Source organism: Atopobium sp. BS2 (genome assembly GCF_000565075.1).
In the GTDB taxonomy this organism is placed as follows: Bacteria; Actinomycetota; Coriobacteriia; order Coriobacteriales; family Atopobiaceae; genus Lancefieldella.
In genome coordinates, this window is the sequence record NZ_JDFG01000033.1 from 57,672 (window position 1) to 115,342 (window position 57,671).

The window sequence follows — 57,671 nt, forward strand, 5'->3', positions numbered from 1 at the left end:
AAGAACATGCCGAGAAGACCCGTGTAGAAGAAATGTATCGCTTTCAGAAGGAGCTTTCTGGGGGCGGACTTGTTGTTGGTGTTGATGAAGTGGGCAGAGGTTCTGTAGCTGGCCCTTTAACGGTTTGTGCGGTATGTTTGCCAGAGGATCCTATCATCTATGGACTAAACGATTCCAAAAAATTAACCGCAACAAAGCGAGAGATTCTAGCGGCACAAATTCAAGAAGTTGCTACAGCAATTGGCATTGCTCATATTGCTCCTCAAAGAATTGATGAAGTTGGTATGGCTCAGTGCTTAAGAGACGCTATGCTTCAGGCTGTCAAAAACACAGGTATTGAGCCTGACTGCGTCTTGATTGATGGAAATCCTATGCATATCCACCCCAAAGAGAAGACTCTTGTTAAGGGCGATGCGCGCATTGCTTCTATTGCTGCCGCTTCAATTGTGGCAAAGGTAACAAGAGATGCTCTTATGGTGGCCTATGACGAGGAGTACCCCGGCTATCACCTGGCAGAATGTAAAGGATATGCCTCTGCTGAACACATTGAAGCTATTGGTGAGATGGGACTTTCTCCTATACATCGTGCGTCGTTTTGTGGAAACTTTGTTAAGACGCAAAGATTGTTTTAATACATCCAATTTAAGCAATCAGATTAACTTTCAGACGCAAACAGGGACCCGTTCATTCTAAGAGGATTGAACGGGCTTTTTCTATAGCCGCAAGCCTGTAATATCAAATTTTTTACTTTCGTCAGAATCATTACGCTGTTTAGACAGACAGCAGCCAAGTTAGTGTCAAAGTGCTCCTGCAAACTGAACTCTCCCACTATGAAAGGAGAGTTATGAGCAAGAAAGACACAAGCAAGTATCCAGGTTCTTTGCCTAATGAGGTAGAGGAGAAACCCTCACCACAGGAGGAGCCAAAAGATCAGGACAAGGTTTCTGAAGAGGATGACGCACAAGAGGGAAGAATTCCGCTAGAAGAGATGTCTTCTCGCCAAATTGGCGAGAAAGGCGAGGAGATTGCAGCAAAATACCTCATCAAAAGAGGATACAAAATTATCCAAACTAACTGGACGTGTCAGATTGGTGAGGTTGATATTGTTGCTCAAGATGGCGATAACGTTGTGCTTGTTGAGGTAAAGACAAGACGCATCTTGAACAAAGATGACAGCATCATGCCTGAACTTGCGGTAAATAAAGCAAAGCAGGAAAAATACAGGACGCTTGCGCTTATGTATGCAGCTCTTCATCCAGCGCTCACCTCAATTAGATTTGATGTTGTTGCCATCAATTTGGTAGCTCCAAGTACGGCAAGCTTGAGGCATTTAATTGGAGCTTTTAGCTGGGATGAGCAATGAGCCAAGCAACCATTTGCGTTCATACAGCTACTCTAAGAGGTATTGAGGCAATTCCCGTAGACGTTGAAGTGGGTATTTCAGGTGGCATACCAGGAATTACTATCGTGGGTATGCCCGACAGTTCCATTATGGAATCGCGCTCTCGAGTGCGCTGCTCACTAAAAGCTGCCGGATTTACCATTCCTCGATTGCTAGTAACAATCAATTTGACGCCTGCGGATATAAAGAAGACAGGCACTGGATTTGATTTGCCCATAGCTGTTGCTATTCTTGCAGCTACAGGACAGATTCCTCGAGAGATTGTGCACAACAGGTTATTTGTTGGAGAGCTTTCATTAAACGGAAAGATCTCTTCTGTCAGAGGTATGGCAGCGTATGCAATGCTTGCTAAGAAACTGGGAATGAAACTAATCTCCTCTTCAGATTGCAATTTGTTTGGTTCTGACTGGAGTCACGTCATAGGAATTCAATCGCTGCTAAATTTGAGCTTAAGAGATCCATCATTTTGTAAGCCTTTAACTCAGCGCCAGCACAAACTAGAAAACACGACTCTAAACGATAGCTTAGATTTTGAAGAGGTTATCGATCAAGAGCTAGTCAAAAGAGCAATCATAATTGCAGCTACTGGAAACCTAGGCATGCTCATGATTGGTCCGCCCGGTGCAGGCAAAACTATGCTCGCTAAAAGAATTCCAACTATCCTCCCAGAGCTCTCTAAAGAAGAACGAGATGAGGTATTACTCATACATTCTGTAGCGGGGTGTGAAACAGATTCTATTCAAGCAGGTGTAAGACCCTTTAGATCTCCACATCACTCGGCTTCTGTAGCAGGCATGATCGGTGGAGGTAGACCTGTTATTCCAGGTGAGATTTCCCTTGCTCATAAAGGTGTGCTCTTTCTAGATGAGCTGCCTGAGTTCGCTTCTAATACATTGCAAGTTTTACGTCAGCCTATTGAAGATGGATACGTTCGTCTTGCGCGAGTGGATGGCATCTATAAGTTTCCTTCTCAGTTCCAGCTCATTGCTGCAGCCAATCCTTGTCCCTGTGGTTACTTTGGAGACAAAACGCACACTTGCAAGTGCTCTCCAGGAAAGATTTCTACCTATCAGTCAAAAATTGGAGGTCCTTTGATGGATCGAATAGATATTGTGTGTGATGTAGCTCGTCCTTCTTCTGATCGAGTTATTCAAGGAGAGCTAGGACTTACTTCAGCAGGCATGCGCTCTCTTGTTATCTCTGGTAGAGATTTTGCCTCTTGGCGAGAAACCCGTGAAGTGGAAAGTACTTCTCGTCAAAAGTACGTGGAGAGTTTTGACGAATCAGCGTTGCAACTATTGCATAGATTTGCTCGAGGACTTCATTTAGGAGGTAGAGCAATAACGCGTACTTGCAGAGTTGCGCGGACAATCGCAGATATTGCTCACCATGAAAAGGTGACAAAAGACGACGTATCTGAGGCTGTAGCTTATAGGTCTCGTTCTTTGGAGTAGTAATGGAGAAATGGGAGATTTCATCAGAAGATGAGGATTATCCAAAAGAGCTGCTATTGCTCAATCATCCTCCCGAAGTGATATACGGAATGGGAGATAGAAGTGTTTTGCAAGCACCTTGTATGTCGGTAATTGGAGCTCGTAGAGCCACTCCATACGGAATGGCAATTGCAGAAATGGCTGGTAGATGTGCTGCCGATAACAATATTGTGGTGGTATCTGGAGGAGCGCTTGGCTGCGACTATACGGCGGGCATGGCTTCGCTTAGTGCTGGCGGAAAAACCGTTGTAGTAGCAGGCTGTGGCGCTGATGTGACGTATCCGACTACATCGCTAGATCTTTTTGAAGCAGCTCGAGAAGGAAGGGGAGCGGTTATATCTTTAGATAGGTGGGGGACACCGCCTAGGCGCTTTGCGTTTCCCAGGAGAAATGCAGTAATTGCTGCATTAGGCAAAGTGCTTCTGGTAACGGAAGCAGGACTTTGCTCGGGCACCATGAGCACTGCCGAATTTGCTAACTCACTTGGTAAAACTATTTATGCAATACCTGGATCTATCTTTTCTCCAGCTTCTGCTGGCACTAATAGACTAATTGCTGAAGGTGCTCAAATTATTCCTGACGAGACATCATTGGGCCTTGCAATTTCTTTAGATTTTGATTGTTTGGTTCAAGAACAAATGAAGCATGATAAGAAGTTAACACCGCTTTTATCTGCTCTTATAGCTTCTCCTTCAAGACCAGAAGAGCTTGCATGGAGGTTGTCAGAAAACGTTCTTACTGTGCTTAATTCTCTAACTGATTATGAAGCTCGTGGAATGGTAAAAAGATTACCGGATGGAAGGTATACTCCTTCTAAAGACTTTTATTTGGACTCGTAGTGTGTGATAGGTGAAAAATGACGCAAAAAGTTACGGTAGTAGGCGCTGGTTTAGCTGGAAGTGAATGTGCCTTACAGCTTGCTTCTCGTGGTATTTCTGTAGAGCTCATTGAGCAGCGTCCTGTTGTGTCTTCTCCAGCGCATCACACAGACATGTTTGCTGAACTGGTATGCTCCAACTCTTTGAAATCTACTAAAGAAGACTCTGCAGCTGGAATTTTAAAGTCAGAGCTTAAGAAGATGAACAGTTTTCTGCTTCGTATAGCAGAAGAAAACTCTGTTCCTGCAGGTGGCGCGCTTGCGGTAAATAGGGAAGAGTTTTCAAAAGCAGTAACTGAGCAGATTAAAAATCACCCCAACATCTCTGTGACTCATGCAGAGGTTACAGAGCTTACTGAAGAGCCAACAGTTATCGCTGCAGGCCCTCTGTGTTCTGATAGCTTGTACCAGGCTATTTCTAAGCGTGTGGGAACTGACAGAATGTCGTTTTTTGACGCAGCAGCACCTATTGTCTCTGAAGAGTCAATCGACCGCTCAATTGCATTCTCCCAGTCTCGTTATGAGGATTTAGGAATTGGCGATTACCTTAATTGCCCTATGAATAAAGAGGAATACGACACATTTGTAGAGGAGTTACTGTCTGCTAAACGTGTTATCGGACACGATTTTGAGCAATCCGATTTGTTCCAGGCATGTCAGCCAATTGAGGAAGTGGCAAGAACAGGACATGATTCAATTAGATTTGGAGCGCTAAAACCTGTTGGACTTATTGATCCCAGAACAGGTAAACGTCCCTGGGCGGCAGTTCAGCTTCGTGCAGAAAATACAGCTAAAACAGCATTTAACCTGGTTGGTTTTCAGACAAACCTTACCTGGGGAGAGCAAAAACGCGTATTTACGCTCATCCCAGGCTTGGAGAATGCTGAGTTTGTTCGCTATGGCGTCATGCATAGAAACTCTTTTGTTGATTCTCCTCATGCGCTTGATAGGTCATTTGGAATTCCAGGCACTTCTACTATTCTTGCAGGTCAAATTACAGGTACAGAAGGCTATGTTGAGGCGATTGCCTCAGGTTTGCTTGCAGCGCTTAACATGTACGCTCGTCTGTTAGGCAAAGAGGAAGTCAAGCTTCCTTTAACAACCTCGTTTGGCTCTCTTGTGGGATATGCAACAAATCCAAATACCAAAGATTACCAGCCTATGCATGTTAACTTTGGAATTTTTGAGCCATTGGACGAGCACATTAAAAGAAAAGATGAGCGCCGCAAGAAGATGGCGGAGCGCGCTCATAAAGATTTTGATGAGTATCTTGCCTCTCGCCACGAACTCTTTGATAGTGTAAAGCGTGATTAATGTGGGTATTTCTAAAGTGCAGGTAAGTCACGTTGAACAATTTATTGAGTATTTAAGCAAGGTGAGGAATCTTTCTGAGAATACTTTAAGGTCATATCAAACTGATCTTTTGGCATTTGAGCAGTGGTGCAGTAGGGAAGGCGTTGAGGTAACTAAGGTTGATCACAGAAACCTTCGTTTGTATTTGGCTTACCTCAAACAAGCTCAATATTCAGCTAAAACGCTTAATAGGCACTTGTCTGCATTACGCGGTTTTTACAAGTGGATGCAGCGAGAAAAACTGATTGCAACTGATCCCGCTCTTGCACTTAGTAATCCTCGAGCGCCACGTAATCTTCCACATACCATGACTGACTCTGATGTAAGCAGACTTTTGGAATCATGTGATATTTCAACTGCGGTAGGGCTTAGAGATAGAGCATTTCTTGAGTTTTTGTATGCAACAGGAGCTCGTATTTCTGAGGTGGCGTCTCTCAAGCTTGAGCAGATTGATTTACAAAATGGAACAGTACGTCTCTTTGGCAAGGGTTCTAAAGAGCGAATTGTTCCGTTATATGAGTCTGCAGTTGAGTGGCTTAAGAAGTACCTTAGGTCTTCTCGCCCTACGCTCTTGTTAAAAGACAAATCAGGGCGTGCACATTCAGCTCTCTTTATTTCTGTCAGAGGAAATGACATGAGCGCTGACTCTTTGCGCAAGGTTTTTTCGTCGTATCTAACGGCTGCAGGACTAGACAGCTCACTTTCTCCACATGCAATGAGGCATACGTACGCCACGGAGCTTCTTGGCGGTGGAGCAGATCTTCGTGTTGTGCAGGAACTTTTAGGCCATGAGTCGCTCTCAACTACGCAGGTTTATACACATTTGTCAGTTGATAGGCTTAAAGAAGCGGCAAAGGCAGCTCATCCAAGATCAAAATAAGCTGAGCGTTGTTGCGAAATATCTTGCGCAAAGAAGTTTGATGCATTTACGCAGTATTTGTAGAGGTTATGGTCTAAATTCTTTATAGACGTAGCCCTTGTTTTCCTGCTATACTTTCAAAAGTTGTGTAGAAGCACAACATGCTGTTACCAAACAGCACAAAATCGCACGTACGACTACTTGTTTGCCGTGGTGCCTAACGCTAAGCCAGGTGTTGGGTGGTTTTAACAAGGTTTGAACTCGTACGGAGGAACAACCAATGGAGGTAAAAATGGCTGCAAAGATTACTATTCAGACTCTTCTGGATGCTGGTTGCCACTATGGTCACCAGACTCGTCGTTGGAACCCTAAGATGAAGCCATACATCTTTGGTGAGCGCAACGGCATTTACATTCTTGACCTTAAGCAGACCATGCTTGGCGCAGACGCTGCTTACACTTTCCTGAAGAATGTTGCATCTAAGGGTGGCCGCGTTCTCTTCGTCGGCACCAAGAAGCAGGCTCAGGAGCCAATTGCTACTGAGGCAGCTCGTGCAAACATGCCTTACATCAACCAGCGTTGGCTTGGCGGTATGCTCACCAACTTTGTCACCATGCGTTCCCGCATCAAGCGCCTTGAGGAGCTTGAGGCAATGGTAGAGGATGGCCGTATGGCAACTCTTCCTAAGAAGGAGCAGGCTCTTAAGAACAAGGAGCTTCTGAAGCTTCAGCTTAACCTCGGTGGCGTCCGTGATATGACTTCTCTTCCACAGGCTCTCTTTGTTGTTGATTCCAAGCGTGAAGAGAACGCAATCCGTGAGGCAAACCGTCTTCACATTCCAGTTGTCTCCCTGCTTGACACCAACTCTGATCCAGATGTTGTTGATTACGGCATTCCTGCAAATGACGATGCTATTCGTTCCATTTCTCTTATGTGCCAGCTTGCTGCAGACGCAATTCTTGCAGGTAGCGGCAAGGAGCAGATTTCTGCTGAAGAGATGGGCGCTGAGTCCGAGACCCCAGCTGCTGAGTAACTCTTAGCAACGGGTTAAATAATTTAGTTATTCAGTAGATTTTTGGGAGGAAAACATGGCAGAGATTACCGCAGCACTTGTTAAGCAGCTTCGTGATATGACCAGCTCTCCTATGATGGAGTGCAAGAAGGCACTCGTCGAGGCTGAGGGCGATATTGAGAAGGCAGTAGATATTCTTCGTACTATGGGCGTTGCTAAGGCAGTTAAGCGTGCTGGCCGCGACACCAACGAGGGCACCATTGCTACCTTCATCAGCCCAGACGGCAAGACTGGCGCAATTCTTGAGCTTTCCTGCGAGACTGACTTTGTTGGTACTAACCCACAGTTCACCGGCTTTGCTGGCGATCTTGCTGCAGTTGTTGTTGAGAGCAACCCAGCTGACGTTGAGGAGCTCAAGACTGCTAAGCTTGGCGACGAGACCGTTGACGAGGCAATCACCGATAAGATCCACAACATCGGCGAGAACATGCGTGTTCTTCGTTTCCAGCGTGTTGAGGCTGCAAACGGTGCACTTGCTAGCTACATCCACCTTGGTGGCAAGCTTGCTGACATTGTTACCTTTGAGTTCAATAAGCCAGAGACCGCCGAGTCTCAGGACTTCAAGAACTTTGCACACGACGTTGCAATGCAGGTAGCTGCAGCTGCTCCAGTTGCTGCTCGCCGTGAGGATGTTCCACAGGACATCGTTGATCACGAGCTCTCCATTTACAAGGCACAGGCTGCTGAGTCCGGCAAGCCTGAGGCTATTCAGGAGAAGATGGCTTATGGTCGTCTCGAGAAGTACTACAAGGAGTATGTCCTTACTGAGCAGGCATTTGTTAAGGACCCAGATATGACCATTTCTGAGTACGCAAAGCTGCTCTCCAAGAAGGTTGACGACGAGGTTAAGATTGTCAGCTTCGTACGTTTTGCTTTTGGTGAAGAGTAAGACTTTTTACTTCAATTATTTTGAGCCGGTTGTCTTCAACCGGCTCTTTTTTTAACGCGATTCCTGCAAAACTTACGGTGTCGTTTGTTAAAATTGTTACAACTATGGCAAACGGAGAGAGCGAGGAAGCTTTGTCTTCAGCTAAATACAAAAGAGTACTTCTAAAGCTTTCTGGTGAAGCATTGATGGGTGAGCAATCCTTTGGTATTGACCCTTCAATTCCAGAAATGCTTGCTAAAGAAATCAAGCCTGTTTGGGAGTCTGGCGTTCAGGTTGCCATTGTTGTTGGCGGCGGAAACATCTTTAGAGGTGTTTCTCAGGCAGCAGCTGGCATGGATCGTGCCCAGGGTGACAACATGGGCATGCTTGCAACTGTAATCAACGCTCTCTCGCTGCAGGATTGTTTTGAGCGCAACGGCATGGATTGCCGTGTTATGAGCGCAATTTCCATGGCCCAGGTTGCAGAGCCTTATATTCGTCGTCGTGCTATTAGACACCTTGAGAAGGGCCGTATTGTTATCTTTGCGGCAGGTACTGGTAACCCTTACTTCACCACTGATACTGCTGCAGCTCTTCGTGCTTGCGAGATTGGTGCCGAGGCACTGATGAAGGCAACAAAGGTTGATGGCATTTACGACTGTGACCCTGTTACTCATGCAGATGCAGTTAAGTATGACACCGTCACTTACAAAGATGTTCTCGCCAAAGAGCTTAAGGTTATGGACGCTGCAGCAATTGCGCTGTGCAAAGACAATAAGATGCCAATTCTTGTATTTGACATGCAGTCTGAAGGCGTTTTCATGAAGGCAATTTCCGGAGAAGAAGTCGGTACTACTGTCGTTGAGGAGGACTAATGAGCGTTCATTCTGATAAAGCTAAGCAGTCTATGAAGAAGTGCATCGAGGCGCTTAAGAATAACTTTGGTCGTGTTCGTACTGGTCGCGCAAATCCACATGCGCTTGATCACATCAAGGTAGACTACTATGGCCAGCCAACCCCAATTTCCCAGCTTGCAGCTATCAAGGTTCCTGAGGCATCTATGCTGCTTGTTGAGCCATGGGATAAGACCGCTCTTAAGAGCATCGAGAAGGCCATTGAGACTTCTGACCTTGGTATTACTCCATCTAATGATGGCTCTGCTATCAGGCTTCCTTTCCCAATGCCAACCGAGGAGCGCCGTCGTGAGCTTGCTAAAGAGTGCTCTCAGATTGCTGAGGAAGCTCGCGTAGCTGTTCGTAACGTCCGTCGTGACGTTAATGGCAAGATTGAGCGCGATGAGGAGCTGTCTGAGGACGATCAGAAGCGCGAGAAGAACGGTATTCAGAAGCTGACCGATACCTATATTGCACAGATTGAGTCTCTGCTTAAGACCAAGACTTCAGAAATCATGGAGATTTAAGTGCAGTTTAATACAGACAAGCTCGTCCAGTATTTCTCTGACGCACCAGAAGATATCAGTCTTTCTGATATCAATTTAGAAACTATTCCGTCTCACGTTTCCATCATTATGGATGGAAACGGTAGATGGGCTACGGCTCGTGGACTTGACAGAACCGAAGGTCATAAGGCCGGTGTTCTTTCTTTGCGCGAGGCTGTTACTACAAGCGTGCGCCTTGGATTGGACGTTCTGTCAGTTTATGCGTTCTCCACAGAAAACTGGAAACGTCCTCAGCGTGAGGTTGACTTGCTCATGCGTCTGTTTGCAGAGACGCTTCTTAAAGAGCTTCCACTATTCCACCAAGAGAACGTTAAGCTGCGTTTCTTTGGTGACCTTGAGGCTTTGCCAGAGAAGACCCGCAAGACCTTCCAGCGCGGACTTGATGAGACTGCGCAAAACACTGGTATGACGTTTGCGCTGGCTGTTAACTATGGCTCTCGTGCAGAGCTAACTAGGGCAGCTGTTTTTCTCGCTCATCAAATTGCTGAGGGCACCGTGTCTGCTGACTCGGTGACTCCAGCAGATTTTGAGAAGAATCTCTATACGGCAGGTCTTCCTGATCCAGACCTGTTGATTCGTACGTCAGGAGAGCTGAGGCTTTCTAACTATTTGCTCTGGCAGCTGGCTTACTCGGAGCTGTATGTCACGCAAACTTACTGGCCTGACTTCTCTAAGTGGGATTTTTTGCGCGCCATTAAGGACTATCAGGGTCGCGAAAGGCGATTCGGAGGAGTGAAATAGTGGTGGACAATACGCGCGATTCCAGAAGGCCTACCTCTAGGATTCCTGCTGATACTCAGCCTAATCCTGAAGAAACAGGTAGCGTTGGAATTGATAGACAGATTGAAAAGCTGGAGATTCGTCGCTCACTTAAAGAGCTGCAACGATCCGCTGGTAACCTTATGGGTCAGCGAGTTCGCGGCGTTACCGAGAAGCTTTTGACAAGAACTCTGTCTGGCGTAGTTTACGCAGCTATTGTGCTTGCTGCACTGTTTGTTGGCAAAGAAGCCACTATTGTTTTGATTGCTGGCATGGCATGGCTCTGCTGCTCTGAGTTCTTCCATATTTGCCGCATGGGCGGACGTATGCCAAACGAGCCGCTTGGCCTTGTCTTCTCGCTTGTTTTTCCCATAATTGCGTACTTTGGTCACGTCTTTCCGCTGGTATTTTCTCTGCTTTTGATTATTCTTTGCGGACTTTGGTATGTTTTAACACCGCGAGCAAACCTTGCAGACGTGGCAGTTACGGCCTTTGGACCACTGTATACCTCGCTTTCACTTTCAACGGTAGTGCTTCTAAGGTCCACAGAGCCTAGTTTTTCTATTCCTTGGATTACGCTTGCTGTCATGCTCTCTGTGTGGGCTAACGATTCATTTGCGTACTTGTTTGGATCTAAATTTGGCAAACATAAACTGGCGCCAAGAATCTCTCCAAATAAGAGTTGGGAAGGCTTCTTTGGTGGCCTTCTTGGATCAATGCTGGTGTGGTTCTTGATTGCTGCGTTTGGCGCAATTAATATGAATCCACTGTTTGCGCTGCTTTTTGGCGTAACAGAAGGCATCTTCTCTGTTGTTGGAGACCTCTTTGAGTCTCGTATTAAGCGAGGCGTAGGACTTAAAGACTCTGGTTCAATTATGCCTGGCCATGGTGGCCTGCTTGATAGAACCGATTCGATGATTTTTGGAACTATGGCGGCGTTTCTTCTCTTCCAGCTTGCCGTGCTCTTTAGCCAGGTCAAGCTTCCTATTGCGCTGCCGTTTGGAGCATAGGTTTTGAGCATTTTTGAAGATACCGCGCCTCGTGCTGTAAGGCATGAGCCTCTGCGTGTTGCTGTCCTTGGAGCTTCGGGTTCTGTGGGCATGCAGACGCTTGATGTATGCCGTCATTTCCCGCAAAAGGTGGAGGTTGCTGCCCTTGCGGTGAGGTCGTCGGTTGAGTTTGCCGTGAAGGCAGCAAATGAGTTCAACTGCAAATACGTTGCTTTTGCCGATGCAAGTGTCAAGGGCAATGCTCTTCTCGACAGCTTGCCTCAAGGCTGCAAAGCAAGCTTTGGCCCTGAGGCCGTTCAGGCGCTCGCTGAGCTGGATGAGGTTGACTGTGTAGTCAACGCAGTGGTAGGAGAGGCTGGCATTTACGCTGGTCTGGCCGCTGTGAAGGCTGGCAAAGTGCTGGCTTACGCTAACAAGGAGTCAATTGTTGTTGGCGGAGACCTTCTGATGCCTCTGGTTAAGCCCGGTCAGCTCATCCCTGTTGATTCTGAGCACAGTGCCATCTTCCAGTGCCTTATTGGCGAGAACCCCGCTGATATCCAGAGGATTTGGCTTACCTGCTCTGGTGGTCCGTTCTTCGGATATTCTCGCGAGCAGCTCAAACACGTTTCGGCCGACGACGCCTTGGCACATCCAACTTGGAAGATGGGCGCCAAGATTACCATCGACTGTGCAACGCTCATGAATAAGGGCCTTGAGCTCATTGAGGCTCATCACCTCTTTGATACTCCAATGGATAAGCTTGAAGTGTTGGTACATCGTCAGAGTCGCATTCACTCTATGGTTGAGTTTGTTGACGGCTCTGTTAAAGCGCAGCTCGGAGCCTCTGATATGAGGCTGCCTATCCAATTTGCGCTGAGCTATCCACATCGTTGGCCAGCAATTGCTCAGCCGGTTGAGTGGCAAGAAACCGCTCCTCTTACAGGCGATTATGCTGACGAGAAGACCTTTGGATGCCTGGCTCTTGCTCGTCATGCAGGAACTGTTGGCGGAACGCTTCCTTGCATTATGAATGCAGCTAATGAAGTTGCTAACCATGCATTTAGACGAGGAAGATGTTCATTTCTTGATATTGAGCGCATTGTTGCAGAGACTATGAATGCCTCTGAAGTTCAAAGGGTAGAAGACCTTCAACAATTGACGCTTGTAGACGCAGAGGCACGAGCTTTAGCCCGTTCTTTTGTGGGATAGGAATTTTGTGAATTTGTTAGCTATTCTTTCACCAATTTTTTGGGGACTCTTGGTCCTCTCGCTCCTTGTATTTGTTCACGAGGCTGGTCATTACGGTATGGCTCGCCTGTGTGGCGTCCGTGTAACTGAGTTTTTCTTGGGCATGCCGTTCAAGTACAAGCTTTCTCATAAGAGCAAAAAATACGGTACTGAGGTTGGCGTGACTCCACTTCTTTTTGGTGGCTATACGCGCATCTGCGGTATGGAAGGCGAGCTAGATGAACTGCTTCCACAAGCTTTGATGAGCGTTCAAGAAGCAGGTTCACTTGAGGTTGGTGCTCTTGCAGCAAAACTTAACTGTGAGGATGAGCGTGCCTACAATCTGCTGTACACCCTTGCAGATTGGGGCTCCATTGAGCTTGTCAAAGAGTCAGATGAGCTATCGCACACCACGTTTCAGACGCTTGCGAGAGATGCTGAGCTTCGCTGTGAGTATGATCGCGGTCACAACTTTGAGCTTGAAGGCTCTACAGCAGCAGGGGAGCCTCGTGTTCCACAGGTGTCCGCTGATGATTTCTTTGCTCAAGAAAAGGCACATACCTATGTTGGTGTAAATGTTCCCAAGCGCCTGCTCATGATTTTGGGCGGACCCTTGGTCAACATTGCGCTTGCTTTTGTGCTGGTAGTTGGCTCATTGATGTTTGTTGGCACTCCTGCTGTTCAAAATAAGGCTCAGCTTGGATCCGTTGAATCTGGCTCTATTGCTGCTATTTCAGGCCTTACTGCCGGAGACACTATTCTTACCTTTAACAAGGTAGAGGTACATACCTGGGAAGACCTTACTGCTGCTATCAAAGATGCAATGTCCAATGGAGGCAAGGATATCCCTGTCACGTATGAGCGCAATGGCATTCAGCTTGAAACTACCATTAAGCCAGTTTTGCGTCCTGACGATAAAATCATTGGCGTGACACCTGTCATGACCACCTATCACTTCTCGTTTATTGACGCATCAGCTGCAGCTGTATCGTATGCCGCGCAGGTTGGTCAGTTTGCGCTCAGACTGCTCATCCCAACGCAGACCATGGAAGTTCTCAATCAGTCGTCTTCTGTTGTAGGAATTTCTGTAATGGCATCAGAAGCTGCTGCAGAGGGTTTCTCGACTCTTATTATGCTGGTAGCAGCTATTTCCATGTCACTTGGATTCATGAATCTTTTACCTATTCCACCTCTTGACGGTGGAAAGATTCTGATTGAGGCAATTCAGGTGATTATCAGAAAGCCTCTGTCTATCAAGGTTCAAAACATTTTGTCTTACATTGGACTGGCGTTTTTCCTGTTTGTCTTTGTTGTTGCACTGAGAAACGATATTCTTCATTTACTTTTTAGGTAGCTGATTTTATGTCTGAGATTGCTCGCACAAAAACTCATCCCGTTATGGTTGGATCTGTCCAGGTTGGCGGCGGCGCTCCCGTTTCCGTTCAATCTATGTGCACCACTAAAACAGATGATCCAGATGCAACGCTCCTTCAGATTAAGGGGCTTGCTGAGGCAGGATGCGAGATTATCCGTGTGGCAATTCCTGATGCAAAGGCCTTGGATGGCTTTGAAGAGATTTGCAAATACTCGCCACTTCCTGTTGTTGCCGATATTCACTTTGACTATAAGCTGGCGCTTGAAGCTGCAAAGCGAGGTGCGGCAGCTCTTCGTATTAACCCAGGAAACATTGGCTCTATGGAGCGTGTTGATGCTGTCATTGAGGCAGCTAAAGAGGCACATATTCCCATTAGAATTGGCGTTAACGCAGGCTCTCTTGCTAAAGAATTTGATACAAGACAAGATATGACCCTTGTCGAGAAACTCGTGGCGTCGTCAAAGTCATTTGTAGAGCATTTTTCTTCTCGCGGTTTTGACGACATTGTCTTGTCTGCAAAAGCTCACGATGTTCCCACTACACTTGCGGTATATCGAGCGCTTTCCAAGGAGCTTCCACAGATTCCTCTGCATGTAGGCGTTACAGAAGCCGGTGCGTTAAGGCAGGGAACGGTAAAGAATGCTGCTGCGGTGGGCATTTTGCTTGAGAGCGGTATTGGCGATACCATGCGCCTTTCTTTGACGGCCGATCCCGTAGAAGAAGTCCACGTAGCGTGGGAGCTTCTTGCAGCCCTTGGTATGCGTCGCATTAAGCCAGAACTGGTGAGTTGTCCCACCTGTGGCAGGTGTGGCGTTGATATGATTCCTATTGCAGAGGAAGTTACCAAACGCCTGGATGGCGTTCGTGCTCCAATTTCTGTAGCAGTCATGGGATGTGTTGTTAATGGACCTGGTGAGGCTAGGGGCGTTGACCTTGGTGTAGCCTGTGGCAAAGGTCAAGCAGTGTTGTTTGAAAACGGCAATCCTATTAGAAAAGTTCCTGAAGATAAGATTGTTGATGAGTTATTCGCCGAAATCGAGAATCGTTTTGGCAAAAAATAAGTAAACTATACGTATTACTTCATATTGAAAGGAAACTACCTTGAAGCACTGGATGCGCATGTCTTCTTTGTATGCACCAACACTCAAAGAAGACCCAGCTGAGGCTGTACTTGCAAGTCACCGCCTGCTCCTTCGTGCTGGCATGATCAGAAAGACCGCTGCGGGTCTTTACTCTTATCTACCACTTGCATGGCGCTCTCTTTTAAAGATTGAGGCCATCATTCGCGATGAGATGGACGGTATTGGTGCTCAGGAGATTCTTGTTCCTATTATGACCCCTGCTGAGCTCTGGGAAGAGTCTGGTCGTTGGGATGTCTATGGTGATGAGCTCATGCGTATGCACGACCGTCATGATCGTCAGTTTGCTCTTGGCCCAACTCACGAGGAAACCTTCACAGACCTTATAAGAAACGAGCTCAAGAGCTATAAGCAGCTTCCTGTAACGCTCTATCAGATTCAGGATAAGTTCCGTGACGAGCGTCGTCCACGTTTTGGTCTTATGCGCGGCCGTGAGTTCATTATGAAAGATGGCTATTCCTTCTCGGCAAATCAAGAGTCGCTGCAAGAGTGCTATGACCAGGAGAAGGTTGCTTACCAGAACGTTTGTGATCGCACACGTCTTAAGGCTCTGCAGGTAGTTGCAGACTCTGGTCAGATTGGTGGAGACACCTCTGTTGAGTTTATGGCGCTGGCAGACGCTGGCGAGGCAAGCCTAGTCTATTGCGATTGCGGCTATGCTGCAGATACTGAGGCAGCTGCAGCAAAGATCAACGTAGAAGAGCGTGAGTCTGGCAAGATGTGTGAGATTCACACTCCTGGTATTGGCTCCATTGATGATGTTGCTGAGTTCCTTCACGTTTCACCAGCAGCAACTCGCAAGGCTCTTGCACTTGTTGACGGAAACGGTAAGCCAGTTGTGTGCTTTGTTCCAGGTACTCATGAGCTTAATGAGGTTAAAGCTGAGCACGTCTTTGGTGACTATCACATGATGACCGATGAAGAGCTTGAGGAGTATGGTCTCATCAAGGGCTTCATCGGACCTGTTGGTCTACCTGAGGGCATCCGCGTTGTTGGAGATCTCTCTCTTGAGGATACTCAGTGGTGGCTCTGTGGCGCTAACAAGGCAGACTATCACCTTGATCACGTTGAGCTTGGCCGTGACTTTGAGATTAACGAGTGGAAAGACCTTGTCACTTCTCAGGAGGGCGATATTTGTCCTGAGTGCGGTCTTCCTCTTCATGCTGCTCGCGGTATTGAGGTTGGCCAGGTCTTCCAGCTTGGCACCAAGTACTCTTCGGCACTTAATGCAACCTTCACCGATGAAAACGGTGAGGATAAGCCTCTTGTTATGGGCTGCTATGGAATTGGCGTTTCCAGACTGCTTGCTGCTGTTGTTGAGCAATACAATGACGAGAAGGGCATCAAGTGGCCAGTCTCTGTTGCTCCTTATGAGGTTTCTGTTCTTTGTCTCTCCGATAAAGACCCAGAGATTTGGGATGCAGCAGGTGCAGTAGCTGACGCTTGCGTTGCTGCTGGACTTGAGACTGTTGTTGATGACCGTGCAGAGCGCCCTGGCGTTAAATTTGCTGATGCAGACCTTATCGGCTTCCCATGGCAGGTAATTGTGGGCAAGAAGGGTGTTGCAAATGGCATTGCAGAAGTCAAAGAGCGCGCTACCGGCGAGCGCTTTGAGGTTGCCCTTGATGAAGTTGGCTCTTGGCTGGCCGAGAAGATCCTTCCAGAGCGCGAGCTTTAAAAAAAGAGCGCCTGGTTTTTAACCAAGCGCTACATCAAGCGTCATCATAACGGTAAAGCCTAGTGCGAAGGCAAGTACTCCAACATTTGAATGCTTGCCTTCACTCATTTCTGGAATAAGTTCTTCTACAACAACGTACATCATGGCGCCTGCGGCAAAACTGAGCAGGTAGGGAAGAATGGGAATAACAAGCTCTGCTGCAAGAATAGTGAGCACCGCTCCAATAGGCTCAACTATGCCCGATAAAATTCCCAAAATAAGTGATTTACCTTTAAAAGTACCACCCGCATGAAGAGGCATAGAAATGATGGCTCCTTCAGGAAAGTTTTGAATAGCAATGCCAAGCGCCAAAGCCATGGCTCCTGCATAGGTGATATTAGAGTTACCCGAGATCCATCCAGCAAAAACAACGCCTACGGCCATTCCTTCAGGAATGTTGTGGAGCGTTACTGCTAACGCCATAAGCGTTGATTTTTGCCAGCTTGTCTTAATGCCTTCAGCTTCATCGTCTGTCTCACCCAGGTGAAGGTGGGGAATTACATGGTCAAGCAAAAGCAAGAAAAGAGTGCCTACCCAAAACCCAACTACCGCGGGAACAAAAGCAAACTGTCCCATTGCTTCAGAGGATTCAATGGCCGGAATCAACAAACTCCAGATAGAAGCGGCAACCATGACGCCAGCGGCAAAGCCTGTAAGAGCACGCTCTACTGTTCGATTGAGGGCCTTCTTCATAAACAGTACCATCGCTGCACCCAGCGAAGTTCCTGCAAAAGGAATCAAAATTCCTTGTACTAGTTCTGTATTCATCTAAAACTCCCATAAGTTTCAATTAAGAGTAATCATTACTACTTGTGTACCCAGCACACTTTATGCAAATTCGATTTATATACCATCAATTACAAAATTGTCGAGAAAAACAGAGCTTTGGTTTGCTATAGTATTTCCCGCACCACGTTCGGGGAATTAGCTCAGCTGGGAGAGCGCATGACTGGCAGTCATGAGGTCAGGGGTTCGATCCCCCTATTCTCCACCACGCATTCTGGCGGCGGCATCTGTCGCCGCTTTTTTCTTACGGGCTCATGGCGCAACGGTTAGCGCAGGGGACTCATAATCCCTGGGTTGGGGGTTCAAATCCCTCTGGGCCCACCAAATACACTTGTGGCGAGAAACCCCTTGGTTTTCTCGCCATTTCTTTTACCGAAACTCTTTACCGTTTAATGATTCGATTACGTAATTTATATAAAAACGGGTAAAATATCCGTCAGTTATAACTTGTAGATAGGGGATACATGACTCCTGAGACTCGTAAGATGAAGATCTTTAGTTTGACACTTTTGATCGGCGGACTTTTAGGTCTTGTTAACGTTGCGGTTCTTGTAATTGGTGCCGGTCCATCAATTGATTCCGCTCTACTTTTGCTTGCAAGTATGATTTCACTTCTTACTGGTGGTTATGCAGCTAGAGAGGCTAATGTTCCTAATAGAGCTGCAGCCGCTTATCCTATGATTTTTGGATCGTGTGTGGTTTTGGCTGTTGCTGTTGTTGCTCAGTTGATTTTGACACCTTCTGTAACTTTGCAGTTCATTGAGCTGTTTGCACTATTGGCAATGGCAAGTGCTGTTGCTCGAGGATCTCATAAAGTCAAAAAATCTCTTGAAGCCAAGTAAGTTTTTTATTGTTCTAGCTCCGGTTGTGTACGGTTTTCTTTGTGAACTGACTTGTTGGGGGTTTGTATGGATCGTGGAACTAAGTTGATGATGGCGCTTTCCTCTATGCTTGGCGCGCTTGGCGTTGCCGGTATTGTCATCTTTGCCTTCTCAGTTGGCTATGGCCGTTTCTCTTCCAGCATGATTGTGCTTCTCATGTGCAGCTTAATGTCGGTTTATTGCTGCTATATTCTGCAGAAATGCATTAGTTTGGCCAAAGATTTTGAGAAAACCCACGGTATTGTTCGTCTTGTAGCCGGTGTTGTACTCATTCTCTTTACTATTGAATGGGTCTTTGTTTCACAGCTTGCTTCTCAGCCAATGGTAATTGCACCAATGATTCTTCAGCTTATCTTCTTGGGAATCATTCTTGTTCAGATGAATAAGACTGTATCTACGTATTCACCGTCAAAAAAGTCAAAAGCTAGAAATTAGCTTCATTGTTTGTTATTATTGCAAGTCGTTCGGGCGATTGGCTCAGGGGTAGAGCACTTCCTTCACACGGAAGGGGTCGCTGGTTCAAATCCAGCATCGCCCACCATAGAATTTTTAAGGCCTAGGTTACTAGGCTTTTTTGTTAGTACTTAGTTACAGTAATGACTAATATTCATTGCCAAGCAGAAATCTTAGAGCTTCCCTTATATACTTGAGCCCTAGGAAAGGGGAGATGTATGACAAAATCAACTAACAATACCCGTGCCATTAATCCAGTTGAGCAGTTTGATATGTACGTTGCTCACATTGGCATTAACGCAAGCAATACGGACGAGGCAGAAAAGATTGCAAACCTGTTTACCGCTCTTATGGGACTTCCAACTATTGAGCAGCCACCTTCATTTTTTGCAGGGACCCTGGTAGAGGTCATGAAACAAAATGGGCGAGGCACAAAGGGTCATATTGGCTTCCACGTTAACAACATTCCTGCTGCCGAGAATTACTTTGCAGGTCGTGGCTTTGAAATTGACGAGACTTCTAGAAGGCTTAATCCAGATGGCAGTACCTTTTTGGTCTACTTCAAAGACGAGATTGCCGGCTTTGCTATTCACCTCACCATGGATAAGTAGCCTTACTTCCATCAAACTCAACTGACGATTTTTAGCGAGAAGACCTTTCAAGCACAAGGGTCTTCTCGCTATTTTTTTGCTGTTTACTGATTTATTCAGCATGCAAGATCTTCTGAAAAATTTGAGAAGTATTTGGGGAATTAAGAAACGGCTACATAACAGCTGTATTTTTATATTATCCTCTAGGCATATTCGTTGTAAGAATTTAATTCACGAGTTAAGAATGAAGAGAACAAAGTCTCTATTTGTTGCTCTGCTGGTCATGGTGATGTGTGCTGTAAGTCTTGGTTTTGCCCAGCCCGCATACGCAGCAAATGAGAATGTGTTGACCGTAAATGTTACTGACAACTATTATGGTAATCCTGTTGCTGGTGCTACCCTTAAGGCAACACCAGCCACTGAAAGATTACCAGGATACCCATATCCCGCATGTCCTCCAGTTACGCCTGTAATTCCCGCACCAGATCTAGCCACTTTACCTGGTAGCGATACTCCTCGTGCTATGACTCAGACACCTGAAGCACCTGGTGTTCCTTACACGCAGATCAGTCATGTTGATAGAGATGCGGATAATAACTATCTGCTTACCACTGGTCCTGACGGTACTGTTGTTATTCCTGATTATCTTGTTGAGAGAGAATCTACTATTACTCAGCTGACAACCCCTGATGGATACACCATCGAAGACCCTAATCCTCAAACTGCTAAGATTACCAGTACAGATACTACAGCAGAGGTTGTATTTGTAAACAAGAAGAACGAGGTTCCAACTCCTGAGCCTGCTTCAGAGCTAAGTCCTGAGCCAACTCCAGCACCAGAACCTCAGCCACAACCTCAGCCAGAGGCCCCAAAGGCTAAGAAGGTTAAGAAGTCCGCTCTTCCAGATACTGGTGATAACGCTCTTACGCTACCTCTAATCATTGGTGTTGCTGGCGCAACTATCATTGTTGTTGGCGCAGCTCTTTTCCTTCATAAGAAGTGTCAATAAATCTTCATAAGCTTAGCTTCATTTACATAATTCACCACGTAAATCAAGTGAATGACTTATACTTATCCAGTTCAGATATGTATGAGGAGTTCACTTGATTGCTCTTGCGGATAAGATTTCTAAGTCATTTGGCGGTAGAGTCCTTTATTCAAATGCAACACTTCAGCTCAATGCAGGAGAGCGTTGGGCTTTAGTTGGCCCTAATGGTGCTGGTAAGACTACGCTTCTAAAGATCATCATGGGCCTAGAGTCTGCTGATGAGGGAACCGTTACCTTTGCAAAAGACGCTACCCTTGGATACCTTGAGCAAGAGACAGAACTCATGGGGGACAGAACTGCTCTCAATGAGGTCATCGAGTCTGCTCATGAGATTAAACAGTGGGAGAGAAAGGTAAATGACCTTTCACTCAAAATTGCTGAAACTCCTGAGGGTGCCACGCTTAACAAGTACCTGGAAGATTATGCTCATGCCATGGAGCGCTTTGAGCGTCTTGGTGGCTATGAGCTTGAAAGTAGAGCTCGTCAGATTCTTGCAGGTCTTGGTTTCCCAGTAGAAGATTTTGACAAGCCAGCCAAAGAGTTCTCGGGTGGCTGGCAGATGCGTATCTCTTTGTCAAAGTTGCTTCTGCGTCGTCCTGACGTCCTTCTCTTGGACGAGCCTACCAACCACCTGGACTTGGAATCTGTTCAGTGGCTTGAGAGGTTCTTATCGTCATATGACGGCACGGTTTTACTGGTAAGCCACGACCGTTCGTTTATGGATGCTTGCGTGACTCACGTTGCAGCACTTGAGAATCGCATGCTAGTTACGTATACCGGCAATTATTCTGGTTACCTTCATCAGCGAGAAGAAAATCTTGAGCAGCTCCGTGCTAAACGTGCAGCTCAAGAGCGTGATATTGCTCATATGGAAACCTTCATTGAGCGCTTTAGGTATAAGCCAACTAAGGCAAAGCAGGTTCAAGAACGCGTAGCAAAGGTCGAGAAGATCCGTGAAGAGCTGGTAGTTCTTCCAGAGCAGTCTCACCATATGCATTTTAGGTTTCCAGAGCCTCCCCGTACCGGAGATACGGTCATTTCTCTTGAGGGTGTGGCCAAATCTTACGAGGATAACTTTGTCTACGATAACGTCGACCTTAAGCTGTATCGCGGAGATCACGTAGCGCTTGTTGGTCCTAACGGCGCTGGAAAATCCACTCTTATGAAGCTCATTGCCGGCAAGCTGAAGCCAGATGCCGGAGAAATCACTCTGGGCCAAAACGTCACTGAAGCTTACTATGCACAGCACCAGCTTGAAGAGCTCAATCCTGCAAATACGGTACTTGCAGAGCTTGATACCGTTGCTGCGGGCTGGACTACTTCTGAAGAGCGTAGATTGCTTGGAGCCTTCCTTTTCCATGGCGATGACGTTGAGAAACGCGTAAATGTGCTATCTGGCGGCGAGCGCGCCCGTCTCGCACTTGCTAAGATGCTGGTTTCTCCAGATCCACTGTTGCTTCTAGACGAGCCAACTAACCACCTGGATATTGACTCTGTTGACGTTCTAGAGAAGGCACTTGTTGACTTCCCAGGAACTATCATCTTAATCAGTCACGATGAGCACCTGGTTAGAGCTGTAGCTAACAAAGTTGTGGACGTTCGTGACCACAAGGTTACGGTCTATGACGGTAACTACGATTACTTCCTCTTTAAGCTGGCAGAGCTTCAAACAGCAGCTCAGGGGGAGACGTCGAGCAAGACCGTGTCCTCGTATGGAACTTCGGGTGCAAGAGCGGTTAAGAGTGCTGCTCCAGAGGCAGGTCAAGCTGCAGGATCTTCTCGCAATGTGAAGACTAAGGAGCAGAGAAGAGCTGAGGCGGAGGAGCGCAATCGTAGAAGTCGCGCGCTCAGAGAGACCAAGAAGCGCCTGGATGAGGTCGAGGCAGCGCTGACTCCTGCGCACAAACGCTACGATGAGCTCATGACGCTTATGGCTGATGAGGCTCTTTATAACGATCCTCAAAAGTTTGATGAGTGCATGGCTGAATACCAGGCACTTTCCAAGAAGATTCCTGCTCTTGAGGCTGAGTGGTTGGAGCTTTCAGAAAAAATGGAAGCTGACATTGATGAGTAGGTAGTTTTGCCAATCTTGGGTAAAATTGTCTTGTATCTACAGTCTTGTGCTTACTGTTTGTACCTAACGCCTTGTACTTGAGGCTTACGTCTGTACGTGTCCGTCTGTGTGTTTTTGCAGATGTTGAGATAAGGATTGTTGTGCCAACTGCTTTAACATCAGTTCCATCGCTTTTGACAACGCTCGCTGAATTTGCACTGGTAATCTTTGCCATTGTGGTTCACGAGGTTGCGCATGGCTTTGTGGCATACAAGTGCGGAGATCCTACCGCTAAAATGTCTGGCCGTTTGACGCTCAATCCACTGGCACACATTGACTTGTTCGGTACGGTTCTTTTGCCGTTTATGTTGGTATTGATGGGCGGTCCTAGCTTTGGTTACGCAAAGCCCGTTCCCTATAACCCCAACTACCTCAAAAATCGTCGTCGTGACGAGATTCTGGTAGCGCTTGCAGGACCTACTTCCAATATTTTACAGGCATTTCTCGGCGCACTGTTGCTGCGTTTGCTTAACGCGGTAAGCATTGCTTTTGGCACGGCTTTAAATCCGCTGATAATGTACTACGTTTCTTCGCTGGTAATCTTCTACATTCAGATTAACGTAAGCCTGGCAGTCTTTAACATGCTGCCAATTCCGCCTTTGGACGGATCTAAGCTGCTACTCTATTTTCTTGGCGAGAAAAACCGTCAAAAGTTCTACGCCATTGAGCCTTACTGTATGATTGCTGTAGTGGGACTCATGTTCTTTGCGCCTGGCTTTTTCTCGTCCATTATTGGGGGCATTTCTAACGTCATTTTGAGCCTGCTTGCGAGAATCATCTAATGTCGTACAAAGTAAACACCGCAACATATTCTGGCCCATTTGACCTGCTGCTTCAGCTAGTAAGTAGGCAAAAAGTTGCCATCGGCTCCATTTCTATCTCTGAGGTTGCTGATCAGTACCTGGCAGAAGTTGACGCCATGGAAGAGCTTGACCTAGACGTTGCCAGTGACTTTGTCCTTGTTGCGTCAACGCTTTTGGACATGAAAGCTCATGCCTTGGTGCCTCAAGATGTTTCGCTCAAAAATTCATACGATGAAGATGAGTATGATGACGAGCTTGACGGGCTTTCTCCTGATGAGGCTCGAGAAGTTCTTATTGCTCGCCTTATTGCCTATAAGCAGTTCAGAAATGCGGGTGCTGCGCTAGGTAGTCGTATGGAGGCAGAGTCGTACATGTTCCCACGCTCAGTGGGCCCAGATCCTGATTTTTTGAATCTCATGCCAGACTATCTTGAGGGCATTACCCTCAGAAGCCTTGCCGTCATCTGTGCGGACATTGACTCAAAACGTGAGACATTCTTGCTTGAAGCAGAACATGTGGCGCCAAAAAGGCTCCCAGTAGCTCTGACGGTAGCTTCTGTGGACCGACTGACGCGCTCTAAGGGCAAAGTGACGTTCTCTGAGCTCTTAGACGGTCAAGATACGCCAGAAATTGTGGTTGCAAACTTTTTGGCAGTGCTTGAGCTTTTTAAGCGCGGTCTTGTTCGTGTTCAGCAGGATGTCATCTTTGGCGAGATTGAGATTGAGCACATAGAGGGCGCAGATTCATACCAGCTTGATGAGTCGGTTCTTTTGGAACTAGAAGAACTGTCTGGTGATGAGCCAGACCTTGAAGGATTTAACTTGTCTCAAAATGCGCTCCAAGACGTCCAGCAGACGCTCTTATCGTTAACTCAAACGCCCGATGAAGTACAGAAAGAGGCGGAATAACTTATGGCAGAAGAGCTTACCTATTTAGATTCCGAGTCACTCAAAGGTGCACTAGAATCACTGCTTTTGGTTGCAACAGATGCAATCACTACGGCCGACTTTTCTAAGGTCACCAATGCAGCTCCTGCCGAAGTTGCCCAAGCGCTCAAAGAGCTTGCAGAGGAGTACACGCGTTGCAACAGGGGTTTTCAGCTCAGAGAGGTAGCTGGCGGTTGGCGTCTCTTTACGCACCCAGCTCACCATCAGCTGGTCAGCGATTTTGTGCTCTCCTGGGATACGCGCCGCCTTTCTCAGGCAGCTCTTGAGACGCTGGCGGTTATTGCTTATCACCAGCCCGTTACTCGTGAGGGCGTCCGTGCTATTCGTGGTGTTAACTCTGATGGTGTTATCTCTTCACTTCGCGAGAAAAACCTTGTGCGTGAAGTGGGCAAAGAGGCAGATAGGGGACAAGCTATTCTCTATGGCACAACAGCCCTTTTCTTAGAGCGCTTTGGCCTCAAATCTTTGCGAGAGTTACCACCATTGGAAGACTTTGCTCCCGATGAAGAGTCCAAGCAGTTTATTCGCGAGAGACTCTCTGGCAGAAGCTTCACTTCAACGCTTGAAGAAGCTGCAGAAGATATTGACGATGAGCGTTCCCTTTTGGGAGACAGCTACGATACGCAAGAGGATGCATAGGCTGTGGCAGAAGAGCGTATTGTTCCCATGCGCCTGCAGCGCTTTTTGGCGCGCGCAGGAGTGGCTAGCCGTCGCGGCTCTGAGCGCCTGATGACCTCTGGTCGCGTCACGGTAAACGGCCAGGTAGTCACCGAGCTTGGCAGCAAGGTTGATCCGCTGGTTGATGTTGTAGCAGTTGACGGCATTGTCTGCTCAATTGCCGAGAAACCCGTCTACTTGATGCTCAACAAACCTGCAGGGTATCTGACTACTATGAAAGACCCTCAGGGTAGACCAACCATTGTGGACATGGTTCCCACTGACTCATACCCGGGACTTTTCCCTGTTGGACGCCTTGATATGGATACCACGGGTCTTTTGTTCTTTACTACCGATGGTCAGATGGCACAAGAGCTTTTGCATCCCTCAAAACATGTATGGAAGCACTATGTTGCTCATGTCGTAGGTACACCTACAGAAGAGCAGTTAAATCGCCTGCGCGAAGGTGTTGAGCTTGAAGACGGCCCTGCAGCTCCTGCTGAGGTTGAGATTGTTTCCAACGATGCCAAGCTGAAGGCACTTCTCGCCCCACAGGGTTTAGGAAAAACCGGTGGAGGAGAGCCAAACTCCCTGGTCAGCGTAACTATTAGAGAAGGCAGAAAGCACCAGGTCAAAAAGATGCTTCTGGCTATTCACCATAGAGTTCTTGCACTTCACAGAGACACGTTTGGGCCGCTCCACCTTGCAGACGTTAAAGAAGGTGAGTGGAGACTTCTTACAGAAGAGGAAGTTGCCGCTCTGGAGCGCACTATTGGTAGAGAGCCTGGTGCTTCTCCCATCATGCCTTTACATGCCAGCAAGTAATTACTAGTCGTACGATTTCTAAGCGCACGTCAAACAGCTCAAACACGCCCAGAGAGGAGACATAATGCAGCCATTTGAAGTTCCAGCTCAGGTTCATCGTATTTTGTTTATGCGCCATCCAGAAAGCGTGGCTAATACACAGCGCTTTTTCAGTGGTAGAAGAGACGTTGAGCTTACCGAGCATGGCATTGAACAGCGAGAGCACGCTGTTCGTGCACTTGTTGCATTTCATCCAGATAGAATTTGGACCTCTCCTTTATCTCGCTGCAAAGACATGGCCCAGATGACCGCCACCGAGCTTGGTATTCCTTGTGAGGTAAAAGATGACCTTGCAGAGATGGATTTTGGCATTTTGGAGAGCAAGCGTTTTGCTGATGCAGAAGAGATTTTAAAGCCCTATGGCCTTACGTTTCCTTGGGCCTCAGACAAAAACGGCCACTCCATACCTGCTCCAGAAGCAGAGTCATACGAGCAGGTAAGAAGCAGGTGTCGCACTATTCTTAACGAACTTTCCAGTCTTTCTGGACGCACTGTTTGTATTTCTCACGGCGGCTATTTGCGCTCTATGATGGCAGAGATTTTTGGCATCCCAGGTAGTTCAAGCTGGAATGTACATCTTGCAAATGTCTCTTCAATCTTCTTTACTAGTACAGGCAGTTCTGATTTCAAGCTTGGTGGATTTAACCTTGATCCAGAAGAGGTTATTCGCCGTTCCACTGAGCCAAGTTTTTACGATTTTCGTGACATTTGGGGTGTCACCAAGGGGGATAAGTAATGATTGTTGCTATTGACGGCCCAGCAGGCTCCGGAAAGTCTACGGTAGCTCGCGCCCTTTCTGATCGCCTGGATTTGATTTTTCTTGATACAGGTGCAATGTATCGCTCCGTAACTGTAGAATGCCTGCGTCAAGGCATCGATATGACTGATACCGAGAAAATCATTCAGATAGCACGCAGCATTAGCATCTCGTTTGGTAACTCCGCAAACGGTCAGACCGTCTATGCAAACGGCTCAAACGTTACGACAGAGATTCGTACCCCAGAGGTAGATAGAAACGTTAGCGCTGTTGCAGCCATCCCTGAGGTTCGCGAGGCTATGGTCACGCTTCAGCGTCGCGCTGGCGAGAATGGCGATGTAGTCGCAGAAGGTCGTGACATTGGCACCGTGGTATTCCCTGAGGCAGATGTAAAGGTTTTTTTGACCGCAGATTCTGCTGCTCGTGCTCACCGCCGTGCCGTTCAGCGCCAGGGTGGAGATGCAGCCACCGGAAACGATGCCCATGTAGACGCCAAGAGTGAGGAGAAGATCCTCGAAGACATCAAGGCTCGCGATAAGGCTGATTCTGAGCGTAAGGCAGCGCCACTTCGTGCTGCAGAAGATGCTCACCACATTGACTCTTCTGCGCTTTCTGTTGAAGAGGTTATTGCAGCTATTATTGCCCTGCATCCTGGACTCGGCAAAAGAGATGCCCGCAACCACAGGGCTTCTCACCAGGGAAATGGATCAGAGAGCAGCTCTTCTGATGACGGGAAGTCTCACACGGAAGAGCCTAAGCGCTCCGAGAAAAAGTCTTCTATAGCAGCGGCATCTAATCGTTTGCGTCCTTTTGGCGGAAACTCATTTGACGATTATTACGATACCGCGCTTGCTGATTTTCCAGCTCCAGCAAAGTTCTTTAAATGGCTGGCAGTCAGTGTGCTTGGACTGATTACAAAAATCTGGTTTAGATGGCGTTGGGACAATGATCAGCTCTTTGTTGGTGATAAGACCCCTCGCGTTCTTATCATGAATCATCCAACATTTTTGGACCCCATTGTTACTGTTGTTCACCTGCTTGTTCATGGCATTCCCGTGAGAACCATTTACAAGAGTGAGTTCAACAAATTCAAACCACTTCAGTGGGCGCTTTCTAGACTTGGTGGTATCCCAGTAGATCGTGGAACTGCTGACATGAAGGCAATTCGACGTGCCACTACGGCTCTTTCTAGAGGAGAAATGCTTCTCATTTATCCTGAGGGTACCAGAGTCAGAAGCAACACTGAACGTGGAGAAACCCATGGCGGCTTTGCGCTTATTGCACAGCTTGCCAAAGTAGATGTTCAGCCTTTAGCAATTATTGGTGCCCTTGATATTAAGAAAAAAGGTTCTCCTCTGGTTAAGCCTGTAAAGGTGTATCTTCGCGCTGGTCAGAAGGTTTCTTTTAGTGATCTGACTTCTACAAAGCGTAAAGATCAGGCAAAAGAGATGGAAGAAGTGGCCATGGAGCGGGTATACGAACTAAGAGATGCAATGCTCAAAGAGCATCCCGGAAGGAATTAGTTCGTGCCTACTATCAAAATTGCCGATGAAGCAGGTGCTTGTTACGGCGTAGAAAGAGCTCTTCAGATGGTCCAGCAGGCCGTCAAAGATGCTCATGCGCCCGTGCGCACGCTTGGTCCGCTTATTCATAATCCTCGTGTTGTCACGTCCCTTAAAGACCAGGGCGTAGAGGTAGTTGATTCTGCCTCTGCGGCTAAAGGAAGTGCGCTTTTATTGCGTACTCATGGTGTAACTCCTCAAGAAGAGCAGATTGCCAAGGACGGCTGTGTTGACGTACTTGACGCAACCTGTCCGTTTGTAAAGAAGGCCCACGGAGCAGCAGAACTTCTCGCTAAGCAAGGCTATGCCGTGTACGTGGTAGGAGAGTCTGGACACCCTGAAGTTGAGGCAACGCTTGCTCACGTACCAGGCTCTTTGGCTATTGACTCTGTAGAAGAAGTTGCCGCTCAGGCAGACGCCATGAGAGCTGCAAAGAAGGTTGGCCTGGTAGTTCAGACCACCATGAGCGCCGCTAAGCTCTCTGAAGTAGTTAACGCGGTACTTCCGCTTGTTGACGAGCTTCGCGTCATGAATACTATCTGCGAGGCTACTGCGGGCCATCAGGACTCGTGCATGAGGCTTGCAAAAGAGTCTGACGTCATGATTATCATTGGCGGCAGGATCTCTGCAAATACCACTCGTTTAGCAGAGATTTCCAAGCTGTATTGCCCCGCAACCTATCACATTGAAGGCGCAGATGAGCTAGAGGCTTCTTGGTTTGAGGGAGCAGAGCATATTGGCATTACCGCCGGTGCTTCGACGCCAGAGGCTCATATCAACGCAGTTAAATCAGCTATTGAACAAATCGTAGGCGCCTAACATGGAACAGCGCGCAGACTACGGAAATACAAAATCTGGCGGACTTGGCGCACTGATTGAGTCCGTTGAAGAGGGTAGTCCTGCGTGGAAGGCTGGCCTTGAGCCGGGCATGATTATCGAGAAGGTCAATGGTGTAGTGCCAAAAGATCTGATTGATTGGCGTTGGGAGGCCGATGGCTCCCTCTGTGAGCTTGAAGTTTCTATTCCCGGTGATGACGCGCTCTATGAGTGTGTGCTTGAACGTGAATCCGGAGAAGACTGGGGCGTTGACTTTGTTGATGTGCTCTTTGATGGCATCAAGACCTGCGTAAACGCGTGCCAGTTCTGCTTTATGGCTATGCTGCCAGAAGATATGCGCCCCTCGCTTTCCATTAGAGACGACGATTACCGCCTGAGCTTTTTGCAGGGTAATTTTGTTACGCTCACTAACCTCACTGATGAGGACGTTGAACGCATTATTTCTCATAAACTTGAGCCTATGAACGTCTCTCTGCATGCAATCTCACCTGATGTTCGCCGGAATCTTATTGGTGCTCGTGCAGCTAGGGGCATTGAAGTTCTTCAGAAACTCATGGATGCTGGCATTGAGATCCACGGTCAGATTGTTTTGTGTCCTAACATCAATGACGGTGAAGAGCTTGATAAAACGCTTGATTGGGTAGAGGCTCATCAGCAGATTACCTCGTTGGCCATTGTTCCCCTTGGCTATACCAAAGACTCCAAACGCTTTACTCATTCGTATTCTGATGACGTAGAGCTATCCCGCTCTGTAGTCAAAATTGTTGAACCATACCAGGAGCGTGCACGAGCTTCTTTGGGCATTACGCGCTTCCAGCTCTCTGACGAGTTCTACGTAGACGCCCAGCTACCTATTCCACCTGCGTATACCTATGACGGTTATCCGCAATTTTATGACGGCATTGGTATGCTCAGAAGCTTCCTCGATGAGGCTGAAGAGGTCTGTAGCACTATGCGTACCGCTCTTGATGAGGCAGATACCTATCTTTCTGCTCGTTCTCGCAAGATTTTGCTGATTGTAGGAGAAGCTGCTCAGCAAACCATCCAGACCTTCTGCGACAGCTGGTCGGCTGATGGCAACGTTTCTACTTTTGCCGTGCGAAACGATTTCTTTGGTGGAGACGTTAATGTCACAGGACTTATCTGCGCCGTTGATCTTCTCGCCCAGGTACCTGAAGACCTCACAGATGTTCTTGTAGTGCTCCCTGAGGTCATGTTTAACTTTGATAAGGTCACCCTTGATGGCATGTCACTAGCCGATTTAACTGCGCAGCTAGAGGAACGCGGAGCAAAAGTCATCATGTCAATTCCTGGTCCCACAAACATTGCCAAGTCGTGCATTAAAGCGCTCAAAGAGTGGGATTAGCCACGTATTGCTGGTATTATTAAACCAACTGAATGAAAGGTGAGACATGGCTAAGCCCATTGTTGCTATTGTTGGACGCCCAAATGTTGGTAAGTCCACACTGGTAAATAGAATTGCCGAGAAACGCGATGCAATCGTACACGAGTCTAGGGGAGTAACCCGAGACCGCTCATATCACGATGCTGACTGGAATGGTCGTGAGTTTAAGCTCATTGATACCGGCGGTATTGAGTCTATCAAGTCGCAGGATCGCTTTGCTCCACACATTCGTGAGCAGGCACTTCTTGCATGCGAAGAAGCAGACGTTATTGTCTTTGTGGTAGACGGCTCTACCGGCGTTACCGATGAAGACGAAGAGGTTGCACGCATTGTCCGCAAGAGCGACAAGCCCGTGTTCTTGGTTGTCAACAAGAAAGATAACCCTGCAACTGAGCAGGACGGTCTATGGGACTTCTATGCACTTGGTTGTGGAGAGCCTCTGCCTCTGTCTGCCTCTCATGGTCACGGTACTGGTGACTTGTTGGATGATATTGTCAACGCATTTCCAGAGGTAGACGAAGAGCCAGAAGATGACGGCATTCTGAACTTGGCAATTATTGGCCGTCCTAATGTGGGCAAGTCTTCGCTGGCAAACCGCCTGGCTAACAAGAAACGCTCTATTGTTTCTGATGTTGCTGGTACTACGCGTGACGCTATTGACACCATGATTGAATGGAAGGGAACTCCCATTCGTCTTGTTGATACCGCTGGTATTCGCAAAAAGAGCCAGGTACACGAGGACGTTGAGTATTACAGTCTGGTCAGAGGCCTGCAGGCAATGGACCGCGCTGACGTCTGTCTTCTTGTTGTTGACGCCTCTGTTGGCGTAACCGAGCAGGACCAAAAGCTTGCTAACATGGCCGTAGAGCGTGGATGCGCTCTGGTGCTCCTGCTTAACAAGTGGGATCTTATTGATTCTGAGGCAAAGCGTGATGAGGTAGCAGTCTCTGTAGCAAAGCGCCTGGCCTTTGCTCCTTGGATTGCTTCCATTAACGTTTCTGCTCTTACTGGTCGCGCTATTGATAAAGTACTTGCCGCTGCTCTTTCGGCTGCAGAATCCCGCGCACTTCAGCTCAAGACTTCCGAGCTCAACGAGCTTCTCGCCCAGATTAGAGAAGGCGGACACACGGTTTCTGACCGCGGTCGCCGTCTTAAGATTCAGTACGCTACACAGACAGGCTCCAAACCTCCTGTTATCTCGTTCTGGTGTAACGCCCCAGACCTTGTTGATGACAACTACGAGCGCTTTATTGAGAACAGACTTCGCGAGAAGTTCTCTCTGATTGGTACACCTATTCGTTTGAAGTTCCGTAAGAAGGTTGAGTCTAACTAATGCCTGGAATTGTTGTTGCTCTGATTTTTGGACTAATTGCATTTGGCCTTGGTGGCATTCCATTTGGCCTGATTATTGCAAGTGTTATGGCTCATGAAGATATTCGCAAACTTGGATCAGGAAACATTGGCACCACCAATGTTGCAAGAAATGCTGGTAAAGCCGCAGGTATTCTTACGCTTCTTTGCGATGCAGGTAAGGGCATTGTCAGCGTCATGCTGGTTCGTTGGTTCTTGGGAGCCCAGGGATTTACTCCTCTGGTCTCGGGAAATGATCACGCAGAGGCTGAGCTCATCATTTCTTTTGTGTATGCCTGCTGCGTTCTTGGTCATATTTTCTCGCCTTGGCTTCATTTCCATGGCGGTAAGGGAATTGCTGTTGGATTTGGCGGTGGCCTTGCAGTAAATCCACTTGCTGCTCTTGTAGCTCTTGCGGTGTTTATTACGCTTGCCGTGCCAACTAAGTACGTATCGCTTGGCTCCATCGGTGCGGCCGTTGCCATTCCACTATTCTGCCTGCTATTTGGTATGGATCCTGTGGCAACCATTCCTGTCTTTGTTGTAGCAGCGGCAGTTATTTGGGCTCATCGCGAGAATATCAATCGTCTTAATGCTGGTAGTGAGTCTAAATTCTCTTTCGGCGAAAAGAAAAAGGACAACTAATCATGAAAAAAGTTGCTGTTATTGGTTCGGGATCATGGGGTACCGCGCTTTCAACACTTCTTGCTTCAACTTCTGATGAGGTAATTATTTGGTCTCGAGAGGCTGATGTTACCGAATCCATTAATAACGAGCACGTCAACTGCAGACATCTTTCTGATTCTGAGCTTCCACACAATATTGTGTCTACCACTAGTGAAGCTGAGGCTCTCACCGGTGTAGATGCTGTTGTTATGGCGGCTCCTTCTGCGTTTTTACGTTCAGTTTGCGCTGCTTGCGCACCATATCTTGACCCTGAAGTTGATGTTTTGATTCTCTCCAAGGGTATGGAGGCAGGCTCTCACAAGCTCATGCATGAGGTGGCTGCTGACGAGCTGGGAAATCCTTCAAGAATCGCAGTTCTTTCTGGTCCAAACCATGCAGAAGAGGTTATTAAACAGGGAATCTCTGCGGCAGTTGTAGCGTCTGAAGATGCCGAGGTTGCTAAGCGTTTCCAGGCACTGCTCTCTCGTCCGTACTTCAGAACCTACATTAGCTCTGACGTTCGTGGTGTTGAGGCGTGTGCTGCCGCTAAAAACGTTGTAGCTATTGCCTGTGGTATTGCTGTTGGCCTGGGTAATGGCGATAACGCTCTTGCCGCTCTTATGACACGTGGCTTGGCAGAGCTTGGTCGCGTCGTATGCGCTATTGGCGGAGATCCACTCACCTGTATGGGTCTTGCTGGTATGGGTGACTTGGTGGCTACCTGCACCTCCGAGCATTCTAGAAATAGAACGTTTGGAGAAGCCCTGGTTAAGGGCAAGACGCTCCAGTCATACCAGGAAGAAACAGGCATGGTTGTTGAGGGTGCTCAGGCCGTCATTGGTCTTTATGAGCTTGGTCAGCAGATGAACGTTGAGATGCCTATCACTTCAGCTGTTCACGCTGTGCTTTATGAGGGCGCTACGCCAGAAGACATTACTTCTCGCCTCACTAACCGCCTTCCTAATGAAGAATTTTATGGAATGACTCGATAGGAGAGTTTAATGAATAACGTCCTGGTAGCACCATCTGTTCTATCTGCAGATTTCTCCAAGCTTAAGAGCGAGCTTGATTCAATTGCAAACGCTGATTACATCCATTACGACGTGATGGATGGTCATTTTGTTCCTAATATTTCATTTGGTCCAGATATTTTCTCGTACTGCAAAAAGTCCTCTGAGCTGCCCATTGATGTCCATCTGATGGTTACCAATCCAGCTGAGATTGCGCCTCTATTCCTGGACCGTGGTGCTGACGTTGTCACCTTCCACTACGAGGCTGAGGTTCACGCTCATCGTCTTGTTCACCTTATCAAGGATTCCGGTGCTAAGGCTGGCATTTCACTTTGCCCAGGAACTCCTGTAAGCGTTCTTGAGGATCTTATTGAAGATCTTGATTTGGTGCTTATCATGACGGTTAACCCTGGTTTTGGTGGACAGAAGTTTATCCCTCACTCAATTGAAAAGCTCAAGGCACTCAGAGAGCTCTGCCGTAAGCACAACGTTAACCCTCTAATTGAGGTTGATGGTGGTATCAGTGCAACTAACGCAGCTGATGTTGTAGCTGCTGGCGCTGACATGCTTGTTGCAGGTAGTGCCGTGTTTGGCCAGGAAGACCGCGGTGCAACTATCGAGGCAATCCGCTCTGCTGGTGAGTCCGCGCTTACCGTTCAGGGCTAGACTGCACTCTCAAGCATTAGTTACGCCAGACTACCAAGATTGAATCAACAGAAACACGTTATGGATTACGTTTACCTAGACTATGCAGCTTCAGCACCAATGCGCACAGAAGCGCTAGATGCCGAGAAAACCTATGAGGCTTCACCTATTGCTGGGGTGAACCCAAACTCTTTGCACTCGCTTGGTCGTCAAGCGGCGCGAGAGCTTGATGGTGCTCGTAGTGTTATCGCACGCGCAGTGGGCGGCAAGTTTAGGGCTCCTGACGTGGTCTTTTGCTCTGGCGGCACTGAGGGCAATAACCTCTCTGTCATTGGAATGGCAGAAGGCATTCGCAACAAAGACCACAAGCGCAACACAGTGGTTTTCTCGGCAATTGAACATGATTCTATTTTGGATCTAGCACCAGTTCTTCGCGAGAAGGGCTTTGAGGTAAGAATTGTTCAGCCTAACCGTCAGGGAAAGATTGAGGCTTCTGCCCTTGAGGGTCTTTTAGACCAGTCAGTAGCTCTTGTTTCCGTCATGTATGCCAATAATGAGACGGGCGTTATTCAGCCAGTTGTAGAACTTGCGCATGCTGCTCATAAGGTGGGCGCGCTTTTCCACACTGACGCGGTTCAAGCATTTGGTCGCATTCCTTTAGAGGTGGCAGACGTAGACGCCCTGACTATTGCCGCTCACAAAATTGGTGGGCCTCTTGGTATTGCTGCAGTGCTTATGCGCTCCAAAGTTCCCTTTAAGGCACAGAGTTACGGCGGGGGACAGGAGTCTGGTAGGCGTCATGGCACTCAGGACGTGAGGAGTGCTCTCGCTTTTGCTGCTGCTGCTCAGTGGTGCCTGGAGAACCTTACACAAACGCAGGAGAGCGTTTCTGTGCGCGCTAATAAGGTGTATGAAACTCTCTGTGCTTCTCCCAAGATTAAGCCAACTACAGAGGCTTACGCTGGCAAAGATCACATGCCTGGCACGGTAAGCATTATGGTTCCCTCAATGGATTCAGAGACGCTTATCTTAAAGCTTGATCAGGCGGGTTTTGAAGTCTCGGCTGGCTCTGCGTGCTCTTCAGGATCTCTTGACGCAAGTCATGTTCTCTCGGCTATGGGAATCTCTAGAAACGAGGCGCTGGGCAGCTTGCGCATTACGTTTGACGAGCGCGTTTCTGAGGCAAACCTTGATGCATTCTGTGCAACATTGCTGCAGATTGTTGGATAAATTTTTCACATACTAATCTCTACATTAGTTATGTTCTGCGTCTGATACGTCCTTATTTACGGTAGACTAGATGAGTAACCGTATATGAGGAGGCCCTATGAGTGAGTCTGTTAATCTGATGCAGCTCCAGGATATTGATTTGCAGCTGCTAAAACTCGCATCCAACTTGGCCTCAATGCCCCAGGTTCAAAAGATTAAAAACGCCCAACTTGCAGAGAAAAAGATTGCTTCTCAGCTTAAGCAGGTACTTGGCGTTAAAAAAGACGTAGAAATTGATATTTCTGACCTCAATGAGCAGCGCGCCCACTATGTTCAAAAGACGGAAGAGGTTTCTGCTGCTGTAGAAACTGCTACCAATCATCGTGCTCTTAGAGACTTTGACCAGCAGCTTTCTTCTTTGGCAAAGAATATCGAGAAGTGCGATTTTAAGCTTGCAGCAAAAGCAGAAGAGCTTGAGAAGTGCAAGAAGGCTTACCAGACAGCTCAAGACTTGCAGGTAAAGCTCATGAAGGAGCGCGAGAGCCTTTCTCAGTCTCTTGAGATTGATTCTGCGGCTCTTCGTGCAGAGATTGTAGAGCTTTCTAAGTCTCGAGAAGAACTTGCAGCTCAGATTTCTGCAAATACGCTTGAGCGTTACGAATCCGCACGTAAACGTTTTAAGGGCCTGGCAGTTGAGCACCTTGTAGGTAATGTTCCAAGTGTTTGCCGCGTCAAGCTGCAGCCAAGTTCATTCCATGATCTTCAGCATAGCTCTGAGATTGCTGAATGCCCTTATTGCCATAGGATGCTTATTACTTCTACAGCGTTTGAAGAATAAAGGAATTTCTTGCCATGTTGGATAAAACCGCTCAGCCCTCTGTATGCCTTGTGGTGTGCGGAGGCATTGCTGCATATAAAGCCTGTGAAGTGCTTAGAGGCCTTCAGAAAGCGGGCTGCGACGTTCGTGTTGTTATGACAGAAGATGCAGCTCAGTTTGTTGGAAAGACTACCTTTGAGGCCCTTACGCATCATGAGGTAGTGCAGTCGCTCTATAACAACACTGAGACTCCTGTTGCCCACGTTGACCTTGCTGACTGGGCGGATTGCCTGGTAGTTGTACCAGCTACCGCCAATATTATGGCTAAGATGGCTCACGGTATTGCTGATAACGCTGCAAGCGCAACGCTTTTAGCTGCTCATACGCCAGTTCTTGTGGCTCCCGCTATGAATACGCACATGTGGGAAAATCCAGCCACTCAGGCAAACGTGGCACTGCTGCGTCAGCGCGGCATCCAGATGGTTATGCCCGATTCAGGTCGCCTTGCCTGCGGTTATACCGGTGACGGAAAGCTTGCTCCGGTTCAGCAGATTGTTGACGCTGCACTTAAGGTTCTTTCCGGCAAAGATACCGCGCCAGTTACGCAAGATCTTGCAGGTAAAAAGATTCTTATCACCGCAGGACCAACTCACGAGAAGATCGATCCAGTTCGCTTTATTGCCAACTGTTCAACAGGAAAACTTGGCTATACCGTAGCCAAAGTTGCTGCTTGTCGTGGAGCAGACGTCACACTTATCTCTGGTCCTACGCACTTGGATGCTCCTCAAGGTGTCAACGTGCAAAGGGTAATATCTGCTGAAGATATGTATAAGGCGTGCGTAGACGCTTTTGACAACGTTGATGCTGCTATTTTGACGGCAGCTGTTGCCGACTACACCCCAGCTCATCCAGCAGATCATAAGCTCAAGAAATCATCAGAGTATCTTGAGTCTATTGACCTTAAAGAAACCACCGATATTCTCGCCAGCCTAGCTAAGGCAAAGAAAGACCAGGTTGTTGTAGGTTTTGCAGCCGAGACAAATAACGTCTTGGAGCATGCTCAAGCTAAACTTGAACGTAAAGGTTGCTCCATGATTGTGGCAAATGATGTTTCTAGACCAGATTCAACCTTTGGTTCAGACACAGACCGCGTGGCTTTTGTGACTCCTCAAGGTGTAGAACAGCTTGAGACTTTGCCGCTAGAAGATGTAGCTTCGGAGCTTTTGGACCGTGTTTCCAAGATGCTTGAGGAGCGTGCATAGCGTGCAGCCAGAAGAACTTTTTATTGGATGCCATCTCTCGGCGAGCAAAGGCTGGGAGGCAATGGGTAAAGATGCTCTTTCTATTGGAGCAACTACCTTTGCTTTCTTTACCAGAAATCCTCGTGGCGGCAACGCTAAAGCTTTAGATGAGGGTGATGTTGCAAAGCTACGTGAGCTCCTTGAGGTTAATCACTTTGGCCCTTTGGTTGCACACGCTCCTTACACCATGAATCTATGCTCCGCAAAAGAGGAGACCAAGGATTTTGCTCGTCGAGCGCTTGCAGAAGATCTTGAGCGTATGGAGCATCTACCTGGTAATTATTACAATTTCCATCCTGGTAGCCATGTGGGCCAAGGCTCTGACGTGGCAATTGAGCAGATTTCAAGTGCGCTCAACGATTGCCTTTTTGAAGGCCAGCACACCACCGTGCTTCTTGAAACTATGGCTGGTAAAGGCACTGAAGTTGGCAAAACGTTTGAAGAGATTGCTGCAATTCTAAATAAGGTAAACCATCCAGAACTTATGGGTGTGTGCCTTGATACCTGCCATGTTCATGATGGCGGTTATGAGATTGTAGAAAATCTTGATGAGGTTCTAGATACATTTGACCAGATAGTTGGTTTAGAAAAGCTAAAAGCCTTGCACCTTAATGACTCAAAGAATCCTCTTGGAGCTCATAAAGATAGACATGAACAGATTGGCAAGGGCTTCATTGGCTTAGAAACATTCCGCGCTGTGGTAACTAATCCGCGCATCAACACGCTTCCCATGATTTTGGAAACTCCTCATTCTGAGCTTTCTGGTTGGGGAGAAGAAATTGCATTACTTCGTTCTTTTTTAGGTGATAACTAGTGGGAATTCTGGTAGGTTGCGAACAAATCTCTATGGAATGGCCTGGTAAGAAGGTTCTTACCAATCAAACCATTGGCGTTAATGAGGGTGACCGTATTGGTGTTGTTGGCAAAAACGGTGACGGCAAATCAACCCTCTTAGATCTTATCGCCCATAGAATTGAGCCCGATTCTGGCAACGTAATCTGGAGAAGTGGCATCCAAGTAGGCTATATGGGCCAAAGTGATTCACTTTCTGATACGCAAACCGTTTGTAGCGCTGTTGTAGGTGATACGCCAGAGTACGAGTGGGCATCTGACGCGCGCGTTCGTAAGATTATTGATGAGCTCATTGGAGATCTTGACTGGAACGGCCTGGTAGGAGAGCTCTCCGGAGGTCAACGTAGACGCTGCGACTTGGCTCGATTGCTGGTAGGCACCTGGGACTTAATGCTTATCGACGAGCCAACCAACCACCTAGATCTTCACGCCATTCAGTGGCTTGCCAATCACCTAAAGAATCGCTGGTCAGAAGGAAATGGAGCGCTCATTCTGGTCACCCACGATCGTTGGTTTTTGGACGAGGTCTGTGATTACATGTGGGAAGTCCATGATGGGGTAATTGACCCGTTTGACGGCGGCTATTCTGCCTACATTCAAGCTCGAGTTGAGCGTGATAGACAGGCAGCAGTAATGGAAGAACGTCGTCAGAACACGCTGAGAAAAGAGCTCAACTGGCTTGCTCACGGAGCAAAAGCTCGTACGTCAAAGCCTAAGTTTAGGATTGATGCCGCCATGGAGCTTCTAGCCGAAGATCCACCACTTAGAAACACGCTTGAGCTTAAGCGTATGGCGGTTTCTAGGTTAGGCAAGCAAGTCATTGAGATGCATGATGTCTCATTTGCCTATAAGAACGTCGCGACGGCTGCGGACGCAGATCCAAATATGCAGGCAGATGCTTCAAACTCCCAGGTAGACGTTATCAAGCATGTTGAGTGGCTCATTGGCCCTGGCGACCGTTATGGCATCTTAGGCGAAAACGGCGCTGGTAAATCAACGCTTCTTGAGTTGATGACTCAGCAACTACAACCAACATCTGGCCTGGTAAAGGTAGGAAAGTCTGTCAAATTTGGATGGCTTTCTCAGCAGATTGATACGTTTGCCACTAAAGAGACCTGGACGGTACTTGAGCTTTTGAGCCAGTACAAGACAAGTTACCTGGTAAACGGCAAGATGCAAAGTCCTACGCAGCTGCTTGAAAGCCTTGGTTTTGACCGTCGAGAGTTTACCAATCGCTTGCAAGACCTCTCCGGAGGTCAGCGCAGACGTCTGGCGCTCCTGTGCGTTCTTCTGGAAGAGCCAAACGTGCTGGTACTGGACGAGCCAGGTAACGATCTGGACACGGATATGCTGGCTGTCCTAGAAGACCTACTGGACTCATGGCCTGGAACGCTTCTTGTTGTAAGCCATGATCGCTTCTTGATTGAGCGCGTTACCGACGACCAATATGCCCTCATAGACGGCCACATTCGCCACGTTCCTGGCGGCGTTGACGAGTACCTCAAGCTTGTTGATGTTGCAAAGCAAACGGCGAGAAGAGCGGGGGAGTTGTCGGATGCACGCGGCAGTTCAGATACAAATGAGCCGCAAGTAGACGGGTCTTCTCGCCAGGAGGGTGCGGTGCTGAGTAACGCTGAGCGTCGCGAGCTTAAGAAGCGCTTTGATTCGATTGAGCGTCGCATGGGCAAAGCTCAGGAGCTACCTGGACAGATTAGGAAGCAGATGAGCTCCGCTGATGCCACAGACGCGCAGCGTTTGATGGAGTTGCAGCAGCAGCTTGATGACGCAGAAGCGGCGCTGATGGAGCTGGAAGACGAGTGGTTGAAGCTAGCAGAGAAACTTGGTGAAGCGTAAATGGGAGAGTTGCTCTCTAGATTCGTATGGCCAAAGTATAGTCCCAAGAGTTTTGTTGCCTTGCTTTGTAAAGGTGTTGAGGTCATTGGTGACCTTCTTACACCTTTGATTATTGCGCGCATGATTGACCTCGGAATTCACGGGGCAAACATGTATGACATTATTCGCTACGGTATTTTGCTAGTCGTAATCGCAATTGTGGGTTTTAGTTTTACGCTTGTCTGTCAGAAAATTGCTTCTATTGTTTCTCAGCGCACGGGAACTGACCTGCGCAATGAGCTGTTTAAGAAGATTCAAGAGCTCTCAAGTGCCGATATTTCTGCACTGGGAACAGATACGCTGGTAACCCGTCTTATCAACGATGTTAATCAGGTTCAGGTAACCGTTGCTCTAGGCATTCGACAGCTGGTGAGGTGGCCAATCTTAGCGGCCGGTTCCATTATTGCCACTCTTATGCTTGATACTCAGCTTGGTATGGTCTTTTTACTGGCAACCGTGCTAGTAGCCGCTATTTTCTTTTTTGTTGCACGTAAATCTACCGCACTCTTTACTGAGCTGCAGAAGCGCCTTGATACCGTTTCTTTATATATGCGACAAATGCTTTCTGGTATTCGTGTTATTAGGGCCTTTAGGCATGAGTCAGAAGAGAAGGAACAATTCTCCGAGGCAGTTCTTGCTCAGACAGAAACAGCAACTGATGCTGCAAATTATTCGGCTCTACTGAACCCTGCAACCTTCCTTGTTATGTACCTTGGAATTGCCGCAACGCTTTGGCTTGCGGCTCCTCAGATTACTGCAGGTACTCTATCGCAAGGAACCGTGGTGGCACTTGTCAGCTATATGACCAGTGCGCTTTTAGCTATTGGCTACGTTGCTAACCTGGTTATTATCATTACACGCGGAACTGCGTCTGCTACTCGCGTGATGGAAGTCCTGAACACTAGACCAGTGCTCTCTGATAAGGGAAACAGGCAAATCAACCTCACTGAGTCCGACTTTACTGGCACCGCTGTGGCATTCAAAGACGCCTCACTTGTCTACGACGGCGGGGGAGAACCTGCTCTTTCTGGTATCAACCTCATGCTGCAGGCTGGCCAGACGCTGGGCATCATCGGCGGTACAGGTTCTGGTAAGTCCAGTTTTGCTGCCCTCATCCCGCGTCTTTTTGATACGGAGACCGGTTCTGTAAGCGTCTTTGGCAACAACGTCAAGGCCTATACGTTTGAGCAACTTCGCGCTCTCATTGGCTTTGTTCCGCAGCACACCTCACTGGTCAGCGGCACCATTCGCACAAACCTGTGCTGGAAAAATCCAAACGCCACAGACGAGGAGCTTTGGACAGCTCTTGAGGTTGCTCAAGCAGCAGACTTTGTGCGCGAGAAACCCGATCAGCTTGACAGCATTGTTGAGCGTGGCGGCAAGAACTTCTCGGGTGGTCAGCGCCAGCGCTTGACCATTGCTCGTGCTCTGGTAGGAAGCCCGCGCATTGTCATCTTGGATGACGCTGCCTCTGCACTTGATTTTGCTACGGATGCACACCTCCGAGCGGCACTTCGCAAGCTTAGTGCAACCACTACGAGCATCATTATTTCGCAGCGTGTAGCTGCAGTTATGCAGGCAGACAAGATCCTTGTTCTTGATCATGGCAAACAAGTGGGACTGGGAACGCACAAAGAACTTCTCGCCACGTGCCCTCTGTATAAAGAGATTTGTCTCTCGCAGCTTCGTCCTGAGGAGGTGGAGTAATGGCCGATATGTATTCTGGCGGAAGCACCTCCGCTATTGCATCAAGCGCTCCTGAGCGCGGCAAAGGCGGCTCCGCTGACGCTATCTCCATATCCGCAGCAGAAGTCACACGCCGACTAGCTGCATGGATTTCTCCTCACAGAGGTTTTCTGGTTCTGGCGTCTGTGTCATCTATTGCAACCGTTATTCTGCAGCTCTGGGTACCCATCATTGTGGGTAGTGCCATCGACCAGCTCATCAGGCTGGTCCAGGGCGCCGAGGCAGCACTTTTGCCTACGCTCGCTCAGCTCTCACTGGTAGTTTTGCTTGCAAGTGCTACGCAGTGGCTAGCTTCTTGGTCTACCAATAAGCTTACCTACCTGGTTACACGCGATCTCAGAGACGCATCTCACGCCAAGGTTGCAAACTTACCACTCTCATACATTGACACGCATTCTCAGGGAGACTTGCTCTCTAGGGTAGTTAACGATGTTGATCAGCTGGGTGACGGCCTTCAGCAGGGCCTGACGCAGTTCCTTACGGGCATGGTGACCATTATTGGAACCTTATGCTTCATGTTCTATATGTCGATTCCTATGGGCCTTGTGGTTGCTCTAGCTACGCCGCTCTCTATTATTGTTGCTTCCGCCATTACCAAATACGCAAGCTCATCTTTTAGCAAGCAGCAGGGCTATCAGGGCCAGCTAGGCGGATACGCAGAAGAAATGGTCTCCAACCAGGAACTCATTACTGCTTTTGCCCACAAAGATGCCATTATTGAGCAGTTTGAAGCTATTAACGAGAAGCTCCGTGTAGTAGGAGAGCGTGCGCAGTTTGCCTCTTCGCTCTCTAACCCTTCTACGCGTCTGGTAAACAACTTCATTTATGCACTGGTAGCTGGACTTGGCTGCATTTGCGTTTTGACGGGCGTTCCTTCTGTGCTTACCATTGGTCAGGTACAGAGCTTCCTCTCGTATGCCAACCAGTACATGAAGCCTTTTAACGCCATTTCTGCCGTTGTTACACAGGTTCAGACAGCCTATGCAAGCGCTCGTCGAGTCTTTGATCTTCTCGACGCAAAGGAAATCAAGCCTGATCCAGTAGACGCTGAAGCCATCCAGAATCCACAAGGCACCATTGAGTTTGATGACGTGGCGTTCTCCTATGATTCCAAGCACCCGCTGCTCAACCACATCTCATTCAGGGCAGAGCCTGGCCAGAAGATTGCTCTTGTTGGCCCAACTGGCTGCGGCAAGACCACCCTTATTAACCTGCTACTCAGGTTCTATAGCATTGATTCTGGCGCAATTTATGTAGACGGTCATAACACGCAAAAGCTCACCCGTGCATCGCTTAGAGAGCAGTTTGGCATGGTGCTACAGGATACGTGGCTCTTTAAGGGAACCATCAAAGAGAATATCCGTTATGCAAAGCCAGACGCCACCGATGAAGAGATTATCGCTGCAGCTCAAAAGGCTCAGGCACACGAGTTTATCCAGCAGCTTTCTCAGGGTTACGACACCATGGTAGGAGAGTCTGGCGGATCTTTATCTCAGGGCCAGCAGCAGCTTCTCTGCATTGCTCGCGTTATGCTTGCCAATCCACCTATTCTGCTTCTGGACGAGGCGACTTCAAGCATTGATACGCGAACAGAACAGCTGGTACAAAAGGCGTTTGACACCATCATGAATGGCAGAACTTCACTGGTTGTTGCTCACAGGCTCTCGACCATCCAAGGTGCAGATTGCATTCTTGTCCTCAAGGACGGCTCAATTCTTGAACGCGGCACCCATGATGAGCTTTTAGCTAAGGGCGGCTTCTACGCCAAGCTGTATGAGAGTCAGTTTGAAGGTACTAACGCCTAGCAAGGCTCACACACTAGATATGCGGTCGGTTGTTTTAAGCAGCCGACCGCTTTTTGCTGCTTGATTTTGCCACTTGATTTTGCCGCTTGTACATAGGGTTTCTCGCCCTGTTTAGATAATAAAAAGCCAGGAATACTCCTGGCGAGAAATTCTGGTCGGGTGGACTGGATTTGAACCAGCGACCCCTTGACCCCCAGTCAAGTGCGCTACCAAGCTGCGCCACCACCCGTTTGCTTTTGATACGATAGCATTCCAACATAAAATGAGCAAGCAATTCCCGGTAACCGTGAAGATAGAGTGAGCGAGATATGGACAACTTCTTTCAGCGTGCGTTTTCAGTGGTCAAGCAAATTCCTGAGGGTAGGGTTGGCACGTATGGGCAGATAGCTCGCATGATAGGGGAGCCAAGAAAAGCTCGCTATGTGGGATTTGCTATGCATCAAAGTCCTGGAGTGGCTGGCGGTGTGCCGTGCCATCGAGTGGTCTTCAAAGACGGCTCGCTTGCTCCTGGTTTTGCATTTGGTGGACCTGATGCTCAACGAGAGCTTCTTGAATCAGAGGGCGTGCGGTTTCTAGACAACGACAAAGTTGATATGAAGCGCTTTCTTTGGGAAGCATAAAAAGATGAAACATTATTTTATCTTGTGAAATATTCTCCCAGTTAAATGGCACTATTTGCTGGGTACAATCGCAGTGAGTTCCTAGTAGTTGGCACGTTCCGTTTAATGGAGGTCAAATGAAGCGTAGCTCTAACATGAGCAAGTTCTTTACTGCAATTTTTGTACTACTGGTAACGTCAGCCTTGAGTGTGGGCATTTTGTCTGGCTGCTCACAAACAGAAAACAAACAAGACCAGACTAAATCCACCACGTCAGAACAAAAAGAAGAAAAGAAAGACGAGAAAAAAGAGGATTCTTCTAGCTCCTCTAGCTCCTCATCAAACAATTCAAACGCAACCGGCTATGGCACCTATCATATTCCTGATGGATTCAACTTTGATAACAGCCTGTATCCAGATCTGCAAATTACTACGCAGGTTGATAAAGACAGTCTCTGGCCAATCATTATTCGCATTGAGGGTACAGCAGACCAGTTTGATTTGATGAGAAAAGCAACTATCGATGCAGCTCAGAGGGCTCAGGTACTTGAGTCTGCAGAAGAGATTGGCAACACTGTTGACCAAGCCCTTGCTCACCCAACAAACTACAATCTGACTGACTGCGCAATTCTCACTTCTGCACCAGAGTCGTATCGAAAGACCTACGTTATTACGTTTACCGTAAAGAGTCACTACGAGGTCAAAAAGTAGTTACTCACATCCTGTCTAACTTTCTGGGCAGTTACTACACCGATAAGGCGCGCCTGGCTAACCGCTTCAAGGAAATCGCATGGAGTGTAGGTGCCAAACAAGAAGGGAACGCAGCTACCGAGTTCGATGATAATACGACATGGAGTGACGCAAATTTCGTGATCCGCTTGCATCTGAAGCTCCGGATTCAGACGTGATAACCGCCTGCTGCAAAGCGCTAGCTAGCTTCATCTTTAGCCGCTAACTACTGCACCTTTGTTGTGGCGACTTTAATCTTTATTAATAATCTTTATTAAGGTCGCCACAACAGTCACAACAAAAGGAACTACAGTTACAACAATGGCCCAAAAAGTGAAATACTGGTTCTCCCAAAAGGAGAAGTACGCTAATCGGCTGATTGGAATACATAAAAACAGCATCACGCCAGCTACAATCAAGGCAGGAAGGTTCCTCCTTGATAAGTCTTCTTGTCTGATGCTCATTGCTGCCAGTACCGGGGCTAGGATGAAATACATAAGTATAGGAAACCCGAACTGAATCATCCTTCCTATCGATCTAGCAGGGAAATGTAGCACCCGCATCGGAATTATTGACACATATATAAGAATTATATAAACCAGGCTGGGCCTTAAAGTGATAGGCACCCTTCCGAGGGTTGCTTTGATGTCCTTTATGCTGCTTTTAATTAATAAAAACTTCATATTCACCCTTATTGATGTAATCCGTTATGTTTTCGGATATGTACCTATAGAACATAGTTTCAAGTACATAGTTTTTGAAATCCCATCCATCAACGGCGCCTCTTAACGTAAGCTAAGCGGCTTACGCAAGCGGCTTATATGCGTCATCAACATTGATGTGGCAATAACCACCTGGGTTCTTCTTCAAGTAGTCCTGATGATATTCCTCAGCAAGTACGTAGTTATCTAGTGGCTCAACCTCAACGGCAAGCTTCTGACCAAAAAGAGATTCTTGTTCAGACATAATGCGATCAATGACAAGCAGGTCAGCATCGTTGGTGTAATAGATACCTGTGCGATACTGTCTACCAACGTCGTTGCCTTGCTTATTTACTGAGAGGGGATCAATAACCCTAAAGTAGTAACGCAGAATGTCATAGAGACTTACAACGGTCTCATCGTAAGTGACATGCACTGTTTCTGCGTGATCTGTTGCCTTCACCTCTTGATAGTTAGTATCCAAAGTTTTACCGTTTGCATAGCCAACGGTAGTTGCGGTGACGCCATTAATTCTGGAGAAGTACTCTTCAAGTCCCCAGAAGCATCCACCTGCTAAATAAATCTCTGCCATAAAGCCTCCTTAGGCCGAAATGCTGTATAAAAGTTTGAAGTGGCTTCGCTTTACTTCAAAGACGCCTTCTTTACATAGAGAAGATATTACCGCGCTTAAGGCGCTTCTATCTACACCAAGATAATCAGCAAGTTGTTGGCGATTGTAGGGTATATCAAACTCCGACGAACCCGCAGCTTGCGAGCGAGTGTTCAGGTACGCCATCAATTTGCCACGTATACTCTTTGGAGCAGCATCTTGAATGCGACGACTCAGCATGATGTTTTTCTGTGCAATAGAAGCCATAAGGTTTCTGGTGATAATATCCACGCCGCCGCAGATATCACACGTTCTGGTAGTAATCTGTCGTAGGTCAAGCAGCAGAATTGCAGACGTCTCCGTGGCAACTACCGAGGTCAAGAGTGGCACGTTTCCAAGAGCTGCATATGCCTCTCCAAAGGTTTCTCCTGTATGGAAGGCTCCCATTACAGAGATGTTGCCCTGCGCATCTGATCCCTCAACATGAATAGCGCCGGAGACAACGATGCCAAACTGATGAGCTTTATCACCAGCACATAGAATAATCTCTCCAGGCTCATAAGTACGCACCGTCGCACGTAGATGCTTCAGCAAAGCCTCAAGCTGCTCTGGCTTTACACCCTTAAACACCACCGTATTGAGCAAAAACGAAGGCTTAATATCTTGTACGTTCATCAACGCTCCAAAAATTTCTCTACAAGAATCGTTTTGTTGTAATTACAACATACACTATTCCACATTCCTGCAATCATGAAACCCAGAAGAGCAAATCTCTTCTCGCTATAGGGTTTTATGGAGAGGAAAAATAGTGGATAACAAGATGTTCTGTTTCCAGTGCGAGCAGACTGCTGCTTGTACTGCATGTACCGGAGCTGCTGGCGTTTGCGGCAAGCCTTTTGACGTTGCGTTTGCTCAGGACGAGCTCACCGGCGCTCTGGTTGGCCTTTCTCGCACCGAGCTTGCTGCTGGCAAGCGTTCTAACCGCGCAGATCAGCTGATCGTCGACGGTCTGTTTACCTGCATCACTAACGTCAACTTTGACAAGGGTGCGGTTGACGCAATTACTGCTCAGGTTCGTGACGAGAAGAACCGTCTAGCTGCAGAGGCTGGCGTAGAGCCTGTTGAGGATCTTCCACTTGGCGGCGTTTGGTCCGACAACGAGGACATTAGATCTCTCAAGTCCCTCATTCTCTTTGGTATCCGCGGTATGGCTGCGTATGCTTACCACGCTCGCGTTCTTGGCAAGACTGATGACGCAGTTGACGCTTTCTTTGTAAAGGCTCTTGCAGCTCTTGCTACCGAGTCCTCCGTTGACGTTTTGCTGCCTCTTACTCTTGAGGTAGGCGAGGTCAACCTCAAGTGTATGGCTCTTCTCGACAGCGCAAATACCGGCGCTTATGGCACTCCAGTTCCAACTGAGGTTCCTCTGACTATTGAGCCTGGTCCCTTCATTGTTGTTTCCGGCCACGACCTTCTTGACCTCAAGATGATCCTTGAGCAGACCGAGGGCACTGGCGTTAACGTTTACACCCACGGCGAGATGCTCCCAGCTCACGGTTATCCAGAGCTCAAGAAGTATCCACAGCTCAAGGGCAACTTTGGTACCGCATGGCAGAACCAGCAGAAGGAGTTCAAGGACATTCCAGCTCCTGTTGTCTTCACCACTAACTGCCTCATGCCACCTCGTCCTAGCTACAAGGACCGCGTCTACACTACTGAGCTTGTTGCTTTCCCAGAGCTCGTCCACATTGACGAGGACGCTAACGGTAAGAAGGACTTCAGTGCTGTTATCAAGCAGGCTCAGGAGCTTGGCGGATACGCTGAGGCTCAGGAGCTCACCGGTATCAACGGTGGCCACAAGGTAACCACCGGCTTTAGCCACGGTGCCGTTCTTGGCATTGCCGATAAGATCATCGATGCTGTTAAGCAGGGCGCTATCAAGCACTTCTTTGTTGTTGGCGGCTGTGACGGCGCTCGCCCTGGTCGTAACTACTACACCGAGTTTGTTGAGCAGACTCCTGCAGACTCCGTTGTCCTCACCGTTGCTTGCGGTAAGTTCCGCTTCAACGACCTTGACCTGGGCACCATTGGTGGCATCCCTCGTATTCTTGACGTTGGTCAGTGCAACGACGCTTACGGTGCTGTTCAGATTGCAACTGCTCTTGCAAATGCATTCGACTGCGGTGTTAACGACCTGCCACTGAGCTTTGTCCTGTCTTGGTACGAGCAGAAGGCAGTATGCGTCCTTCTGACCCTGCTGCACCTTGGCATCAAGAACATCAAGCTTGGACCAACCCTTCCTGCATTTGTCAGCCCTAACGTCCTTAACATTCTTGTTGAGAACTACGGTATTGGCCCAATCGGCGATGCTTCCGAGGATCTTGCTCAGATGCTTGCCTAATTGGCGAGAAACCCCTCTAGTCCTTTCCTTAAAACGCCTCCTAGCTATGCGCTGGGAGGCGTTTTTTGATCGTGAAAAATATTGGAAAGTCAAATGAGTATGGCTATTTCTGGAGGGTAATAGCACAATATTTTTTATGTTGATTGGGGGAGTATGAATAACTCAAATATTGATTACGACATCTCTGATGAGCAATCTATTATTGAATATGCTTCTAAGCTTGTTGGCCATTCACTTCGTGAAGTAACCGACGTTGAAGTTCTTGCTGACCATAAAAAACGTCGCGGTGCCTTTGGAAATGCAGTTGAAGAACTGTATTTTAAGTATCCAATCAACAGTGATTCAAATCCTGATTTTGCCGAAGTGGGACTTGAATTAAAAACAACCCCCATGAAAGAGAATAAAAAAGGTGATTTGGTAGCTAAAGAACGCCTTGTCATCACCATGATTGACTACAACAAAATAGTTAATGAGACATTTGAAGATAGTCATTTTCTAGGGAAGTCTTCAAATATTTTATTGATGGCCTACAAATATGAAAAAGGCGCTAACCCTATTGATTACAAGGTAATTTTGGCAAACAAATGGAATATTCCTATTGAGGATTATGCTCAAATTAAACAAGACTGGGAAACAGTTGTTGCCAAGATCCAGTCTGGTCATGCTGAGGATATTTCTGGGTCAGATACTCTATATCTAGAAGCGTGTACAAAAGCTGCCAATAGTTCAGTTAGAACTACACAGCCTTATTCAAATGTTCTAGCTAAGCCTCGTGCCTGGGCATTTAAAGCATCTTATATGACTACCATAGAAAAACAGATGCTAGGTAACGGAGTATCTCAGATTAAAAGAAACGAATCTGAGCAAAAACTTTCGCTTATCGATCTTTTGTATAAAAGGTTTAAACCGTATTTTGGAAAAACGGAAGATCAGCTTGCAGCTGAGTTCAATATAAGTAAATCGAAAGATAAATGTGCACGTATCACTAAACATATCCTAGGTATTGCTGAAGACCAGAAAATTGAAGAGTTTGAAAAGGCTGGTATTAAGCCTAAAACGATGAGGCTTAAATCAAATGGAGTACCAAAAGAATCTGTAAGCTTTAAAGTCTTTGATTACTTTAAAGTTGCTGAAGAACCATTTGAAGAATCTGATTTATATCACGATCTTTTATGTAAATATCTATTTGTAATTTATAGAGAAAACTCAGCGGGGGATTTTGTTCTCTCAAATATTTTGCTCTGGCAAATGCCTGACTCTGATTTACTATTTGCGGAACAATGCTACCTTCAGATGCAAAAGAATATTAAAGCTGGACGAGCTGATATAAGTGTCAAGGCGTCTGAAAATAAATGTTGTCATGTAAGACCTCATGCCAGAAACAAGCTTGATACAAAACCTCAACCATATGGAAAACCTGAGGTTAAAAAGTGTTTTTGGTTGAATAGCTCTTATCTTTCAAAAGAAATATCTGAAGGGTTATCCCTTAAAGATTAAGTTGATCTTCTTGGCTATCTGAATTAGACTGACTTTTTGTCCGGTTGATCGGTTAGTATAGTAAACACAAAATTGGTCCACAGCAGCGATAGGAGAAACGTGGCCAAAGCAATTACTGTAGCCGAGCTCTTTGCGGGAGTCGGTGGATTTAGACTTGGCTTAGAGGGTTATAAAGACTCTTCTAATAAAGCTAATAACCTGCCAAAAGCGGGAACGTTTAAAACTATATGGGCAAATCAGTGGGAACCACCAGGATCTCCTACAAGACAGTTTGCCGCAAATTGTTATAGGACTCATTTTGGCAATGATTCAGTCGTAAATGAGGACATTAATAAAGTTCTTAATGAGTATGAGCAGGGTCTACGCGATATTCCTTCGGTCGATATGGTCGTAGGTGGATTTCCTTGTCAGGATTACTCGGTTGCTAAACCTTTATCTCAGTCGGGAGGTATTGAGGGAAAAAAGGGTGTTCTATGGTGGGACATCTACAAATTCCTAAAAATTCAACTAGATAAATCTCCTAAAAATGCGGAGTGGTGTCTTTTAGAAAACGTTGATCGTCTCCTTAAAAGCCCAGCATCTCAGCGTGGTAGAGATTTTGCAATTATTCTTAGCTGTCTTGCGAGCCTTGGATATTGCGTTGAATGGCGTGTGGTAAATAGTGCAGCATACGGCTTTTCACAAAGAAGAAAACGTGTCTATATTCTCGCGCGTAGAAATGCTAATTGGGAGCTTTCAGAACGCTTAACTTCAGGAATTATGTCTCGAGCATTTCCTTTTAATCCAGTGGGCAATATCTCTTATGTTGATATTCCTAAAGATCCGTTTGTTGCCACAAAAGACTTTAATTCTGAGGGATCTAAAACATCTCCGTTTTTAGATGCCGGTGTGATGGTAGATAACCGTGTTATTACCTGTAAAGTTGAAGAGGTTTATAAGGGTCAATTTAAAACACTGGGGGATGTTCTTTCTCCAGAAAGCGAAATCCCTGATAACTTCTTTGTTGATGATTCTCAGCTGGAGCGATGGGAAAAGCTTAAAAGTTCTAAGAGAGAAGAACGCATCAATAAGTACACAGGTCAAACCTACTTCTACTCTGAAGGTTCTATGGCATTCCCGGATCTTCTCACTAATCCTTCAAGAACAATTCTTACAGGAGAGGGGGGAACAAGTCCTTCTCGCTTTAAACACATCATTAAAATAGGCGAGAGGTATCGCAGGCTTGTCCCAGATGAGCTTGACCAGCTACAGGGTTTTCCTAAGGGTTGGACTAATACAGGAATGAGCGACAATAATCGTGCATTCTGTATGGGAAATGCTCTTGTTGTGGGTGTGGTAAATCGCATTGGAAAAGAAATATACAAGGAATTGTAAGGTCAAGGCGTCTATCAGATTTGATAGACGCCTTTCTTATAACCAAATTGCTTCACGAACTCCAAATATTCGATTTATTAAAGAACGTTCAAGAATGACGCTCTTCTCGATAACAGAATGTGGCATAATGCCACTGTCGAAGTAACAATTAATGTTAGTCATTAGTAGCATTTAACAGAGGGGTTTCTATGGCTAAAGTTGCAGTTATCGGTTGTACCCATGCAGGCGTTTTTGCCACTTCTTCAATCCTGGGCGCACACCCAGATTGGGAGGTTCACGTCTTTGAGCGCAATGACACGGTTTCCTTCCTGTCTTGCGGCATTGCTCTTTGGGTAGGTGACCACGTAAGCGATCCAAACAAGATGTTCTACAGCTCTCCAGAAGCCCTTGCAGAGGCTGGCGCTCACGTTCACATGACCACCAACGTCACTTCCGCAGACGTTAAGACCAAGCACGTTGCTTGGGAGGATCTCAAGACGGGCGAGACCTTTGAGGATGACTTCGACTACCTCGTAGTCACCACCGGCTCTAAACCAATTGTTCCACCACTACCTGGTATTGACGGACCTCGCGTTCTTCAGTGCAAGAACTGGGCTGACGGACGCCGTATTCACGACACTATGGCAGAGTCCAAGTCCGCCATTGTCATCGGCGCTGGCTACATTGGTGCCGAGCTTGCAGAGCAGCTCTCCGAGCGTCAGAAGGCAGTCACTCTCATCGACATGCTTCCTCGCGTTCTTGCTAAGAACTTTGACAAGGCAATCACCGATCAGGTTGAGGCTGCTTACAAGGAGCACGGCGTCACGCTTGCACTTGGCGAGAAGGTCATGAGCTTTGAGGACAATGGCGATTCCGTCACCGTTGTTACCGATAAGGGCTCCTACACTGCAGATTACGCAATTCTGGGCATTGGCTTCCTGCCTCGTACTGACCTTTTTGACGGCCAGCTTGAGATGCTTCCAAACGGCGCTATCAAGGTTGACGAGTACATGCGCACCAGCGAACCTGGCGTCTTCGCAGCTGGTGACTCTGCTTCCATCATCTTCAACGTCACTGGTAAAGAGGACTACATTCCTCTGGCAACCAACGCTGTCCGCCAGGGTCTGCACGTTGGTCCTAACATGCTTGAGCCAACCGCTGCTTATGCAGGTACTCAGGCTTCCAGTGCAGTTCAGCTCTACAACTACTCCATGGCTGCAGCAGGCCTCACCGTTGAGGGTGGCAAGGTTCGTGGCTACGAGTATGATTCCGTCTCCATCACCGAGAACTACCGTCCTGAGTTTATGCTGACCACCGAGCCTGTTACCGCAACGCTTGTCTGGGATCCAGAGACTCGCCTTATCAAGGGCGCACAGTTCTTCTCGACACATGACGATGTTGCTCAGGCAGCAAACGTTGTTTCTGTGGCTATTGCTGCTGGTATGACCATCGACAACCTTGCAGCTGTTGACCTTCTGTTCCAGCCAAACTTTACCAACCCAGTCAACTACATTGGCTCTGTTGCTATGGCTGCCTGTGCAAAGGCCAAGTAAACTCCGCACATAACGCACAAAAGGGAAGGAAGCCGGTAGAGATGCCGGCTTCCTTCTTTGCTATCGAGCCCAAGTCTAGCTCGATGAATGACTATTTTGCGTTTGCTCAACCTTGATCCTGCATTGCCTTGATACGGAGCCTATCTTGGCTTTCTGCTCACTACGGCAATGTAGTTAAGGTCATCCGCGTGATCGTTGAAGAACGTAAACATGCTAGTAAACATCTTGGTGTTCTCTGGTTTGAGACCGTTTCTAATAACCCTCAGAGCTCCGTCAGCACCCTCATCGGCAATAAGTCCTGCCGGATTCATAAGCGTCATCTTGCCGTTCTTTGTTTCTGGGCAGAAACCTGCTGACTCAAAGAGATTCTTCCAACCTGCAAGGGTTAAAGGCTTTACGTTGACGTTGATAGTTCTTGAGAGCTCGTGAACCAACTCATCGTCTTCTTTGAGCAGAAGAACGTCATGGGTAAGCAGCACGCCACCAGGTTTAAGCACGCGTGCATACTCTTTTACCGCAGATGCCTTCTGCTGGTCAGAGAGCATGGTGAGCATAGCCTCGTTAATAACGACATCAAAGCTGTTATCAGGGTAGGAGAGGTTGGTAGCGTCTCCTTGTTCCACTGTTACGTACTCCTCGATATTGTTTCTCGCGATATTTTCTTTTGTTTTAGGTAGCACGTCTGCATTAAGGTCAATTGCGGTTACATGGCAGTGGAAGCGTTTTGCCAGCTCAACCGTAGTGGTGCCAATATTGCACGCGACCTCAAGAATCTGAGTTTCTGGCGTAATCTCTACGGAATTAAGTAGCCAATTGGTTGCTTCAATACCTCCGGGGCGCAGTCTTGTCTTGCCCATACGGAGTAAAAACTCGTGACCAGCTTCCATACTAAGACCCCCTTCATACCATGAAAGAATAAAGTTAGCTTTATCTAACTGATACAAGTTAAGCACATCATTACCTGCGAAAAAAGCCAAATTAATTGCTATTTTTGAAACAATTTAGCAGGTAGATTGCGACAAAAAATAACCTATATGTCCAATCGTTCTTTTTGTGCATTTTCTTTAGCAGTTTATAAGTTTATAGTGGACGCAAGGTAAGGGCGACTTACTAATTTCCGCAGGTAATTGATGCGGAATACTAAGGAGGAAGTTATGTATTACTCTGCTGGAACGTATGAATCGTTCGCTAAGCCAGAAAAGCCCAAAGATGCCGACAAAAAATCAGCCTATATCATTGGAACAGGACTTGCAGGTCTAGCTGCTGCGTTTTATCTTGTCCGCGATGGCCAGGTAAAGGGTACAAGAATTCACCTGCTCGAGAAGCTTGAGCTTGCGGGCGGAAGCTGCGATGGTCGCAAAGATGTTAGCAAGGGTTTCTATATGCGTGGTGGCCGCGAGATGGACAACCACTTCGAGTGCATGTGGGATATGTTTAGAGACGTTCCATCCATTGAAACACCTGGTGTCTCGGTACTTGATGAGTACTATTGGCTCAACAAGCACGATCCAAACTACTCGCTCTGTAGAGCTTCCGAGAAGTGCGGCAAAGATGCCCACACAGACAAGAAATTCAAACTTGATAAAGAGTCTTCACTTGCGCTTGCCAAGCTATTTATGACTCCCGAGAAGGACCTTGAGGGCAAGAAGATTAGCGACGTACTTCCTGATTCTTTCTGGAACACTAACTTCTGGCTTTATTGGCAGACCATGTTTGCGTTCCAAAGGTGGTCCTCAGCACTAGAGATGAAGCGCTATCTTTGCAGATTCTGTCACCATATTGACGGTCTGCCTGACTTTACCGCGCTGCGCTTTACCAAGTACAACCAGTACGAGAGCATGATTTTGCCACTAGTCAGGTATCTTGAGAATCACGGCGTAAGCGTTGACTACGGTATGGATGTCAAGAACGTCATTATCAACGACACCAATGGTAAAAAGGTAGCTACTCAAATTGTTTACGAGAAGAACGGCTCACAGCAAACCATTGATCTAACCGAAGACGATTTGGTGTTTATCACCAATGGCTGCTGCACCGATACCTCTTGCTACGGCGATCAAAATACTGCTCCTGACATTAGCAACGTCAGAAATGGCGTAGGGGAGTCCTGGGATCTGTGGAAGAACATTGCAGCTCAAGCCAAGCATGGCGAGTACGGCAATCCCGATAATTTCTGCAGTGACTTTGAGGCAACTAACTGGATGAGCGCTACTATCCAGACAAAAGACGAAGAGATTATCAAGAAGATTATTGGCGTCTGCAAGAGAGATCCAAGAGAAGGTAAGGTCACAACCGGCGGTATTGTAACCGTCAAGGATAGTACCGATAACTGGTACCTCTCGTGGACCATCAACCGTCAGCCACAGTTCAGAGCACAGGACAAGGACACTGTACTTATCTGGGTCTATGCACTGAGCACCAACAAGCCTGGTAACTTTGTAAAGAAGGCTATGCGTAACTGCACCGGTGAGGAAGTATGCCAGGAGTGGCTCTATCACATTGGTGTTCCAACCAAGAAGATTGAGGACTGGGCCAAGAACCGCTGCAACACCACTACGTGCTTCATGCCTTACATCAACGCATTCTTCCAGCCAAGAAAGGCTGAAGATAGGCCACTAGTTGTTCCTGAGGGTTCCGTTAACTTTGCCTTTATTGGACAGTTTGCCGAGACTCCTCGTGACACCATCTTTACTACGGAGTACTCAATCCGCACTGGTATGGAGTCTGTCTACACGTTGATGGATGTTGATAGAGGCGTACCAGAGGTTTGGGGTTCTCAGTACGACATCAGAGAGCTTCTAAGGGCAACCTACTATGCTCTGGACAAGAAAACGCTTGATAAGGCACCGCTCTCGTTCAAGGAGAAGATGCTCTTGAAGGTAGCTCTTAAAGCTGTTAAGGGCACCGATATTGAGCTACTGCTCAGGAACAGCGGACTGATTAAGTAGGAGCAAGAAGAACAAACAGATTGACGAAATTAAAGCGTAAGCAAACTGACATGTACAAGTAATACAAAGGTGGCTGCAGACAATACGTCAAATGCAGCCACTTTTTTACGATTCAGATATAAAATTTACATCGAAATACAATGGTATTTTGAGGAGATTACAAGATGAATGACTATATACAATTAAATAAAGATAGATGGAATAATGTGAACAATGACTATACTCAGCCATTGACGCATGAAGAATTAGAAGAAGCTAGAAACAGTCCAATTTCTGTTGCATTAACGGTCGGGAAAAAAGTTCCAACAGAATGGTTTGAAAAGGCCAACGGAAAAAAGATATTAGGCTTAGCTTGCGGTGGCGGACAACAGGGTCCCGTTTTTGCTGCTAAAGGCTATGACGTAACCATAATGGATTTTTCTTCATCACAATTACAAAAAGACGAGATGGTTGCTAAAAGAGAAGGCTTAATGATCAATACCGTTCAAGCCGATATGACAAAGCCTTTTCCATTCAAAGACGAAACTTTCGATATTATTTTTAATCCAGTTTCGAATGTATACATTGAAGACTTAGAAAACATGTATAAAGAAGCCGCTCGCGTATTGAAAAAAGGCGGGCTGTTAATGGTCGGCTTCATGAATCCTTGGACGTACATGTATGACGCTGACGTTGTATGGGACCACCCCGATGAGGAATTACTTTTAAAGTTTTCAATTCCCTTTAATTCAAGAAAGCTTGAAGAACAAGGCAAAATAACCATAGATCCAGCATATGGATATGAATTTAGCCATACCTTAGAAGCTCAGATTAGAGGACAACTTAAAAATGGCCTTGCTATGATTGATTTTTATGAGTCATGTGATAAAAGGAATCGATTATCACAGTATGGGAATGACTATATTGCCACGCTCTGCATCAAGCTCTAATTTTATAGAGTTCTCTTCAGGACAGCCTGGACAACCTCAGAATCAAAGTCTCCCTGAGCCTCTGTAAGCGCCTCTAAGAGCTGAGCTACACCTTCCTCATACACGCTAGGCAGCAGATACTTCGAGACAGCCTTAGCCTCGTCAGTTCCGTTTTCCATGCAGCATGAGTGATGAGCAATCTTAAGAAGATCAAGATCGTTTTCGGAATCGCCGCACACAATAACTTCTTCTGGCTTAAGACCTATAGTCTCAATGAGCTTCTCGAATCCCTGTGCCTTATTCCAACCACGATAATTGATGTCAAACCAACCAATATAGGGAGAAACCAACTCAACCTCTGGAACTGCACTGGTAACAGCCTCATAGATTTCTTGCGCGCGCTTTTCATCTTGGGGTAAGAGAAGACCTCCCGCATACATAGGGATATCTTTTGGAACGGACTGCGGACCAAGCCCTGGCACAAAAGTGTTAAACGAGGCTGCAAGATGATCTACTACCTCTTGAGTGGTATCAACTATTTTCCAACAAGAGGTAAATGACGTATCTAAAGGCTGCTCAAGCGGACCTTCTTGATAATACGTAAGCAAACAATCATCCATTGGAGAAATAACCTCGTAGATCTTCTCCATCATCTCGTAGGTAAATTGTTTGGTGAAAATGAGCTTGCCATTAAAGTAGAGAATCTTTCCACTAGAAAACACGCCAGTGTCTGTCAGGGAAACGTCAGACTTTAGATAAGAAAGTGCATCATAAACTGGCCTTC

54 protein-coding genes, 4 tRNA genes and 1 pseudogene (2 of these 59 cut by a window edge) are annotated in these 57,671 nt (G+C 47.2%); 51 read left to right on the top strand and 8 right to left on the bottom strand.

Annotated features, from left to right (window positions below; translation table 11 throughout):
• The 16 genes from rnhB to HMPREF1492_RS04120 form a co-directional block, all read left to right on the top strand.
• A protein-coding gene (gene rnhB, locus HMPREF1492_RS04045) for a ribonuclease HII (protein ID WP_035436144.1) crosses the window boundary here: on the top strand, positions 1-632 show its 3' portion. Its footprint begins 142 nt before the window's first position; the window shows 632 of its 774 coding nt (coding positions 143-774); its start codon lies beyond the left edge, outside the window; the stop codon is at positions 630-632.
• Positions 633-844: 212 nt separating this feature from the next.
• Positions 845-1,363 (top strand): YraN family protein, encoded by a 519-nt coding sequence (locus HMPREF1492_RS04050; protein WP_035436147.1) that lies wholly within the window; start codon positions 845-847, stop codon positions 1,361-1,363.
• Positions 1,360-2,856 carry a YifB family Mg chelatase-like AAA ATPase gene (locus HMPREF1492_RS04055; RefSeq protein WP_035436149.1) on the top strand — a complete coding sequence of 499 codons (1,497 nt, stop codon included), beginning with the start codon at positions 1,360-1,362 and terminating at the stop codon, positions 2,854-2,856. Before HMPREF1492_RS04050 ends, HMPREF1492_RS04055 begins: the two co-directional genes overlap by 4 nt.
• 2 nt (positions 2,857-2,858) lie before the next feature.
• A complete protein-coding gene (locus HMPREF1492_RS04060) occupies positions 2,859-3,734 on the top strand; it encodes a DNA-processing protein DprA (RefSeq protein WP_035436151.1) in 876 nt (291 codons plus the stop codon).
• 17 nt (positions 3,735-3,751) lie between these two features.
• Positions 3,752-5,086, top strand: coding sequence for a methylenetetrahydrofolate--tRNA-(uracil(54)-C(5))-methyltransferase (FADH(2)-oxidizing) TrmFO (trmFO, locus tag HMPREF1492_RS04065; protein WP_035436154.1), 1,335 nt, complete (start codon positions 3,752-3,754; stop codon positions 5,084-5,086).
• A gap of 1 nt (position 5,087) precedes the next feature.
• Positions 5,088-6,005: a site-specific tyrosine recombinase XerD gene (xerD, locus tag HMPREF1492_RS04070; protein WP_035436313.1), complete on the top strand. Its 918-nt coding sequence runs from the start codon at positions 5,088-5,090 to the stop codon at positions 6,003-6,005.
• 271 nt (positions 6,006-6,276) lie between these two features.
• The gene (gene rpsB / locus HMPREF1492_RS04075; RefSeq protein WP_035427711.1) at positions 6,277-7,017 is read left to right on the top strand and encodes a 30S ribosomal protein S2; all 741 of its coding nucleotides are present in this window, start codon (positions 6,277-6,279) and stop codon (positions 7,015-7,017) included.
• 55 nt (positions 7,018-7,072) lie between these two features.
• On the top strand, positions 7,073-7,945 hold the full coding sequence (gene tsf / locus HMPREF1492_RS04080; protein ID WP_035436156.1) for a translation elongation factor Ts: 873 nt from the start codon (positions 7,073-7,075) through the stop codon (positions 7,943-7,945).
• A 131-nt stretch (positions 7,946-8,076) separates the two neighbouring features.
• Positions 8,077-8,799 carry a UMP kinase gene (pyrH, locus tag HMPREF1492_RS04085; protein WP_035436315.1) on the top strand — a complete coding sequence of 241 codons (723 nt, stop codon included), beginning with the start codon at positions 8,077-8,079 and terminating at the stop codon, positions 8,797-8,799.
• Positions 8,799-9,344, top strand: a complete 546-nt coding sequence (gene frr, locus HMPREF1492_RS04090; protein ID WP_035436158.1) for a ribosome recycling factor — start codon at positions 8,799-8,801, stop codon at positions 9,342-9,344. Before pyrH ends, frr begins: the two co-directional genes overlap by 1 nt.
• Positions 9,345-10,124 (top strand): undecaprenyl pyrophosphate synthase, encoded by a 780-nt coding sequence (gene uppS, locus HMPREF1492_RS04095; protein WP_035436161.1) that lies wholly within the window; start codon positions 9,345-9,347, stop codon positions 10,122-10,124.
• Entirely contained in the window at positions 10,124-11,152 is a 1,029-nt protein-coding gene (locus HMPREF1492_RS04100) for a phosphatidate cytidylyltransferase (RefSeq protein ID WP_232215614.1), read from the top strand. The genes uppS and HMPREF1492_RS04100 overlap by 1 nt, the downstream gene beginning before the upstream one ends.
• Before the next feature lie 3 nt (positions 11,153-11,155).
• The gene (dxr, locus tag HMPREF1492_RS04105; RefSeq protein ID WP_051479394.1) at positions 11,156-12,343 is read left to right on the top strand and encodes a 1-deoxy-D-xylulose-5-phosphate reductoisomerase; all 1,188 of its coding nucleotides are present in this window, start codon (positions 11,156-11,158) and stop codon (positions 12,341-12,343) included.
• A gap of 7 nt (positions 12,344-12,350) precedes the next feature.
• Entirely contained in the window at positions 12,351-13,715 is a 1,365-nt protein-coding gene (locus HMPREF1492_RS04110) for a M50 family metallopeptidase (protein ID WP_035436164.1), read from the top strand.
• A gap of 8 nt (positions 13,716-13,723) precedes the next feature.
• Positions 13,724-14,797, top strand: coding sequence for a flavodoxin-dependent (E)-4-hydroxy-3-methylbut-2-enyl-diphosphate synthase (gene ispG / locus HMPREF1492_RS04115; protein WP_035436167.1), 1,074 nt, complete (start codon positions 13,724-13,726; stop codon positions 14,795-14,797).
• Positions 14,798-14,849: 52 nt separating this feature from the next.
• Positions 14,850-16,553 (top strand): proline--tRNA ligase, encoded by a 1,704-nt coding sequence (locus HMPREF1492_RS04120; protein ID WP_035436320.1) that lies wholly within the window; start codon positions 14,850-14,852, stop codon positions 16,551-16,553.
• 18 nt (positions 16,554-16,571) lie between these two features.
• Here HMPREF1492_RS04120 and HMPREF1492_RS04125 read toward each other — a convergent pair whose 3' ends face one another.
• Positions 16,572-17,360: a ZIP family metal transporter gene (locus HMPREF1492_RS04125; protein WP_035436170.1), complete on the bottom strand. Its 789-nt coding sequence runs from the start codon at positions 17,358-17,360 to the stop codon at positions 16,572-16,574.
• 150 nt (positions 17,361-17,510) lie between these two features.
• On the opposite strand from HMPREF1492_RS04125, the gene HMPREF1492_RS04130 reads away from it, so the two are divergent.
• The 27 genes from HMPREF1492_RS04130 to HMPREF1492_RS04260 all read left to right on the top strand — a co-directional run bounded on the left by HMPREF1492_RS04130 (position 17,511) and on the right by HMPREF1492_RS04260 (position 43,589).
• A tRNA-Ala gene (locus tag HMPREF1492_RS04130) sits at positions 17,511-17,586 on the top strand.
• A 40-nt stretch (positions 17,587-17,626) separates the two neighbouring features.
• Positions 17,627-17,702: transfer RNA gene (locus HMPREF1492_RS04135), tRNA-Ile, on the top strand.
• Positions 17,703-17,842: 140 nt separating this feature from the next.
• On the top strand, positions 17,843-18,220 hold the full coding sequence (locus HMPREF1492_RS04140) for a hypothetical protein (protein WP_035436173.1): 378 nt from the start codon (positions 17,843-17,845) through the stop codon (positions 18,218-18,220).
• Between the two features lie 66 nt (positions 18,221-18,286).
• Positions 18,287-18,694, top strand: coding sequence for a hypothetical protein (locus HMPREF1492_RS04145; protein ID WP_035436176.1), 408 nt, complete (start codon positions 18,287-18,289; stop codon positions 18,692-18,694).
• 31 nt (positions 18,695-18,725) lie between these two features.
• Positions 18,726-18,800, top strand: a tRNA-Val gene (locus HMPREF1492_RS04150).
• Between the two features lie 130 nt (positions 18,801-18,930).
• Positions 18,931-19,323, top strand: a complete 393-nt coding sequence (locus HMPREF1492_RS04155; protein ID WP_035436179.1) for a VOC family protein — start codon at positions 18,931-18,933, stop codon at positions 19,321-19,323.
• Between the two features lie 223 nt (positions 19,324-19,546).
• A complete protein-coding gene (locus HMPREF1492_RS04160) occupies positions 19,547-20,311 on the top strand; it encodes an LPXTG cell wall anchor domain-containing protein (protein WP_035436182.1) in 765 nt (254 codons plus the stop codon).
• A gap of 94 nt (positions 20,312-20,405) precedes the next feature.
• The gene (locus HMPREF1492_RS04165) at positions 20,406-22,424 is read left to right on the top strand and encodes an ABC-F family ATP-binding cassette domain-containing protein (RefSeq protein ID WP_035436185.1); all 2,019 of its coding nucleotides are present in this window, start codon (positions 20,406-20,408) and stop codon (positions 22,422-22,424) included.
• Between the two features lie 140 nt (positions 22,425-22,564).
• On the top strand, positions 22,565-23,245 hold the full coding sequence (locus HMPREF1492_RS04170) for a site-2 protease family protein (RefSeq protein WP_035436188.1): 681 nt from the start codon (positions 22,565-22,567) through the stop codon (positions 23,243-23,245).
• A complete protein-coding gene (locus tag HMPREF1492_RS04175) occupies positions 23,245-24,174 on the top strand; it encodes a segregation and condensation protein A (RefSeq protein WP_035436191.1) in 930 nt (309 codons plus the stop codon). Before HMPREF1492_RS04170 ends, HMPREF1492_RS04175 begins: the two co-directional genes overlap by 1 nt.
• A 3-nt stretch (positions 24,175-24,177) precedes the next feature.
• Positions 24,178-24,852, top strand: a complete 675-nt coding sequence (gene scpB / locus HMPREF1492_RS04180) for an SMC-Scp complex subunit ScpB (RefSeq protein WP_035427519.1) — start codon at positions 24,178-24,180, stop codon at positions 24,850-24,852.
• A gap of 3 nt (positions 24,853-24,855) precedes the next feature.
• Complete coding sequence (locus HMPREF1492_RS04185; protein WP_035436194.1) at positions 24,856-25,695, top strand: pseudouridine synthase; 840 nt, start codon at positions 24,856-24,858, stop codon at positions 25,693-25,695.
• Between the two features lie 64 nt (positions 25,696-25,759).
• Entirely contained in the window at positions 25,760-26,470 is a 711-nt protein-coding gene (locus tag HMPREF1492_RS04190; protein WP_035436197.1) for a histidine phosphatase family protein, read from the top strand.
• Complete coding sequence (cmk, locus tag HMPREF1492_RS04195; protein ID WP_035436200.1) at positions 26,470-28,014, top strand: (d)CMP kinase; 1,545 nt, start codon at positions 26,470-26,472, stop codon at positions 28,012-28,014. Before HMPREF1492_RS04190 ends, cmk begins: the two co-directional genes overlap by 1 nt.
• A 3-nt stretch (positions 28,015-28,017) precedes the next feature.
• Complete coding sequence (ispH, locus tag HMPREF1492_RS04200; RefSeq protein ID WP_035436203.1) at positions 28,018-28,872, top strand: 4-hydroxy-3-methylbut-2-enyl diphosphate reductase; 855 nt, start codon at positions 28,018-28,020, stop codon at positions 28,870-28,872.
• A 1-nt stretch (position 28,873) separates the two neighbouring features.
• On the top strand, positions 28,874-30,256 hold the full coding sequence (locus tag HMPREF1492_RS04205) for a DUF512 domain-containing protein (RefSeq protein ID WP_035436205.1): 1,383 nt from the start codon (positions 28,874-28,876) through the stop codon (positions 30,254-30,256).
• Positions 30,257-30,302: 46 nt separating this feature from the next.
• On the top strand, positions 30,303-31,628 hold the full coding sequence (der, locus tag HMPREF1492_RS04210; protein WP_035436208.1) for a ribosome biogenesis GTPase Der: 1,326 nt from the start codon (positions 30,303-30,305) through the stop codon (positions 31,626-31,628).
• A complete protein-coding gene (gene plsY, locus HMPREF1492_RS04215; RefSeq protein WP_035436211.1) occupies positions 31,628-32,290 on the top strand; it encodes a glycerol-3-phosphate 1-O-acyltransferase PlsY in 663 nt (220 codons plus the stop codon). Before der ends, plsY begins: the two co-directional genes overlap by 1 nt.
• Before the next feature lie 2 nt (positions 32,291-32,292).
• A complete protein-coding gene (locus HMPREF1492_RS04220; RefSeq protein WP_035436214.1) occupies positions 32,293-33,303 on the top strand; it encodes an NAD(P)H-dependent glycerol-3-phosphate dehydrogenase in 1,011 nt (336 codons plus the stop codon).
• Positions 33,304-33,312: 9 nt separating this feature from the next.
• Complete coding sequence (gene rpe / locus HMPREF1492_RS04225) at positions 33,313-33,987, top strand: ribulose-phosphate 3-epimerase (RefSeq protein WP_035436217.1); 675 nt, start codon at positions 33,313-33,315, stop codon at positions 33,985-33,987.
• Positions 33,988-34,047: 60 nt separating this feature from the next.
• Positions 34,048-35,196: a cysteine desulfurase family protein gene (locus tag HMPREF1492_RS04230; RefSeq protein WP_035436220.1), complete on the top strand. Its 1,149-nt coding sequence runs from the start codon at positions 34,048-34,050 to the stop codon at positions 35,194-35,196.
• A 97-nt stretch (positions 35,197-35,293) separates the two neighbouring features.
• Entirely contained in the window at positions 35,294-36,013 is a 720-nt protein-coding gene (locus HMPREF1492_RS04235) for a zinc ribbon domain-containing protein (protein ID WP_035436223.1), read from the top strand.
• A 14-nt stretch (positions 36,014-36,027) separates the two neighbouring features.
• Positions 36,028-37,254 carry a bifunctional phosphopantothenoylcysteine decarboxylase/phosphopantothenate--cysteine ligase CoaBC gene (gene coaBC / locus HMPREF1492_RS04240; RefSeq protein ID WP_035436226.1) on the top strand — a complete coding sequence of 409 codons (1,227 nt, stop codon included), beginning with the start codon at positions 36,028-36,030 and terminating at the stop codon, positions 37,252-37,254.
• A 1-nt stretch (position 37,255) separates the two neighbouring features.
• Positions 37,256-38,107 (top strand): deoxyribonuclease IV, encoded by an 852-nt coding sequence (locus tag HMPREF1492_RS04245; protein WP_035436228.1) that lies wholly within the window; start codon positions 37,256-37,258, stop codon positions 38,105-38,107.
• On the top strand, positions 38,107-39,999 hold the full coding sequence (locus tag HMPREF1492_RS04250; protein ID WP_035436231.1) for an ABC-F family ATP-binding cassette domain-containing protein: 1,893 nt from the start codon (positions 38,107-38,109) through the stop codon (positions 39,997-39,999). The genes HMPREF1492_RS04245 and HMPREF1492_RS04250 overlap by 1 nt, the downstream gene beginning before the upstream one ends.
• A complete protein-coding gene (locus tag HMPREF1492_RS04255; RefSeq protein ID WP_035436234.1) occupies positions 40,000-41,745 on the top strand; it encodes an ABC transporter ATP-binding protein in 1,746 nt (581 codons plus the stop codon).
• Positions 41,745-43,589, top strand: coding sequence for an ABC transporter ATP-binding protein (locus HMPREF1492_RS04260; RefSeq protein ID WP_035436236.1), 1,845 nt, complete (start codon positions 41,745-41,747; stop codon positions 43,587-43,589). The genes HMPREF1492_RS04255 and HMPREF1492_RS04260 overlap by 1 nt, the downstream gene beginning before the upstream one ends.
• 152 nt (positions 43,590-43,741) lie before the next feature.
• On the opposite strand, the gene HMPREF1492_RS04265 is transcribed toward HMPREF1492_RS04260, so the two are convergent.
• A tRNA-Pro gene (locus HMPREF1492_RS04265) sits at positions 43,742-43,818 on the bottom strand.
• Positions 43,819-43,897: 79 nt separating this feature from the next.
• Here HMPREF1492_RS04265 and HMPREF1492_RS04270 point away from each other — a divergent pair.
• Positions 43,898-44,209: an MGMT family protein gene (locus HMPREF1492_RS04270; RefSeq protein ID WP_035436239.1), complete on the top strand. Its 312-nt coding sequence runs from the start codon at positions 43,898-43,900 to the stop codon at positions 44,207-44,209.
• Between the two features lie 116 nt (positions 44,210-44,325).
• Positions 44,326-44,898: a hypothetical protein gene (locus HMPREF1492_RS04275; RefSeq protein WP_035436242.1), complete on the top strand. Its 573-nt coding sequence runs from the start codon at positions 44,326-44,328 to the stop codon at positions 44,896-44,898.
• A gap of 269 nt (positions 44,899-45,167) precedes the next feature.
• On the opposite strand, the gene HMPREF1492_RS04280 is transcribed toward HMPREF1492_RS04275, so the two are convergent.
• The 4 genes and pseudogenes from HMPREF1492_RS04280 to HMPREF1492_RS04290 all read right to left on the bottom strand — a co-directional run bounded on the left by HMPREF1492_RS04280 (position 45,168) and on the right by HMPREF1492_RS04290 (position 46,902).
• On the bottom strand, positions 45,168-45,599 hold the full coding sequence (locus HMPREF1492_RS04280) for a hypothetical protein (RefSeq protein ID WP_035436245.1): 432 nt from the start codon (positions 45,597-45,599) through the stop codon (positions 45,168-45,170).
• A pseudogene (locus HMPREF1492_RS07905) lies at positions 45,580-45,696 on the bottom strand (hypothetical protein); the annotation flags it as partial. The gene HMPREF1492_RS04280 and the pseudogene HMPREF1492_RS07905, both read right to left, overlap by 20 nt.
• Before the next feature lie 24 nt (positions 45,697-45,720).
• Positions 45,721-46,209, bottom strand: a complete 489-nt coding sequence (msrA, locus tag HMPREF1492_RS04285; protein WP_035436248.1) for a peptide-methionine (S)-S-oxide reductase MsrA — start codon at positions 46,207-46,209, stop codon at positions 45,721-45,723.
• A 9-nt stretch (positions 46,210-46,218) separates the two neighbouring features.
• Positions 46,219-46,902: a Crp/Fnr family transcriptional regulator gene (locus HMPREF1492_RS04290; protein ID WP_035436251.1), complete on the bottom strand. Its 684-nt coding sequence runs from the start codon at positions 46,900-46,902 to the stop codon at positions 46,219-46,221.
• Positions 46,903-47,035: 133 nt separating this feature from the next.
• Between HMPREF1492_RS04290 and hcp the strand changes: the two genes are divergently transcribed.
• From hcp to HMPREF1492_RS04310, 4 genes are all read left to right on the top strand, one after another.
• Entirely contained in the window at positions 47,036-48,628 is a 1,593-nt protein-coding gene (gene hcp, locus HMPREF1492_RS04295; protein ID WP_035431087.1) for a hydroxylamine reductase, read from the top strand.
• 153 nt (positions 48,629-48,781) lie between these two features.
• Positions 48,782-50,125, top strand: coding sequence for a Sau3AI family type II restriction endonuclease (locus tag HMPREF1492_RS04300; protein WP_035436254.1), 1,344 nt, complete (start codon positions 48,782-48,784; stop codon positions 50,123-50,125).
• Positions 50,126-50,224: 99 nt separating this feature from the next.
• Positions 50,225-51,499 (top strand): DNA (cytosine-5-)-methyltransferase, encoded by a 1,275-nt coding sequence (gene dcm / locus HMPREF1492_RS04305; RefSeq protein WP_035436255.1) that lies wholly within the window; start codon positions 50,225-50,227, stop codon positions 51,497-51,499.
• A gap of 188 nt (positions 51,500-51,687) precedes the next feature.
• Positions 51,688-53,031, top strand: coding sequence for an FAD-dependent oxidoreductase (locus HMPREF1492_RS04310; RefSeq protein ID WP_035436258.1), 1,344 nt, complete (start codon positions 51,688-51,690; stop codon positions 53,029-53,031).
• Positions 53,032-53,171: 140 nt separating this feature from the next.
• Here the strand turns inward: HMPREF1492_RS04310 and HMPREF1492_RS04315 are convergent, their stop codons facing one another.
• Positions 53,172-53,918, bottom strand: a complete 747-nt coding sequence (locus HMPREF1492_RS04315; RefSeq protein WP_035436261.1) for a class I SAM-dependent methyltransferase — start codon at positions 53,916-53,918, stop codon at positions 53,172-53,174.
• A gap of 267 nt (positions 53,919-54,185) precedes the next feature.
• Between HMPREF1492_RS04315 and HMPREF1492_RS04320 the strand changes: the two genes are divergently transcribed.
• Positions 54,186-55,979, top strand: a complete 1,794-nt coding sequence (locus HMPREF1492_RS04320; protein WP_035431079.1) for an oleate hydratase — start codon at positions 54,186-54,188, stop codon at positions 55,977-55,979.
• 164 nt (positions 55,980-56,143) lie between these two features.
• Positions 56,144-56,908 (top strand): class I SAM-dependent methyltransferase, encoded by a 765-nt coding sequence (locus HMPREF1492_RS04325; RefSeq protein WP_035436264.1) that lies wholly within the window; start codon positions 56,144-56,146, stop codon positions 56,906-56,908.
• 2 nt (positions 56,909-56,910) lie between these two features.
• Here the strand turns inward: HMPREF1492_RS04325 and HMPREF1492_RS04330 are convergent, their stop codons facing one another.
• On the bottom strand, positions 56,911-57,671 hold the 3' portion of the coding sequence (locus HMPREF1492_RS04330) for an HAD family hydrolase (RefSeq protein WP_035436267.1). It continues 130 nt past the right edge of the window; the window shows 761 of its 891 coding nt (coding positions 131-891); the start codon falls outside the window, past its right edge; the stop codon is at positions 56,911-56,913.

Bases quoted from the DNA above. Each gene is read 5' to 3' on its own strand.
- HMPREF1492_RS04050 (WP_035436147.1), top strand. From the start codon at position 845: ATGAGCAAGAAAGACACAAGCAAGTATCCAGGTTCTTTGCCTAATGAG.
- HMPREF1492_RS04055 (WP_035436149.1), top strand. From the start codon at position 1,360: ATGAGCCAAGCAACCATTTGCGTTCATACAGCTACTCTAAGAGGTATT.
- HMPREF1492_RS04060 (WP_035436151.1), top strand. From the start codon at position 2,859: ATGGAGAAATGGGAGATTTCATCAGAAGATGAGGATTATCCAAAAGAG.
- trmFO (WP_035436154.1), top strand. From the start codon at position 3,752: ATGACGCAAAAAGTTACGGTAGTAGGCGCTGGTTTAGCTGGAAGTGAA.
- rpsB (WP_035427711.1), top strand. From the start codon at position 6,277: ATGGCTGCAAAGATTACTATTCAGACTCTTCTGGATGCTGGTTGCCAC.
- tsf (WP_035436156.1), top strand. From the start codon at position 7,073: ATGGCAGAGATTACCGCAGCACTTGTTAAGCAGCTTCGTGATATGACC.
- frr (WP_035436158.1), top strand. From the start codon at position 8,799: ATGAGCGTTCATTCTGATAAAGCTAAGCAGTCTATGAAGAAGTGCATC.
- ispG (WP_035436167.1), top strand. From the start codon at position 13,724: ATGTCTGAGATTGCTCGCACAAAAACTCATCCCGTTATGGTTGGATCT.
- HMPREF1492_RS04120 (WP_035436320.1), top strand. From the start codon at position 14,850: ATGCGCATGTCTTCTTTGTATGCACCAACACTCAAAGAAGACCCAGCT.
- HMPREF1492_RS04125 (WP_035436170.1), bottom strand. From the start codon at position 17,360: ATGAATACAGAACTAGTACAAGGAATTTTGATTCCTTTTGCAGGAACT.
- HMPREF1492_RS04140 (WP_035436173.1), top strand. From the start codon at position 17,843: ATGACTCCTGAGACTCGTAAGATGAAGATCTTTAGTTTGACACTTTTG.
- HMPREF1492_RS04145 (WP_035436176.1), top strand. From the start codon at position 18,287: ATGGATCGTGGAACTAAGTTGATGATGGCGCTTTCCTCTATGCTTGGC.
- HMPREF1492_RS04155 (WP_035436179.1), top strand. From the start codon at position 18,931: ATGACAAAATCAACTAACAATACCCGTGCCATTAATCCAGTTGAGCAG.
- HMPREF1492_RS04160 (WP_035436182.1), top strand. From the start codon at position 19,547: ATGAAGAGAACAAAGTCTCTATTTGTTGCTCTGCTGGTCATGGTGATG.
- HMPREF1492_RS04175 (WP_035436191.1), top strand. From the start codon at position 23,245: ATGTCGTACAAAGTAAACACCGCAACATATTCTGGCCCATTTGACCTG.
- scpB (WP_035427519.1), top strand. From the start codon at position 24,178: ATGGCAGAAGAGCTTACCTATTTAGATTCCGAGTCACTCAAAGGTGCA.
- HMPREF1492_RS04190 (WP_035436197.1), top strand. From the start codon at position 25,760: ATGCAGCCATTTGAAGTTCCAGCTCAGGTTCATCGTATTTTGTTTATG.
- cmk (WP_035436200.1), top strand. From the start codon at position 26,470: ATGATTGTTGCTATTGACGGCCCAGCAGGCTCCGGAAAGTCTACGGTA.
- HMPREF1492_RS04205 (WP_035436205.1), top strand. From the start codon at position 28,874: ATGGAACAGCGCGCAGACTACGGAAATACAAAATCTGGCGGACTTGGC.
- der (WP_035436208.1), top strand. From the start codon at position 30,303: ATGGCTAAGCCCATTGTTGCTATTGTTGGACGCCCAAATGTTGGTAAG.
- plsY (WP_035436211.1), top strand. From the start codon at position 31,628: ATGCCTGGAATTGTTGTTGCTCTGATTTTTGGACTAATTGCATTTGGC.
- HMPREF1492_RS04220 (WP_035436214.1), top strand. From the start codon at position 32,293: ATGAAAAAAGTTGCTGTTATTGGTTCGGGATCATGGGGTACCGCGCTT.
- rpe (WP_035436217.1), top strand. From the start codon at position 33,313: ATGAATAACGTCCTGGTAGCACCATCTGTTCTATCTGCAGATTTCTCC.
- HMPREF1492_RS04230 (WP_035436220.1), top strand. From the start codon at position 34,048: ATGGATTACGTTTACCTAGACTATGCAGCTTCAGCACCAATGCGCACA.
- HMPREF1492_RS04235 (WP_035436223.1), top strand. From the start codon at position 35,294: ATGAGTGAGTCTGTTAATCTGATGCAGCTCCAGGATATTGATTTGCAG.
- coaBC (WP_035436226.1), top strand. From the start codon at position 36,028: ATGTTGGATAAAACCGCTCAGCCCTCTGTATGCCTTGTGGTGTGCGGA.
- HMPREF1492_RS04255 (WP_035436234.1), top strand. From the start codon at position 40,000: ATGGGAGAGTTGCTCTCTAGATTCGTATGGCCAAAGTATAGTCCCAAG.
- HMPREF1492_RS04260 (WP_035436236.1), top strand. From the start codon at position 41,745: ATGGCCGATATGTATTCTGGCGGAAGCACCTCCGCTATTGCATCAAGC.
- HMPREF1492_RS04270 (WP_035436239.1), top strand. From the start codon at position 43,898: ATGGACAACTTCTTTCAGCGTGCGTTTTCAGTGGTCAAGCAAATTCCT.
- HMPREF1492_RS04275 (WP_035436242.1), top strand. From the start codon at position 44,326: ATGAAGCGTAGCTCTAACATGAGCAAGTTCTTTACTGCAATTTTTGTA.
- HMPREF1492_RS04280 (WP_035436245.1), bottom strand. From the start codon at position 45,599: ATGAAGTTTTTATTAATTAAAAGCAGCATAAAGGACATCAAAGCAACC.
- msrA (WP_035436248.1), bottom strand. From the start codon at position 46,209: ATGGCAGAGATTTATTTAGCAGGTGGATGCTTCTGGGGACTTGAAGAG.
- HMPREF1492_RS04290 (WP_035436251.1), bottom strand. From the start codon at position 46,902: ATGAACGTACAAGATATTAAGCCTTCGTTTTTGCTCAATACGGTGGTG.
- HMPREF1492_RS04300 (WP_035436254.1), top strand. From the start codon at position 48,782: ATGAATAACTCAAATATTGATTACGACATCTCTGATGAGCAATCTATT.
- HMPREF1492_RS04310 (WP_035436258.1), top strand. From the start codon at position 51,688: ATGGCTAAAGTTGCAGTTATCGGTTGTACCCATGCAGGCGTTTTTGCC.
- HMPREF1492_RS04315 (WP_035436261.1), bottom strand. From the start codon at position 53,918: ATGGAAGCTGGTCACGAGTTTTTACTCCGTATGGGCAAGACAAGACTG.
- HMPREF1492_RS04320 (WP_035431079.1), top strand. From the start codon at position 54,186: ATGTATTACTCTGCTGGAACGTATGAATCGTTCGCTAAGCCAGAAAAG.
- HMPREF1492_RS04325 (WP_035436264.1), top strand. From the start codon at position 56,144: ATGAATGACTATATACAATTAAATAAAGATAGATGGAATAATGTGAAC.